At 70.9% G+C, this 57,671-nt stretch carries 49 protein-coding genes (2 of these 49 only partly in view); 18 read left to right on the top strand and 31 right to left on the bottom strand.

Annotated elements, in window-relative coordinates; all coding sequences use genetic code 11:
• The 7 genes from AB0J33_RS08460 to AB0J33_RS08430 all read right to left on the bottom strand — a co-directional run.
• On the bottom strand, positions 1-689 hold the 5' portion of the coding sequence (locus tag AB0J33_RS08460; RefSeq protein ID WP_363611315.1) for a sugar ABC transporter substrate-binding protein. 604 nt of this gene lie to the left of the window's left edge; the window shows 689 of its 1,293 coding nt (coding positions 1-689); it begins with the start codon at positions 687-689; the stop codon falls past the left edge of the window.
• A gap of 39 nt (positions 690-728) precedes the next feature.
• Entirely contained in the window at positions 729-1,568 is an 840-nt protein-coding gene (locus AB0J33_RS08455; protein WP_363611313.1) for a carbohydrate ABC transporter permease, read from the bottom strand.
• 1 nt (position 1,569) lies between these two features.
• Complete coding sequence (locus AB0J33_RS08450) at positions 1,570-2,505, bottom strand: sugar ABC transporter permease (protein WP_363611311.1); 936 nt, start codon at positions 2,503-2,505, stop codon at positions 1,570-1,572.
• Positions 2,502-3,605 carry a LacI family DNA-binding transcriptional regulator gene (locus AB0J33_RS08445; protein WP_363611309.1) on the bottom strand — a complete coding sequence of 368 codons (1,104 nt, stop codon included), beginning with the start codon at positions 3,603-3,605 and terminating at the stop codon, positions 2,502-2,504. The genes AB0J33_RS08450 and AB0J33_RS08445 overlap by 4 nt, the downstream gene beginning before the upstream one ends.
• Before the next feature lie 181 nt (positions 3,606-3,786).
• Entirely contained in the window at positions 3,787-5,412 is a 1,626-nt protein-coding gene (locus AB0J33_RS08440) for an ABC-F family ATP-binding cassette domain-containing protein (RefSeq protein WP_363611307.1), read from the bottom strand.
• Positions 5,413-5,626: 214 nt separating this feature from the next.
• Entirely contained in the window at positions 5,627-5,806 is a 180-nt protein-coding gene (locus tag AB0J33_RS08435) for a hypothetical protein (protein WP_363611305.1), read from the bottom strand.
• Between the two features lie 60 nt (positions 5,807-5,866).
• A complete protein-coding gene (locus tag AB0J33_RS08430) occupies positions 5,867-6,472 on the bottom strand; it encodes a TetR/AcrR family transcriptional regulator (protein ID WP_363611303.1) in 606 nt (201 codons plus the stop codon).
• A gap of 132 nt (positions 6,473-6,604) precedes the next feature.
• Here AB0J33_RS08430 and AB0J33_RS08425 point away from each other — a divergent pair, with 132 nt between their 5' ends.
• Entirely contained in the window at positions 6,605-7,708 is a 1,104-nt protein-coding gene (locus AB0J33_RS08425) for an aldo/keto reductase (RefSeq protein ID WP_363611301.1), read from the top strand.
• A 40-nt stretch (positions 7,709-7,748) separates the two neighbouring features.
• Here AB0J33_RS08425 and AB0J33_RS08420 read toward each other — a convergent pair whose 3' ends face one another.
• From AB0J33_RS08420 to AB0J33_RS08405, 4 genes are all read right to left on the bottom strand, one after another.
• Positions 7,749-8,723: an alpha/beta fold hydrolase gene (locus tag AB0J33_RS08420; RefSeq protein ID WP_363611299.1), complete on the bottom strand. Its 975-nt coding sequence runs from the start codon at positions 8,721-8,723 to the stop codon at positions 7,749-7,751.
• 76 nt (positions 8,724-8,799) lie between these two features.
• Positions 8,800-9,696, bottom strand: coding sequence for an acetyltransferase (locus AB0J33_RS08415; RefSeq protein WP_363611297.1), 897 nt, complete (start codon positions 9,694-9,696; stop codon positions 8,800-8,802).
• Between the two features lie 157 nt (positions 9,697-9,853).
• Entirely contained in the window at positions 9,854-11,053 is a 1,200-nt protein-coding gene (locus AB0J33_RS08410; RefSeq protein WP_363611295.1) for a low temperature requirement protein A, read from the bottom strand.
• A 112-nt stretch (positions 11,054-11,165) separates the two neighbouring features.
• On the bottom strand, positions 11,166-12,707 hold the full coding sequence (locus AB0J33_RS08405) for an NAD(P)/FAD-dependent oxidoreductase (RefSeq protein WP_363611292.1): 1,542 nt from the start codon (positions 12,705-12,707) through the stop codon (positions 11,166-11,168).
• Between the two features lie 212 nt (positions 12,708-12,919).
• Here AB0J33_RS08405 and AB0J33_RS08400 point away from each other — a divergent pair, with 212 nt between their 5' ends.
• The 4 genes from AB0J33_RS08400 to AB0J33_RS08385 all read left to right on the top strand — a co-directional run bounded on the left by AB0J33_RS08400 (position 12,920) and on the right by AB0J33_RS08385 (position 15,987).
• Positions 12,920-13,882: an AraC family transcriptional regulator gene (locus tag AB0J33_RS08400; protein WP_363611290.1), complete on the top strand. Its 963-nt coding sequence runs from the start codon at positions 12,920-12,922 to the stop codon at positions 13,880-13,882.
• 116 nt (positions 13,883-13,998) lie between these two features.
• A complete protein-coding gene (locus AB0J33_RS08395; RefSeq protein ID WP_363611288.1) occupies positions 13,999-14,382 on the top strand; it encodes a MerR family transcriptional regulator in 384 nt (127 codons plus the stop codon).
• Positions 14,361-14,708, top strand: a complete 348-nt coding sequence (gene trxA, locus AB0J33_RS08390) for a thioredoxin (RefSeq protein WP_363611286.1) — start codon at positions 14,361-14,363, stop codon at positions 14,706-14,708. The genes AB0J33_RS08395 and trxA overlap by 22 nt, the downstream gene beginning before the upstream one ends.
• A 274-nt stretch (positions 14,709-14,982) precedes the next feature.
• A complete protein-coding gene (locus tag AB0J33_RS08385) occupies positions 14,983-15,987 on the top strand; it encodes a glycosyl hydrolase (RefSeq protein WP_363611284.1) in 1,005 nt (334 codons plus the stop codon).
• 1 nt (position 15,988) lies between these two features.
• Here the strand turns inward: AB0J33_RS08385 and AB0J33_RS08380 are convergent, their stop codons facing one another.
• Positions 15,989-16,882, bottom strand: a complete 894-nt coding sequence (locus AB0J33_RS08380; RefSeq protein ID WP_363611282.1) for an NAD(P)-dependent oxidoreductase — start codon at positions 16,880-16,882, stop codon at positions 15,989-15,991.
• Between the two features lie 140 nt (positions 16,883-17,022).
• On the opposite strand from AB0J33_RS08380, the gene AB0J33_RS08375 reads away from it, so the two are divergent.
• Positions 17,023-17,442: a PPOX class F420-dependent oxidoreductase gene (locus AB0J33_RS08375; protein WP_196926210.1), complete on the top strand. Its 420-nt coding sequence runs from the start codon at positions 17,023-17,025 to the stop codon at positions 17,440-17,442.
• A 52-nt stretch (positions 17,443-17,494) separates the two neighbouring features.
• Here the strand turns inward: AB0J33_RS08375 and AB0J33_RS08370 are convergent, their stop codons facing one another.
• A complete protein-coding gene (locus AB0J33_RS08370) occupies positions 17,495-18,394 on the bottom strand; it encodes a bile acid:sodium symporter family protein (RefSeq protein WP_363611280.1) in 900 nt (299 codons plus the stop codon).
• A gap of 145 nt (positions 18,395-18,539) precedes the next feature.
• Between AB0J33_RS08370 and AB0J33_RS08365 the strand changes: the two genes are divergently transcribed.
• Entirely contained in the window at positions 18,540-19,868 is a 1,329-nt protein-coding gene (locus tag AB0J33_RS08365) for a glycoside hydrolase family 18 protein (RefSeq protein ID WP_363611278.1), read from the top strand.
• Positions 19,869-19,933: 65 nt separating this feature from the next.
• Here the strand turns inward: AB0J33_RS08365 and AB0J33_RS08360 are convergent, their stop codons facing one another.
• On the bottom strand, positions 19,934-20,332 hold the full coding sequence (locus AB0J33_RS08360) for a hypothetical protein (RefSeq protein ID WP_363611276.1): 399 nt from the start codon (positions 20,330-20,332) through the stop codon (positions 19,934-19,936).
• Between the two features lie 180 nt (positions 20,333-20,512).
• Here AB0J33_RS08360 and AB0J33_RS08355 point away from each other — a divergent pair, with 180 nt between their 5' ends.
• On the top strand, positions 20,513-23,314 hold the full coding sequence (locus AB0J33_RS08355) for a M14 family zinc carboxypeptidase (RefSeq protein ID WP_363611274.1): 2,802 nt from the start codon (positions 20,513-20,515) through the stop codon (positions 23,312-23,314).
• Positions 23,315-23,387: 73 nt separating this feature from the next.
• On the opposite strand, the gene AB0J33_RS08350 is transcribed toward AB0J33_RS08355, so the two are convergent.
• From AB0J33_RS08350 to AB0J33_RS08340, 3 genes are all read right to left on the bottom strand, one after another.
• Entirely contained in the window at positions 23,388-23,579 is a 192-nt protein-coding gene (locus tag AB0J33_RS08350; RefSeq protein WP_363611272.1) for a DUF397 domain-containing protein, read from the bottom strand.
• On the bottom strand, positions 23,570-24,370 hold the full coding sequence (locus AB0J33_RS08345) for a helix-turn-helix transcriptional regulator (protein WP_363611270.1): 801 nt from the start codon (positions 24,368-24,370) through the stop codon (positions 23,570-23,572). The genes AB0J33_RS08350 and AB0J33_RS08345 overlap by 10 nt, the downstream gene beginning before the upstream one ends.
• 303 nt (positions 24,371-24,673) lie before the next feature.
• On the bottom strand, positions 24,674-26,734 hold the full coding sequence (locus tag AB0J33_RS08340; RefSeq protein WP_363611268.1) for a cellulose binding domain-containing protein: 2,061 nt from the start codon (positions 26,732-26,734) through the stop codon (positions 24,674-24,676).
• Positions 26,735-27,326: 592 nt separating this feature from the next.
• On the opposite strand from AB0J33_RS08340, the gene AB0J33_RS08335 reads away from it, so the two are divergent.
• Positions 27,327-28,661, top strand: a complete 1,335-nt coding sequence (locus tag AB0J33_RS08335; protein WP_363611266.1) for a PHB depolymerase family esterase — start codon at positions 27,327-27,329, stop codon at positions 28,659-28,661.
• Between the two features lie 683 nt (positions 28,662-29,344).
• Here AB0J33_RS08335 and AB0J33_RS08330 read toward each other — a convergent pair.
• Positions 29,345-29,962: a hypothetical protein gene (locus tag AB0J33_RS08330; protein WP_363611264.1), complete on the bottom strand. Its 618-nt coding sequence runs from the start codon at positions 29,960-29,962 to the stop codon at positions 29,345-29,347.
• 698 nt (positions 29,963-30,660) lie between these two features.
• On the opposite strand from AB0J33_RS08330, the gene AB0J33_RS08325 reads away from it, so the two are divergent.
• Positions 30,661-31,368 (top strand): ElyC/SanA/YdcF family protein, encoded by a 708-nt coding sequence (locus AB0J33_RS08325; protein WP_363611262.1) that lies wholly within the window; start codon positions 30,661-30,663, stop codon positions 31,366-31,368.
• A gap of 9 nt (positions 31,369-31,377) precedes the next feature.
• Here AB0J33_RS08325 and AB0J33_RS08320 read toward each other — a convergent pair whose 3' ends face one another.
• From AB0J33_RS08320 to AB0J33_RS08305, 4 genes are read right to left on the bottom strand one after another with little or no spacing between them, the layout of a single operon-like run.
• Positions 31,378-32,424 carry a LacI family DNA-binding transcriptional regulator gene (locus AB0J33_RS08320; protein ID WP_363611260.1) on the bottom strand — a complete coding sequence of 349 codons (1,047 nt, stop codon included), beginning with the start codon at positions 32,422-32,424 and terminating at the stop codon, positions 31,378-31,380.
• Between the two features lie 52 nt (positions 32,425-32,476).
• Positions 32,477-33,313, bottom strand: coding sequence for a carbohydrate ABC transporter permease (locus AB0J33_RS08315; protein ID WP_363611258.1), 837 nt, complete (start codon positions 33,311-33,313; stop codon positions 32,477-32,479).
• Positions 33,310-34,308, bottom strand: coding sequence for a sugar ABC transporter permease (locus tag AB0J33_RS08310; RefSeq protein ID WP_363611255.1), 999 nt, complete (start codon positions 34,306-34,308; stop codon positions 33,310-33,312). Before AB0J33_RS08310 ends, AB0J33_RS08315 begins: the two co-directional genes overlap by 4 nt.
• A 52-nt stretch (positions 34,309-34,360) precedes the next feature.
• Entirely contained in the window at positions 34,361-35,656 is a 1,296-nt protein-coding gene (locus tag AB0J33_RS08305; RefSeq protein WP_363611253.1) for an extracellular solute-binding protein, read from the bottom strand.
• A gap of 251 nt (positions 35,657-35,907) precedes the next feature.
• Between AB0J33_RS08305 and AB0J33_RS08300 the strand changes: the two genes are divergently transcribed.
• The 3 genes from AB0J33_RS08300 to AB0J33_RS08290 all read left to right on the top strand — a co-directional run bounded on the left by AB0J33_RS08300 (position 35,908) and on the right by AB0J33_RS08290 (position 41,061).
• Positions 35,908-37,533 carry a glycoside hydrolase family 43 protein gene (locus tag AB0J33_RS08300; RefSeq protein ID WP_363611251.1) on the top strand — a complete coding sequence of 542 codons (1,626 nt, stop codon included), beginning with the start codon at positions 35,908-35,910 and terminating at the stop codon, positions 37,531-37,533.
• Positions 37,534-37,769: 236 nt separating this feature from the next.
• On the top strand, positions 37,770-38,981 hold the full coding sequence (locus tag AB0J33_RS08295; RefSeq protein ID WP_363611249.1) for a chitosanase: 1,212 nt from the start codon (positions 37,770-37,772) through the stop codon (positions 38,979-38,981).
• Between the two features lie 187 nt (positions 38,982-39,168).
• A complete protein-coding gene (locus tag AB0J33_RS08290; protein WP_363611247.1) occupies positions 39,169-41,061 on the top strand; it encodes an ABC transporter ATP-binding protein in 1,893 nt (630 codons plus the stop codon).
• A gap of 131 nt (positions 41,062-41,192) precedes the next feature.
• On the opposite strand, the gene AB0J33_RS08285 is transcribed toward AB0J33_RS08290, so the two are convergent.
• The 4 genes from AB0J33_RS08285 to AB0J33_RS08270 all read right to left on the bottom strand — a co-directional run bounded on the left by AB0J33_RS08285 (position 41,193) and on the right by AB0J33_RS08270 (position 44,423).
• Complete coding sequence (locus AB0J33_RS08285) at positions 41,193-41,759, bottom strand: PepSY domain-containing protein (RefSeq protein WP_363611245.1); 567 nt, start codon at positions 41,757-41,759, stop codon at positions 41,193-41,195.
• Positions 41,760-41,861: 102 nt separating this feature from the next.
• Positions 41,862-42,416, bottom strand: a complete 555-nt coding sequence (locus AB0J33_RS08280; protein WP_363611243.1) for a DUF5872 domain-containing protein — start codon at positions 42,414-42,416, stop codon at positions 41,862-41,864.
• Positions 42,417-42,444: 28 nt separating this feature from the next.
• Positions 42,445-43,731 (bottom strand): HAMP domain-containing sensor histidine kinase, encoded by a 1,287-nt coding sequence (locus tag AB0J33_RS08275; protein WP_363611241.1) that lies wholly within the window; start codon positions 43,729-43,731, stop codon positions 42,445-42,447.
• Positions 43,728-44,423, bottom strand: a complete 696-nt coding sequence (locus AB0J33_RS08270; protein WP_363611239.1) for a response regulator transcription factor — start codon at positions 44,421-44,423, stop codon at positions 43,728-43,730. The genes AB0J33_RS08275 and AB0J33_RS08270 overlap by 4 nt, the downstream gene beginning before the upstream one ends.
• Positions 44,424-44,525: 102 nt before the next feature.
• Between AB0J33_RS08270 and AB0J33_RS08265 the strand changes: the two genes are divergently transcribed.
• Complete coding sequence (locus tag AB0J33_RS08265; RefSeq protein WP_363611237.1) at positions 44,526-45,017, top strand: septum formation initiator; 492 nt, start codon at positions 44,526-44,528, stop codon at positions 45,015-45,017.
• Between the two features lie 26 nt (positions 45,018-45,043).
• Here AB0J33_RS08265 and AB0J33_RS08260 read toward each other — a convergent pair whose 3' ends face one another.
• Entirely contained in the window at positions 45,044-45,496 is a 453-nt protein-coding gene (locus AB0J33_RS08260) for a MarR family winged helix-turn-helix transcriptional regulator (protein ID WP_363611235.1), read from the bottom strand.
• Between the two features lie 118 nt (positions 45,497-45,614).
• Between AB0J33_RS08260 and AB0J33_RS08255 the strand changes: the two genes are divergently transcribed.
• Entirely contained in the window at positions 45,615-45,911 is a 297-nt protein-coding gene (locus tag AB0J33_RS08255) for a hypothetical protein (protein ID WP_363611233.1), read from the top strand.
• Positions 45,912-46,011: 100 nt separating this feature from the next.
• On the opposite strand, the gene AB0J33_RS08250 is transcribed toward AB0J33_RS08255, so the two are convergent.
• The gene (locus AB0J33_RS08250; RefSeq protein ID WP_363611231.1) at positions 46,012-49,947 is read right to left on the bottom strand and encodes a ThuA domain-containing protein; all 3,936 of its coding nucleotides are present in this window, start codon (positions 49,945-49,947) and stop codon (positions 46,012-46,014) included.
• Positions 49,948-50,302: 355 nt separating this feature from the next.
• On the opposite strand from AB0J33_RS08250, the gene AB0J33_RS08245 reads away from it, so the two are divergent.
• On the top strand, positions 50,303-50,593 hold the full coding sequence (locus AB0J33_RS08245) for a DUF1540 domain-containing protein (RefSeq protein ID WP_363611229.1): 291 nt from the start codon (positions 50,303-50,305) through the stop codon (positions 50,591-50,593).
• A gap of 46 nt (positions 50,594-50,639) precedes the next feature.
• Here AB0J33_RS08245 and AB0J33_RS08240 read toward each other — a convergent pair whose 3' ends face one another.
• The 3 genes from AB0J33_RS08240 to AB0J33_RS08230 all read right to left on the bottom strand — a co-directional run bounded on the left by AB0J33_RS08240 (position 50,640) and on the right by AB0J33_RS08230 (position 54,956).
• On the bottom strand, positions 50,640-52,100 hold the full coding sequence (locus tag AB0J33_RS08240) for a hypothetical protein (RefSeq protein ID WP_363611227.1): 1,461 nt from the start codon (positions 52,098-52,100) through the stop codon (positions 50,640-50,642).
• Positions 52,097-53,950: a dynamin family protein gene (locus tag AB0J33_RS08235; RefSeq protein WP_363611384.1), complete on the bottom strand. Its 1,854-nt coding sequence runs from the start codon at positions 53,948-53,950 to the stop codon at positions 52,097-52,099. Before AB0J33_RS08235 ends, AB0J33_RS08240 begins: the two co-directional genes overlap by 4 nt.
• 115 nt (positions 53,951-54,065) lie before the next feature.
• Complete coding sequence (locus tag AB0J33_RS08230) at positions 54,066-54,956, bottom strand: IniB N-terminal domain-containing protein (protein ID WP_363611225.1); 891 nt, start codon at positions 54,954-54,956, stop codon at positions 54,066-54,068.
• Between the two features lie 367 nt (positions 54,957-55,323).
• Here AB0J33_RS08230 and AB0J33_RS08225 point away from each other — a divergent pair, with 367 nt between their 5' ends.
• Complete coding sequence (locus tag AB0J33_RS08225; RefSeq protein WP_363611223.1) at positions 55,324-56,520, top strand: Hsp70 family protein; 1,197 nt, start codon at positions 55,324-55,326, stop codon at positions 56,518-56,520.
• 5 nt (positions 56,521-56,525) lie between these two features.
• On the top strand, positions 56,526-57,671 hold the beginning of the coding sequence (locus AB0J33_RS08220) for a LuxR C-terminal-related transcriptional regulator (protein ID WP_363611221.1). 1,419 nt of this gene lie beyond the right edge of the window; 1,146 of the gene's 2,565 nt are visible here — the first part of the coding sequence; the start codon lies at positions 56,526-56,528; its stop codon lies beyond the right edge, outside the window.

Genomic DNA, 57,671 nt, shown 5'->3' with positions numbered 1-57,671 from the left:
TTGACCTCGGTGCGCCCACCGTCGCCGTAGAAGAATTTGCCGTCGTAGTTGAGCGCCAGGTTCAGCACCCGGTTGGTCGGTGACTTCAGCGCCCAGGCCGCGCCGTACTGACCGGGCTTGGTGAGCTTCTGCGCGTTGGCCTGGAACTCGTCCCAGGTCCAGCCGCCGTCGGCCGGCGGCACCGCGACACCGGCGGCGTCGAGCAGCTTCTTGTTGGCGATGACGACCTGCGACTCCAGCAGGAACGGCACACCGGTGACCTTGCCGTCGACGGTGGCGGTGTCCCAGATGCCCTTGTCGATCTGACCCTTCAGGTCGTCGGAGAGCAGGCCGGAGAGGTCGGCCAGGTAGCCCTGCTTGCTGAACTCTCCGATCGCGGACGCCTCGTAGTGCACGATGTCCGGCGCGTCGCCGCCCTCGAACGAGGTGAGCAGCTGGTCGTGCACCGAGTTCCAGTCACCCTGCACGTACTCGACCTGGATGTCCGGGTGCTCGGCGTTCCACTTGGCTACCAGATCCTTGTTGACCTGCAACGACTCCTTCTGCCAGGCGAGGCTGAGGAAGCGCAGCTTGACCGGGCCGGAGGTGGCCTCGTCGTCGTCGCCGGCACCGCACGCGGTGAGCGCGCCGAGGCCGATGACCGCGACCGCGGCGGCCGCCGCGAGTCGCCGGAATCGGGTACGGAGCATGGGGGTTACCTCCTTGGTGGTGGTGGTTGGGGGGACGGGTCAGCCCTTGACCGCGCCCGCGAGCGACCCGGACGAGAGCCGGCGCTGCATGAACGCGAAGAAGATCAGGCTGGGCAGCGTGGCCAGCAGTGAGCCGGCGGCCAGGGGTCCCAGCCGGGCGGTGCCCTCGATGCCGACGAACCGGGCCAGCGCCACCGGCAGGGTGGCCAGCTCCGGGGTCTTGATCAGCACCAGTGCGAAGAAGAACTCGTTCCAGGCCGAGATGAAGGAGAACAGGGCGGTCGCGACCAGGCCCGGGGCGAGCAGCGGGAAGACCACCCGCCGCAGCACCTGCACCCGGGTCGCGCCGTCGACCGAGGCGGCCTCCTCCAGTTCCCTGGGAATGTTGCGGACGAAGCCCTGGAGCATCCACAGCGCGAACGGCAGCGCCCAGACGACGTAGATCAGCACCAGCCCGGCGTGCGTGTTGGCCAGGCCGACCTGCCGCAGCACCAGGAAGATCGGGATGATCAGCAGCACGAACGGGAAGAGCTGGGACAGCAGCACCCAGCCCAGCGCGGCGGTGCCGAGCTTGGAGCGGAACCGGGCCAACGCGTACGACGCCGGCATGGCGACCAGCACGGTCAGCACCGCCGAGGCGAGGGAGACCTGGAGGCTGTTGAGCGCCGCCCGACCCAACTCCTGCTCGGTGAACGCCTGGACGAAGTTCTGCAGGGTCGGGTTGTCCGGGATCAACGTCGGGTGCAGGCGTACCAGCTCGCGCGACGGTTTGAACGCCGTGGAGAGCAGCCAGACCAGCGGGAATCCGAGGAAGATCAGGTAACCGGTGAGCGCCAGGTACTGCAGCGTCCGGCTGGTGCGGCTCGGTTTTCCGAACATGTCAGTTCGCCTCCCTGAGCCGGCGACGGAGATAGACCGCGAGCAGCGCGATGATGATCACGACCATGACGTTGCCGAGCGCCGCCGCGTAGCCGTAGTTGCCGTAGCGGAACGCCTCCTCGTACGCGAAGAGCATCGGCAGCATCGTCTTGCCACCCGGTCCACCCGCGGTCAGCACGTAGACCAGGCCGAACGAGTTGAAGTTCCAGATGAAGTCCAGCGAGGTGATCGCCACGATCACCGGCGCCAGCGCGGGCAGGGTGACGTGCCGGAACCGGTGCCAGGTGCTGGCCCCGTCCACCGCCGCCGCCTCGTGCAGCTCGCGACCCACGCCCTGCAGACCGGCGAGCAGCACGACGGTGGTCTGCGGCATGCCCGCCCAGACCCCGACGATGATCACCGCGGGCAGGGCGGTGCTGAAGTCGCCGAGCCAGTTCGTCCGCAGCCCGTCCGCGCCGACGCGGTGGAAGAACTCGTTGATCAGGCCGGCGTCGGGGTGGTAGACGAGCTTCCAGAGGATGCCGACCACGACCGGCGGCATCGCCCACGGCACGACGGCGAGCACCCGCGCCACACCTCGGAACCGCAGTTGCTGGTTGAGCAGCAGCGCCAGCCCGAGGGCGAGCAGGAACTGCAGCACCGTCACCCCGACCGCCCACAGCAGGCCGATCTTGAACGAGTTCCAGAACAGCTCGTCACCGAGGAGTTCCCGGTAGTTGGCCAGGCCGGTGAAGCTGACCTCGACGTTGCGCCCGGCACGGGCGTCGGTGAAGCCGAGGTAGATGCCGCGCAGCAGCGGAAACACCGACAGCACCAGGATCGGCAGCAGCGACGGCAGCAGCAGGAGGTAGATGGTGGTGCGCTCGGAGCGGAACCGGTTCGGCCGACGGGCCGACCCGGCCCGCTCGACGTCCGGGCGCTCGGTCAGGGTGGTCATGCGGTCACCCCTTCGCTGGACGGGTGCGTGGTCGGTGGGGCGGTCGGCCCGGTGGCGGGGCGGGGACCGGGCAGCGTCGCGGCGCTGGACGCGCGGACGACGAGGCTTGGCGGCACCTGCTCGCGCCGCGGCGGCAGGGCGGCGTCGGCGATGCGTTGCAGGAGCAGCTCGGCGGCCCGGCGACCACGCTCGGCCGAGCCGAGCGAGACGCTGGAGAGCTGGGGAAACATCATTCGGGCCAGTTCGGTGTCGTCCATGCCGACCAGGGCGACGTCCTGCGGCACCCGCCGACCGGCGGCCAGCAGGGCGTGCAACGCGCCGACCGCGATGAGGTCGTTGGCGCAGACCAGGGCGTCCGGGTCGGCGCGGGCGAGGAGTCGTTCGGTGGCGGCGCGGCCGGCCGCGTACTGGAAGTCGCCCACCTCGACCAGTTCGTCGTCGAGCGGGATGCCGTGTCGGGCCAGGGCGGCTCGGAACCCGGCGTCACGGGTGGCGCCCGGGACGGTGTCGAGCGGCCCGTTCACGAAGCCGATCCGCCGTCGGCCGGTGGCGACGAGATGGTCCACGGCCAGCGCCACACCGTGCCGCGAGTCGGTGCGCACGTTGTCGATCGGGGCGTCCGCGCCGAGCTGGCCGACGACCACCACCGGCACCGGGCTGTCCACCAGCGCGGTGAGGTGGTCGTCGGTGACCCGGATCGGCGAGACGATCATCCCGTCCACGTAGCGGTGGGCCAGCCGCCGCAGCAGGGCGGTCTCGTTGTCGATCCGCCCGCCGGTGGCGTGCACCAGCAGCTGCCGCCCGGAGGACGCGACCACGGCCTCGATGGCGCGCATCATCTCTACGTAGACCGGGTTGCCGATGTCCTCCACCGCGAGCGCCACGAGACCGGTGCGCTGCGACTGCAACGACCGGGCGATCGCGTTGGGCACGTAGCCCACCTCGGCCGCCGCCTCGCGAACCTTGCGGATCGTCTCGGGGCTGCCGCCGACTCCGTTGAGCACGCGGGAGGCGGACGCGATGGAGACGCCGGCGCGGGCGGCGACGGTGTGCACCGTGGGCCGACCGTCCGCCGATTCCTGTAAACGTTTACGACCCACGTTCGGCACCTCCATCCGGTAGCTGTAAACGTTTCCGGGGAGTCTGCTCCGCAGCCACCGGAGAGGTCAACCCCCGTTACGGAAACGTTTCCAACCCCCAGACCGGCGGGCTCACCCCGTTGATTATGAAGTTATTGCCACGACACGCCGCAGCGGAGGCGACAACTTCATGATCAACGGTTCAGGTGAGGGCCAGCGGGAGGGGCAGCTTTCGGGCTGACCACCGGGAGCGGAGTCTGCGGTCGTGGCTGGCGACGACGATGGCGCCCGGGCCGGTGCCCAGCGCGTCCTCCAGCTCGTCGCAGAGCGTCGGTGCGAGGTGGTTGGTCGGCTCGTCGAGCAGGAGCAGCTCCGGCGGGTCGGCGACGAGCACCGCGAGACCGAGGCGACGACGCTGACCGACCGACAGCTCGGCCACCGGGCGATCGAGATCCGCCGGGGCGAGCAGTCCGAGGGACGACAGCGGCACCGCCTCGGCCCGTTCCGGGCCGACCGCCGCGTCGAACACGTGCCGGGCCGTCCGCCAGGCATCGGCGAAGACGCTGTCCTGGGCGAGCAGGGCCACCCGCAGGCCCGGTCGTCGCCAGAGCCCGCCGGGGCAGGTCAGCTGACCGGCGAGGACGGCGAGCAGGGTGGACTTGCCCGCACCGTTGGGGCCGGTCACCAGCAGCCGGTCCCGGGCCCGGAGCTTCAGGTGCGGCACCCGCAGCCGACCGGGGACCTCCAGCCGGTCCGCCGTGACGACGACCTCGTCGCTGTCCCCGGTGGCGAGCACGGACGGGTGGAAGCGCAACGGCCGCGGCGGAACGGGAACCGGGTCACGCTCGATTCTCTCCAGTCGACGGGTGGCGTCGCGGACGCGACGGGCGACCTGGTTCTGGACCCGGCCGGCGGTGTGCCCGTACCCCATTTTCTCGCTGTCACGCGGTGCGCGGCCGTGCGCGACCTGATGCCCGGTCACGGCGGCGGCCTCGCGCAGGTCGGCGAGGAGCGCCTGTTCGTCGTGGTAGGCCCGGCGCCACCGTTCGGCCTCGGCGCGCTTCGCCGCCAGGTACGCCGAATAGCCGCCGCCGAAGCGAACCGGCCCGTCGACGGCCGGGTCCAGGTCGATGACATCGGTGCACACCGCGTCCAGGAAGGCCCGGTCGTGACTGGCCACCACGACCACCCCGGGCATGGCCCGCAGTTCGTCCTCGCAGAACGTGGCCGCCGCGTCGTCGAGGTGGTTGGTGGGCTCGTCGAGTAACAGCGCGCCCGGCCGGCGGATCAGCATCGCCGCGAGGGCGAGCCGGCCACGTTGCCCACCGGACAGCGCACCCAGCGCCCGGTCCGGGGGTAGCCCGCCGAGGCCGAGGCCGTCGAGCACCGTCCGGGCCCGCCGGTCGGCGTCCCAGGCGTCGCGGTCCTGCGCCCGCTCCAGAACCTCGCCGTACGCGGCCAGCAGCCGGTCGTGCCGCTCGGTGCCCTGCGGCGTCACGGCGAGCGTGGCACCGACCCGGTCCAGCTCGGCGAGGTCGGCACGAGCCTCGCGCAGCGCGTCGTCGAGGACAGCGGCGATGGTCGTGGCTGGAGTGAAGGGCAGCTCCTGGTGCAGGAAACCGACGTCCGGTGGGCGCGTGACGGTGCCGGATTCGGGTTCGTCGACGCCGGCGAGGACCCGCAGCAGGGTCGTCTTGCCGGTGCCGTTCTCACCGATCAGGCCGATCCGGTGACCGGAGGCGGCGGTCAGCGAGACGCCGTCGAGCACCCGGCGGTCACCGCGGACCCGGACGAGGTCCTGGGCGATGAGAGCAGGTCGAACAGACATGGGGAACCTCGGAGAACGTCGATCCGGGGCGCGCACCGGCGGCCCCGGCGGGAGCAGGGCATGACGACGGTGGCCGCGGCGACGGTGGCGCGATCACGCGCCCGTCGGCGGCCGGTCCGGGTGCTCACCCGGAGATGTCGTCGTCACCTGCCACGTCTGCTCCGATCTCCGGCGACTCGGGCGCAAGGATAACCCGACGCCCGTCGGCCTCGGCTCAGCTCCCGCCCATGCTCGACGAGCTGTTGTCCGACGAGTTTCCCCGGCGGGAGGTGTACCGGCCTGCCAGTCGACCGGCCCGGGCGCGACGCCCCAGCCCGCCGATGATCAGCAGCAGCAGCCCGGCGAAGAGCCCGATCCCACCGCCCACCAGCGCTGCCACCGTCCCAATCGACATGATCGACCGCCCCCTCTCCGACCGTGACCGGTACGGCCGGACGAGCAGATCCTGACACGATCAGGCGCTGCGGGCACCTGCCCGCAGACGTTCGATGGTGAGGTCGAGGACGGCTTCGAGGTGATCGATCTTTCCGGTGGAGAGCAGCAGCAGCACACCGCCCTGGATGCCGGCGAGCAGCGCCGCCGAGGCGCGGTCGGCGTCGACGTCCGCGGCGATGTCCCCGGTCGACTGCATCTGCCGGATTCCCTCCGCGATCGCCTTCTGCCAGCGCCACATGAGCCCGGTCACGATCGCCTGCGCGCCGGGCGCCCGCCGGCCGGTCTGGCCGAGCAGACCGTTGAGCGGACACTTGACCCCCTGCGCGAGGTACCGCTCGATCAGTCGGTCGCGCCAGGCCAGCCAGGCCGGCCAGGACGTCAGGTTGCTGAGCATCGGCTCCTGGTCGATGAGCACCTGATCGGCCTCGTGCTCGGCCACGGCCAGTAGCAACTCGTCCTTTCCGTTTGGAAAGTAGTGGAAGAGCTGGCCCTTGCTGGTGCCGGTGTGGGCCATCACGTCCTCGAGGCGTACCTCGTCGACGCCCCGCTCGCGGATCTCGGCGGCCGCCCCGGCGACGATGCGCGCCCGGGTCGCCTCGCCCTTGCGGGTCAACGCCCGTGTCATGAGACCTCCTGGTCTGGACCTGCGGGTCCAACCCTACCCCGGTTTTTGGACTTGCGGGTCCATTTTTGCCGAGCAAAGGTCAGGGACGCGCGGTCCGCGGCGGGCCGACACCACGATCGGGAGGACACCACGATGAACCACTACTACCTGCTCGGGCGTTCCGGTCTGCGGGTGAGCCGGCTGGCGCTGGGCACGATGAACTTCGGCGTCGACGGCTTCCACGCGGCGTACGGAAAGACCGAGGCGGAATCCGAGCCGATCTTCCGCCGGTACCTGGAGGCGGGCGGGAACCTCATCGACACGGCCGACTTCTACACCGCCGGAGAGAGCGAGAAGATCCTTGGCCGACTGATCGACCGGGCCGGCGTCCGCGAACGTGTCGTGCTCACCAGCAAGGCCACCAACACCGTCGACCCGACCGACCCGAACGCCAGCGGCAACGGTCGCAAGCACGTCACGCGGGCCGTGGAAGCCTCACTGCGCCGGCTCGGCACCGACTACATCGACCTGTACCTGCTGCACACCTGGGACCGGATCACCCCGGTGGAGGAGGTCGTGCACACCCTGGACGACCTGGTGCGCTCCGGCAAGATCCGGTACGCCGGACTCTCCGACGTACCGGCCTGGTACGCGGCTCGGGCGCAGAGCTACGCCGAGGCGCACGGGCTGGCCCCGATGATCAACGTCCAGCTGCCGTACTCCCTGGCTGGCCGGGACATCGAGACGGAGTTCGTGGCGATGGCCCAAACCCTGGGCATGGGCATCACCGCGTTCAGCCCGATCGGCGGCGGCCTGCTCAGCGGCAAGTACCGACGAACCAACGAGGGCCTGAGCGGGACCGGCCGGTTGACCAACCCCGACGCGCCGGGTCGGGAGATCAGCCCCAGCGCCTGGAAGGTCATCGAGGCCCTGGAGGGCGTGGCCGCCGACCTGGGTCGCAGCATGGCCCAGGTCGCGATCAACTGGGTGGCCACCCAGCCCGCCGTCGGTTCCGTGATCATCGGGGCGAGCACCCCCGAACAGATCGCCAGCAACTTCGGCGCGCTCGACTTCGAGATCCCGGCCGACGCCCGTCGCCGACTCGACGAGGCCAGCGCGCCGAACCTCGGCCTGCCGTACGCCATGTTCACCCCGCAGTACCAGTCCTGGGTGGTGAGCCCCGGCCTCGGCATCGGCGACAAGCCCACCGGCTACGCCCCGCCGGTGTTCAACGGCGTCACCTCGCCGACAATGTGAGCACCGTCCGGCGAGGGGGTACGTCGTCCGGGCCGGGGCGCTACCGGGAGGTCGACGCGTCGGTCGCCGACGTCGTCGCACCCTCGTAGAGGGCGACGTACCGTCGGCGCCACTCGTCGCCGTCGGTGCCGAGGGAGGCGAGGTTGAGGGTGTTGTGTTCGACGCCCAGCACCTCCGGCAGCGTGCACACCTCGAGCGGGATCGCGTTCGCGTCGGCTACCCGGCGGGGCACGTCCACCGCGGCTCGGAGGTCCACCACGGCGTCGAGTGGGCTGATCGCGACCGCCGCGGTCCGCAGACCGGTCCGTCGAGGCGGTTTCGGCAGCGTACGGGCGATCGTCAGGTACTGGGTGACGGCGGCGACGGAGTAGCCGCGCGACGTGACGCGGTCCCGGAGGATCCGGCGCCCGTACAGCGTGATGAGCGGTCTGACCGCGTAGGCCGGCGCCTGCCGCGGGTTCGGGCCGAAGAACGGCGAGAGCAACAGCAGATGCCGTACGACGTTGCCGGGCACCTGGGCCAGCCAGGTGGCCAGCACCGCGCCGCCGGAGATTCCCACGACACCGACCTCGTCGCCCAGGGCCTCCGCGACGGCCCACGCCTGCGCGGCGTACGTCGTCAGCTCACCGGCCTCGACCCGGTGGTGGGCCTTTCGGTCGACGGTCCCGTGCCGCGGTGCCCGGGGCACCCAGACGTTGTACCCACGGTCGAAGAACTCCTCGGCCAGCCCCGCGTACTGCTCGGGCGCGAGGGTGTAGCCGTGCAGCAGCAGCACGGCCCGGCCGGTACGGGAGCCGTGGCTCAGCAGGCGGCTGCGCGACTCTGGCCGAACCTCGGGATCCGCCGCCTCGGCGGCCATGCTGGCCTCGGCGGCGCGGGTGGCCGTGTCGAAGTCGAGCGGTCGCGGCGGCGCGACCCGTAGCCCACGGCGGGGCACCGGCCAGAGACAGAGCCCGGCGACCACAGCGCCGACCAGCGCGAACCCGCCAACGAGAAGCGCGATGATCACCGGCACGGTCAGATGTTGGCAGGAGCGCTGCTCGGCGTTGGCCGAGGGGGTGCGCCCGGGTGACCGGGCGCACCCCCGTCAGCTACTCCGTGGCGTGCGGCGGCGCGAAGGTGACCCGGGAGCGCAGTTGCCGGAAGCCGGTCCGTTCCAACTCCGCCAGCACCGCCACCCGGTGGGAGTCCACGTCGGCGATGACCTCGCGGGCGCCGCCGACGACCAGCACCCGGACCGCCTCGGCCAGCAACTCGGGACGGGCCGCCTCGTCGAAGAGGCCGAGATAGGCGAGCAGTGGGTAGCAGGCGTCGCCGAACGTTCCCACCAACCCGACCGGCTCGTCGGCGGCCAGCGCGATGCGCCACCTCTCGGTGGCGTCGCCCAGCCAGGCCAACGGGTCGGTGGCGAGGTCGACGCCGCCGACCGCCCACGCGATCTCGACACCGGTCAGCACGTCCGGCTCGGCGATCCGGGCGACCAGGGCGTTGATCTCCGCCAGGTCGACGGGTGTCCGGAAGTCGTACCGTCCGGAGGACGCCGGCAGGGGCGTGCCGGTCCAGGAACACCGGAGCCGCTCCCCCCGCTCGACCAGCCCGACGAGCCGGGCCGCCTCCATCGGTGCCCGCACCACGGCCAGCACCTCGGGTCGACGCCGCCAGTGCGCCGGCAGAGCCGCGTGGTAGAGACCGGGACCGCCGAGCGCCTCGTGGGCGGCGTGCAGCAACTCGGCGCCCACCTCCGGCTCGGCGGCCAGATCGAACCGCTCCAGCCAGGGGGCCCCGACGGCGCCCGGCGGACGGAGCCAGGCGGCCCGACCGACCAACCGGCCGGCGCGCAGCGCGACCCAGGTGGTCTCGGGCCGGTAGCCACCGCCGGCGATCCCGTCGGCGTACGCGACCTGGCGCAGTTGGGGCAGTGGATCGGGCATGGAGTCGAACAGGTTTTCCTCGCCCGCGACGAGCGGGCGGATGACCAGATCAGTCATTGGTTGGTCCTCCGGGAAGCGCGCGCCCCGGGTCAGATCCGCGCGGACGCCGGAGCGCGGAGGGGGCGCAGAACATCGGACATTGTTCTGACCTCCTTCCCACTCGACGGCGTGCCCGACGACCATACGTGCCGCGCTCGCCGGCCCGCAACGACTGTCACAGCGTCGGGTTGGTCTCCGCCCCCCGCTTGTGGGCCTGCTGGTCGTACAGAGTGATGCCGGCCAGGATCACCGCCGCGACGGCCGCCACGGCGACCGGCGGGAGCAGCACCATCGGCGGAGCCGCCACGACCAGCGCCGCCACGCCGAGGTATAGCGCCCGACATCGCGGCGCGGACCGGTTCTCCCGCTCCAGGGTGCTGCGCCCGATCAGGAACAGCACCGGGCCGCCGAAGATGATGGCCACCAGCGCCCAGTCGATGGGCGGGTGCGGATCCTCGATGACCTGCCCGAAGCCGACGGCGGTGCAGATGATGCCTCCGACGATGAGCAGCAGGCTGTAGCTCGCCCACCGCGACAGTTGGATCCCCTCCCCGCTCGGGGTCGAGGCAGGGCCGGACCTGACGTGGTAGAAGTAGATCCGCCAGAACGAGACGACCGCCACGAACGAGGCGACGAGGGTGATGGTCCCCCCGGTCGAGAAGCCGGGGAAGCTGACGGCGGCGCCGGCTTCGAGCACCACCTCGGCCAGCGCGATCATGAAGAACTGGTTGTACCGCTCGGCGAGGTGCTCCTCCGAGACGGTGACCGCAAGGCTGTTGAGCTGTCTCCCGCCCATCCGGGGCAGGGGGTAGGTGGTGGCGGCGCCGATCATCTCGATGGCGAGCGCGAGGGTCCAGAAGACGCCCCGGCCGAGACCACCGCTGATGCCACCACCGATCCACAGCACGCCGGACGCCAGGTGCCAGGTCAGCACCCGGAGCGAGAACGTGTGCACCACGTGACCGCGCAGGGCGAACGCCAGGAAGAGCGGCCGGCCGACCTGGATGACGACGTAGGTGCAGGCGAAGACGACGCCACGCTGACCGAAGGCCTGCGGCAACGAGACCGCCAACACCAGCGTGCCGAACATCGTCACCAGCAGGACTGCCTGGAGATCGGGACGTCGGGGGTCGTAGGTGCTGGCCAGCAGAGCGTTGAGCGACCAGATCATCCACATCGCCGTGAAGAACAGGACCGTCTGGCCGGCCTCGGACAGCAGCGTGTGCCGGACGATGGTCAGGTCGTCGGCCACCCGCCCGGCGAGGCGGGCCAGCGCGAAGACGTAGACGATGTCGAAGAGCAGTTCCAGGACGGTCGCCGAGCGTGGGCTTCTGCTGTCCCCGAGCCCACGGAACAACTCGGCGCGCGTCAGCACGGACGGCGGGATAGCTCAGCCGGCCACGGCCGCCGGCACGGGCACATGACGGTGACCGTGTTCCGCTGCCATCGTCCCCGAGCCTCCTCGCCGGTCGGTCCCGCGTGGTCCCCTATCTGCGCACTTTATCCATCTTTATCGGGCCCTCGTCGCCGATGGCGGATTCCGGGTCGGCGGTACGGCGGATCATCTGTGCGGTCACCCCGCGGTACGAGCCCGGATCCACCGGGAACAGCCACTGCCGGGCCCGGGTCAGCGGGCCGACGTTGAGCCCCAACTCGTCGAGCACCTCGTCGATGTTGTGCATCGAGAACGGGATGATGTTCGTGCCGCGAGCGTGCCGTCCGTTGGTGCGCGCCGTCATCCAGGCCAGCCGGGCGCGTACCTCGTCGCGCATCCGGCCCTCGGTCGGCAGGGTGATCCCACCCCGCAGGTACGCGGCCGTCCAGACCGCCGCCATCTCCGCGCTGAGCGGGCTGAAGAACGACGAGTTGTAGCCGGCGAACGTCAACCGCGGTACGCCGATCGGCAGGATCTGGCGGTAGAGCATGAAGTTGCCGGCCTCGTCCTGGAGCCGGGCGTGCAACGCGTCGTCGAAGAACGGCACGTGCTGGCGGAAGCCGGTGCCACAGATCACCAGGTCGGCGGGGAGCACCGTGCCGTCGGCCAGTCGGGCGGCGGGCCGGCCCCGGTCGACCAGCAACTCGGTGATCACCTGATCCCGGTGCACGGCGATGCGGCCGTCGGTGACCCGCTCGAAGAAGCCCTCCGTGCCGAGGCTGACCGTGCTGCGGGCGATGTCCTCGAAGCTGCCGTGGGGCACCAGGCCCAGCTCGCGCAGGTTGAACTGCCGGGTCGCGACCGAGCCGACGCTGTCCACCATGCGTCGGCGCAGGCCGTTCCCCGGGCCGTGCAGGAACCGCTCGAACCCCTTCAGGTGCAGGTAGCGGAACAGCGCCTCGCCCATGCGGGTGAGCAGCAGGTACTTGTAGTTGAGCGCGCCGCCGAGCTTGCGGGGCATCTTCCAGAGCAGTTCGCGGGCCACCACGTGGGTCTGGGCGGCCACCTCGCTCACCGGGACCGCCACGTCGCAGGACGACTTGCCGTACCCGACGACGAGGACGTTCCTCCCTCGGGCCGCGTCGATGTCGTGGAACTCCCCCGTCGCCAGCACGCGCCCTCCGGCGGCGGCGAAGCTCGTGTGCCCCGCGAAGGACGGGACGTGCGGGTCGGAGAAGATGCCGTTGGCGACGACCAGGTGGTCGTACCGTTCCACAGTCAGCGGGTCCTGGGCGTCCGCCGGCCGCGACGAGACCAGCCAGCCGGTCTCGTCGTGCACGAGTTCGGCGGAGACGACCTCGGTGGCCAGGCGCAGCGTGCCGGCCAGCCCGAACTTCTCCACGTAGCTCTCCAGGTACCGCTGGACCTGCTCACCCGACGGCCACTGCGGGTAGTGGGCGGGCATCGGCAGGTCGGAGAGGTGGTACGTGCCCTTGTCGTTCTGGGTGTGCAGGCCGGGGTAGCGCCGGGTACGACTCCACACCCCACCGACGTCGGGCGCCCGCTCGAACACGGTGACGTCGAACCCGCTCTGCCGCAGCACCTTCGCGGCGCTCACACCGGCGAATCCGGCACCGACGACGGCAATCCTCATGGTCTCCTCCGTAGTACGCGAACCGCGCCACCGCTGACCGCCCGCGGTGCCCGCACGCTAGCGAGCAGGCCGGGAGGGTCGCTATCCGCGCGACGCGGGCGGTATCCGCAGTACGCAGCCGGACCGTTCTCCTGTCGGGTCGACGGCTTTCGGGACTGTTTCGACCCGGACAGGCCGTACGGTCAGCGCGACGGGACGCCCGGGAGGTGTCGATGGATGCGGTCACGGTCCGGACGGACGACGTCGACGAGGCTCGCGCCGAGGTGGGCCGGGTCTTCTGTCCGCACCGGCTCACCCCGCAGACGGGCGTGCGCAGCGTGCACCTGCGGATGGCAGCGCGCCGGGCCGGCGGTGTCGGCGTCGTCGACCTCGACTACGGCCAGGCGGTGCGCATCCAACCGCCCGCCCTGGAGACCTTCTACCTCGTGCAGATCCCCCTCGCCGGCAGCACGGTGGTCCGGCACGCCGGTCGGACGGTGACCTCGACACCCGACGTCGCCTCGGTCCTGTCGCCGTACGACCCGTCGGACATGCGCTGGTCCGAGGGGTCACCACACCGGATCTTCTACGCCGACCGGCAGGCCGTCGACCGGGAACTCGCCCGGCTGCTGGGCCGGCCGGTGGATGAACCGGTCCACCTCGACATCGGCATGGTCATGACCACCCCGACGGCGCAGGCGTGGGCACGCGGGGTGGCGTTCCTCGCCGACGAGTTGTCGCAGCCGGCGGACGCGTCCCTGTTCGACCACCCGCAGGTCGCAGCCCGCTTCGAACAGGGGCTCATCGGCAAACTGTTGCTGGCCCACCGGCACAGCCATTCCCACCTGCTCGCCGAGCCGGCCCACCACCCCCACCCCGGGCGTCTCGTCCGCCGGGCCTGCGCGCTGATCTCCGAACACCACGGCGAGGCACTGACCGTCGGTGACGTCGCCGAGGCGCTGCGGGTGAGCGTACGCACGCTGCAGGACTGTTTCCGCCGTGAGTTGCAGACGACCCCGACGGCGTACCTGCGGGCCTGCCGGCTCGACGCGGCGCACCGCACGCTCCGGTCGGCGGCGCCGGGGGCGTCCGTGACGACGGTCGCCCTGCAACACGGCTTCGCGCACCTCGGTCGGTTCGCGACGGAGTACCGCAGCCGCTTCGGCGAGTCGCCGTCGACGACCCTGCGCCGCTGACGACCGTCGCCTCGTTTCGGCGCCCGTACGGCCGGCCGTGCGGCGTCAGCGGCACCTTGCCTTGACGCCGACGACAAGGTCTAGCGTGGTCGCCACGGGCCGATGGAGGAGGTCGGATGCTGATCGGCGAGCTGGCTGAGCGGGCCGGGACGAGCCCTCGCACGCTGCGCTACTACGAGGCGCACGGACTGGTACGGGCGCGGCGCTCCGCCAACGGCTACCGCGTCTACGACGAGGCGGAGCTACGCGTCGTACGGGAGATCCGGGCGCTGCTCGACGTCGGCTTCGGCCTCGACGACGTCCGCCCGTTCGTCGCCTGCCTCCGGGCCGGCAACACGTCCGGCGACGTCTGCCCGGACTCGGTGCTGGTGCTGCGGCGCAAGATCGTCGAGGTCGACGCCGTCATCGACCGGCTCGGCGCGGTACGCCGGCAACTGCACACCCAACTCACCCAGGCGATCGCACACCGGGAGGAAACATGCCCCAGGAGACGGACCTAGGCTCGCTTGTCACCGTCACCGACGACACGTTCGCGGAGCTGGTTCTGGCCAGCGACCGGCCCGTGGTCGTCGACTTCTGGGCGGACTGGTGTCCGCCCTGCAAGGCCATCGAGAAGAGCCTCGCCGAGCTGGCCCAGGAGTTCGGCGACCGGATGGTCGTGGCGAAGCTCAACTCCGACGAGAACCCGAGGGCGACCCGTACCTACCGGGTGATGTCCCTGCCGACGCTGCTCGTGTTCCGTCAGGGCGAGGTCGTCGGCTCCACCGTGGGGTCCAGGCCGAAGACGTACCTGCGTCAGACCCTGACCGCACAGGCCGGGTGGTAACGCGCACGGTGTGCGTCCGCCGCGCCGTCGGACACCAGGTGGTGATCGACGGCCGGCATCGGCGGTGGAAATCGTTATCCCGGCGCGGCCGGCCAGTCTCCTGAGGGGAGGCAGATGGCGGATCTTCCGTCATCGCCCACATCAGGCAGCGGTACGACCACGTGAAGGAGTCGAGACGATGCGCGCAACCGGTCAGGGTGAAGCGGACGCCGTGAGGGGGAACCGGGGCGCTCACGCGGATCCGCGACGCGGGTTACTCGGCCTCCCGATCGGCGTGCGGCGTCTGCTGTGGCCGCTCGTCGTGGCCGCCGTGGTCGCCGTCCTGGTGACCGGTGTGATCGTCGTGGTGCAGCCGACCGGGCCGACGCCCGCCCCCGCGGCGACGCAGGCGCTCGACGTGCCGCCGGTCACCAGCCCGCAGCCCAGCGCACCGAGCGCGACCACGCCCGCCGCCACCACGAGCCCGGCGGGAACGACCCCGACCTCGACGCCGACGGCGAAGCCGACGACCGGACGGCCGGTCGCCCCGGCGGCGCCGGCGGTGACGTCGAAGCGCAAGGGCGTCGGGGTGTGGACCTTCGACGGCGTCAGCCAGGCGTTGGCCAACTCCGGGGCGAGTTGGTACTACACCTGGGACGTGGCCCACTCCGGCGTCACCAGCCCGAAGGGCGCCGAGTTCGTCCCGATGATCTGGGGGGCGAAGAGCGTCACCGCCACCAACCTGCAACGGGCCAAGAGCAACGGCCGCTACCTGCTCGGGTTCAACGAGCCGGACCTGAAGGGCCAGGCCGAGATGACCGTCGAGCAGGCGTTGGAGCTGTGGCCGCAGTTGCAGGCCACCGGCCTTCCGCTGGGCAGCCCGGCGGTGGCCTGGGGCGGCGACCGGCCCGGCGAGTGGCTCGACCGGTTCATGGCCGGGGCGAAACAGCGTGGCTACCGCGTCGACTTCATCGCCCTGCACTGGTACGGCGGCGACTTCATTACCGCCAACGCGGTCAACCAGCTGAAGTCGTACCTCCAGGCGGTGCACGACCGCTACCAGCTGCCGATCTGGCTCACCGAGTTCGCCCTGATCGACTTCTCCAACGGCGTCCGCTTCCCCACCCAGGCACAGCAGGCCGCGTTCCTCACCGCGGCGACGAAGATGTTGGGCGGCCTGGCCTGGCTACAGCGGTACGCGTGGTTCGGCCTGCCCGCCACGGACAAGGATCAGAGCGGGCTGTTCCGGACCGGCAGCACCGCCACCGCCGTGGGCCGCGCCTACCAGGCGGCGCGCTGACCTACGCCCGGTCGACATGGTTCCGCCAGGAGTGCTGCGGCTCGTACCCCAGCACCCGGCGGGCCTTGTCGATGCTGAGCAGGGTTTCGTGCTCCCCCAGCTCCTTACGGATCTCGACGCCCGGGTAGACCTCCGCCATCAGGCTGGCGCTGGACCTGGTCATGACGGTGTCGGCGTTGGCGATGATGAAGACGTCGGCACCGGGCTGGTCGTGGGCGAGCGCGCGCTCGACCGCCTGGGCCCCGTCGCGGGCGTCGATGTAGCCCCACAGGTTCCACCGGCGCAGCCGGGGGTCGGCGTCGAACGAGGGGAACGGCGCGTAGTCCTCGACGTCCATCACGTTGGAGAAGCGCAGACCCACCATGACCAGCTCCGGGTCCCACCGGCAGAAGTGCCGGGCCATCTCCTCCTCCAGGGCCTTGTTCAGCGAGTACGTCGACTCGGGTCGCGGCGCGTACTCCTCGTCGACCGGCGCGTACGGCGGCGGGGTGTCGAACGGCAACCCCAGCACGGTCTCACTCGACGCCCACACCACCCGCTTGATTCCGGCCGCCCGCGCCGCCGCGAACACGTTGTACGTCGCCGCCGAGTTGTTCGCGAAGGTGCTCGCGTTCGACATCAGCCCGGGGGCCGGGACCGCCGCCAGGTGCACGACGGCGTCGATGCCGCCCGCGTGTTCGTCGGCGCCCCCGGTGAACGCCTCCACCACCTGCCCGTAGTCGGTCAGGTCGGCCAGGAGGAACTCGCCGTGCACGTCGCGCGGGTCGCGCCCGCCGGCGCGGTCCACCGCCAGCACGTCGATGCCCACGGCGCGCAGGTGGGTGACCACGGCTCGGCCGAGCTTGCCGGTGGCACCGGTGACGACGACACGACTGGGCAGTGCGGGACTGGTCATGACCACATCTTCGCCGCAGGCGGCGTCGGCTCGGCAGTCGGGTGGGTACGGGTCGCCGCGCCACGAAGCCGATCCGAGCGCGATCGGGACCGGTGGTGCGTAACGTGCAGGGGTAAACGCTGTCGCGACGAGGAGACCTCATGTCCAAGCCACCGCTTCCCGAGGCCGCGGTCGCCATGCTCCAGAAGCCGAACCCCGCCGTCATGACCACGCTGCGCAACGGTGGTCAGCCGGTGTCCGCCGCCACCTGGTACCTGTGGGAGGACGGCCGGATCCTGGTGAACATGGACGAGAGCCGCCGCCGGCTGGAGCACGTCCGCAACGACCCCCGGGTCTCGCTCACCGTGCTGGACGAGGCCGGCTGGTACACCCACGTGAGCATCATCGGCCACGTCGCCGAGCTGCGCCCCGACGAGGGTCTCGCGGACATCGACCGGTTGTCGAAGCACTACACGGGCAACGCGTACCCACGGCGGGAACGCGCCCGGGTCAGCGCCCTGATCGAGATCGACCGCTGGCACGGCTGGGGCGCGCAGAAGGACAACAACCAGGTCGGCTGACCGCCGCCGACCACCCTGACGCCCCGACGGCCGCCGTCGGGGCGTCCGGGCGTCAGCGCAGCGGCCGGTCGGGCGTCAGGGCGTTGGCGGGCCGGGTGCCGACGCGGGTCACCAGGTAGCCGAAGGCCGCCGCGGTGAAGAACATGACGATGCCGTAGACGGCGCCCGGGATCGCCATCTGGGTGCTGTCGAGCAGCGCTGGGCTGAGCGCGATCGTGATGGCCAGGGCGCTGTTGTGGATGCCGGTCTCGAACCCGGCGGCCGTCGCGGCGCTCCGGTCGACTCCGGCGAGCCGGGGCACGCCGTACCCGATGGCGAGGCTGAGCAGGTTGAAGGCGAGTACGGCCAGGCCGACCGACACGAAGTATTCGGCGACCGTCTCGCGCTCGCCGAGGACCGTGCCGGCGATCACCGCGACGAGCACGATGACGGAGAGGATCCGGACCGGGCGGTGCAGCCGCTCGGCGACGTGCGGCACCCGCGCCCGGATCAGCATGCCGACGGCGACCGGCAGGAGCACGACGGCGAAGACCTGGAGGATCTTGTCGGTCTGTAGGCCGATGCTCCGTCCGTCGGGCAGGAAGTACGCCGCCGACAGGTTGACCAGGATCGGCAGGGTGAACACGGCGAGCACCGAGTTGATGGCGGTCAGGGTGATGTTGAGGGCCACGTGCCCGCCGAACAGGTGGCTGTAGAGGTTGGCCGTGGTGCCGCCGGGCGAGGCGGCCAGCAGCATCATGCCGACGGCCAGCTCGGGCGCCAGGTCGAACGCGAGGACGAGGCAGAAGCAGAGCGCCGGTAGCACCAGCATCTGGCACACCAGCGCGATGACGGCGGCTCGTGGGTGATGGGCCACCCGGCGGAAGTCCGCCACGGTCAGGCTGAGCCCGAGACCGAGCATGATGATGCCGAGGGCGACGGGAAGTCCGATCAGAATCACGGCGGAGTCCATGGCACAACATCGTTAACATCCGGTAACGCCGTCACAATCCCCCATGTGGACGGACGGCCCTTGACCCCGGACGGTGGCCGGCTTAACTTCATCAATCAGATAACTCTCTTTACTAATTCTGTCTGATTCTCGTGGGAGTGTGCCGATGCGACCATTCCGCCACCGCCGTCTCACCGCCGTCGTCGCCCTGGCGACCCTGCTGGTCACCGCCGCTCCGCCCACCGCCGCCAGCGCCGGTGACAACCACCAGCGCCGCACCGGTTACCACCGGGTCGGCTACTTCACCCAGTGGGGCATCTACGGCCGGGCCTTCCCGGTCAAGAAGCTCGACACCTCCGGGGCGGCGAGCCGCCTCACCCACCTCAACTACGCCTTCGGCAATGTCAGCGAGGACGGCCGCTGCTACCTGGACGGCGGGCCGGGTGAGGGCGACGCCTGGGCGGACTACCAGCGTCCGGCGCCCGCCGAGGAGAGCGTCGACGGCGTCGCGGACGCGCCGGGCCAGGCACTCAACGGCAACTTCGGCCAGCTCGCCAAGCTCAAGGCCAAGCACCCGGACCTGAAGGTGCTGATCTCGCTGGGCGGTTGGAGCTGGTCGACGTACTTCTCGAACGCGGCCCGCACCGACGCCTCCCGCAAGGCGTTCGTCACGTCCTGCATCGACCTCTACCTCAAGGGCAACCTCCCGGGCAGCACCCCGGGTGCCGGCGCCGGCGTCTTCGACGGCATCGACCTCGACTGGGAGTGGCCCGGCTCGGAGGGCGAGCCCGGCAACGTCATCCGCCCGGAGGATCGGGAGAACTTCACCAAACTGCTCGCCGAGTTCCGCCGGCAGCTCGACGCGTACGGGCGCACGACCCGGGCGCACCACCCGTTGACCGCGTTCCTGCCGGCCAGCCCGGCCACCATGGACGCCGGCTACGAGGGTCGCAAGATTTTCAGGTACCTGGACTTCGCCACCGTGCAGGGGTACGACTTCCACGGCGGCTGGGACGCGCGGGCCAACCAGCAGTCGGCGCTGCGGGTCCCGGCGGGCGCGCCGGACGATCCGGACTTCTCCGTCGAGGTGGCCATCGACGGGTGGATCACCCGTGGCGCGCCGCGGGACAAACTCGTCCTCGGCATTCCGTACTACGGTCGCGGGTGGACCGGTATCACCGGTGGCGGCAACGGCCTGTTCCAGCCGGCCACCGGGCCCGCGCCGGCCACCTTCGACGCCGGGTACGAGGACTACAAGAAGCTCAAGACGCTTGCCGGTAACGGCTACACGGTGCACCGCGACCTGCGCGCCGGGCACGCCTGGCTGTTCGACGGTACGACGTTGTGGACGTACGACGACCCGGCTGTCGTGTTGCAGAAGACGCTCTACATCCGACGGGCCGGCCTGGCCGGCGCGATGATCTGGTCGCTCGACGGTGACGACGACAACGCCACGTTGACCAAGACCATCGGCGTCGGCCTCACAACCTGGTAGCCCTACCCGATCCACGATCCACCCGGCCCGTCGCCGGTCGACTCCTCGGCCGGCGGCGGGCCCGGCTACGCCTGCTGACGGGCCACCGCGTCGATGGCGGCTCCGACGAGCGCGGTCACCTGTCCCATGTCACGAGCCCGGCGCACGTCCAACTCGGCCGACCAACCGCCCGGACCGGTGAGGGTCACCGTCAGGTCGTCGCGGCGGTGGGTCAACCAGCCCGCGATCGCCTGAACCAGCACCATCACATCGCCACCGCTGTCGACGGCCACCCGCAGCGGGTGGGTGGCCACCGTCGTCATGTCGTCGGACGACGACACCGTCGCCTCGACGGCGGGCGTTGTGCTCACCTTCTCGCGAAGCCGATCCTCCGAACGCAACCAGGACGCGAGAGAACGCCCAGCATTGGCGGACGGAAGATCCGGGTGGACCACCAGCGTGATCGTCTCCACAGACGCAGGCACTGTCTCCTCCTTCCGTTCAGCACGGCGGTGGGTTCATGCGCACGTCACCATCCTGCCAGCCGGCCCGGCTGCCGGCATCCCTCGCAGTCACCGAAGTCGATCAGACGCTTGACCGCTCCAACCGCCCGTCCATAGGCTCCGGCCACTGCGAGGCTTTTCCCGAGAAGGGAACCCGAGAACATGGCCCCATCGTCGCGTTCGTTCTGGACCGTCCCCCCGAAACGGCTGGCGGGTGTCGCCACCGTCGCACTCCTGCTCGGCCTGACACCCCTGCTCAGCGGCACGTCGGCCGCGAGCGCCGCCCCACCGACCTCCTGTAGCACGGACCCGACCGCCCGGTTGGGCACCGTGCCCAGCCCGGAGACCGTGCTCGGTTTTCCGCTCGGTGCGGGGCAGGAGCGGGTCGTCACCAACGACGAGGTCCGGACGTACCTCGGGGCCGTGGACCGCGCCTCGAACCGGGTCGTCACCGGCGTCATGACCACCAGCGTGCTCGGCCAGCCACTGCCGTACGCGGTGGTGTCCAACGAGCGGCACGTGCGGCCCGCGGCGCTGCGCGAGATCGCCGACGACGTACGGGACCTGCGTGACCCGCGCCGGACCAGCGCGCGGACGGCCGCCCGGACGGCGAAGGACAGCCCGGCCATCGTCTGGGTCACCGCGAACGTGCACGGTGGCGAGAAGAGCGGCGCCGACGCGGCGCTCAAGACGCTGTACGAGTTGGCGGCGGGCCTGTCCTGCGAGGTCGCCAAGCGCAACGACAACCTGGTCACCATCATCGTCCCCACCCAGAACCCGGACGGCCGCGACGCGACCCGCCGGCAGAACGAGTTCGGCTTCGACCTGAACCGGGACTGGTTCGCCCGCACCCAGCAGGAGACCGACGGCAAGCTCGAACTGCTGCGCCGCTACCCGCCGCAGGTCTTCATCGACGCGCACGAGATGGGCGGCCGGCAGTACTTCTTCCCGCCCAACGCCGACCCGATCCACCACGAGATCGCCGGTGAGGCGGTCGACTGGATCAACCGCATCGGCGAGGCCAACAAGGCCGGCTTCGGCTTCAACGGCGCCTGCGACGAGACCGTCACCACCGAGTGCTACTTCAACTACGACACGTACGACATGTTCTTCATGGGCTACGGCGACACGGTGCCGACCACCGGCTTCGGCGCGGCCGGCATGACGTACGAGAAGGGCAGCGCGTCGGCCGTCGCCGACCGGGTCCAGCAGCAGTTCCACACCCAGTGGTCGACGCTCGGCTGGGCCGCCGCCAACAAGCGCGAGGTGCTGGACGGCTACTTCGACATCTGGACCGACGCGCTCGCCCAGGGCAGGGCGGGCACGCTGGAGCCGAACGAGGTGGTGCAACCCAGCAACGAGGTCCAGTTCCCGGTGCCGGACATCACCATCCGCTCGTACTTCCTGCTGCCCGACCGGCAGCTCGCCGACGTCCGTCAGCTCGTGGAGCGGCTACGCCGGATGGACGTCGAGGTGTACGAGGTGCAAAAGCCCACCCGGGTGCCCACCGCGCGGGTCTTCGGGGGGCGCAGCGCCACCAACGTGACCGTGCCCAAGGGTGCGTACTGGATCCCGATGGACCAACCGCAGAAGCACTGGATCCAGGCCGTCATGGGCGAGGACCCGTACGTCCCGTTCCCGTACTTCTACGACGTGTCCTCCTGGAGCAACCCGCTGCTGATGGGCATCAACACCATCTACACCGGAGACAGCGTCCGGCCGAAGGCCGAACTGGTCCGCAAGGTGACCGGTGGTCGCACCGGCGCGGCGTGGCCCTGGGGCTCCTACACCTATCCGCTGGACTCGGCCGCCGCCGCGCAGCTCACCTTCACCCTGCTCGGCCGCGGCGTACCGGTGGTCCGCGACCTGACCACCAGCAGGGTCGCCATCCCGGCGACCACGTGGAGCCGTACGGTCGACGAGCTGGCCCGATCCCTCGGGGTCACGCTCACCCCGGGCGGACGCCCCACCGGCACCCCGCTCGCCCTGCCGGACGTGGGTTTGTTCCAGGGCACCGGCATCTCCACCACCTCCGGGTCGCACGGTGAGGCCCGCTACGTGCTGGGCAAGCGGTGGGGGCTCGACCTCAAGCCGGTCACCACGGCCGACATCAACGACAACACCGAGGCGTTCACCGGGCGTACCGTGCTGCTGGTGCCCGACGGCAGCAGCGCCACCGGCGGTCTGACCGCCGCCGGGCAGGCCAACCTGCGCGACTGGATCGGCCGGGGCCACACCTACGTCGGCCTGCGCAACGAGGGCACCCGGATGGCCCGCGCCGCCGGGCTCACCTCGACCACGGAGAAGACCAAGCCGGCGGACTACCTGGTGATCGGCTCGCACCTGCGCGTCGACGTCGACCAGGACAGCCCGGTCGCGTCGGGCCGCCCGGCGGAGGACTTCGAGTTCAACAACAGCGACCCGATCCTCAACCCGAGCACCACCGGCACGAACGTGCTCACCTACCCGACGGGCGACACGTTCTGGGCCAACGGCTACACCGTCGGCGAGGACGCGCTGAAGGGCACGGCGGCCGTCGTCGACGAGCCGACCGGCGCCGGTCGGGCGGTGCTGTTCGCGTTCAATCCGCTCTTCCGCGCGTACAACGAGAGTGGTCTGCACCTGGTCGCCAACGCGTTGCTCTACCCGGCGAGCCAGCCGGGCGCCCGACGCGCGCCGGGCACCGACGCGGCGCGCGCCAGCGCCGCCGCCGCGCCGGTGACGGCGGACCTGGGCGGCGGGTGGCGGCCGATCACCATCGAGGTGGCGGCCAGCGACCTACCCCGCACCCGGGCGATCGTCGGACGCTTCACCACCACCGCCCAGACGTCCGCGAAGAACGACTCGGCGTACGTGGTGATCCCGAACCCGCAGGGACTCCAGGTGGACGAACACCCGTTCGCGAGCGAGCTGGTCCGCGCGCTGCGCGACGCGAAGGTGCCCCTGCGGTCCGTGGTCGGCTGACCGGCCCCGCACGCGCCGAAGCGCCCGCCCCCTCGCATCGGGGGGCGGGCGCTTCGGCGCGTTGTCGAGGCGGCTATGACCGCCGGGCGACCTCGGTGACGAATGCCCGCCAGGCCACCGGCCCGAAGACCAGCGCCGGTCCTTCGGGGTCCTTGGAGTCCCGCACGCCGACGATGCCGGGCAGGTTGTCCGCGACCTCGACGCAGTCGCCGCCGCCGGAGCCGCTGCGGGTGGACTTGCGCCACGTAGCGCCGATCAGGTCCATGACGTCACCACTTCCTTCATCAGATCCAGTGACTGCCGGCGGGGCAGCGCCTCGTTACGAACGGTCTCCCACCTCGACATCAGAGTATCCAAATCATCGTCGCGGTCGATGACGACGCCGCCGAGCTGGTTCTCCATCTGCCCCACCCACTTGTGGTCGGGCAGCCGGGCCAGGCTGAATGGCCCGGTCAGGCCGACGTGCATGCTGACCTCGTCCGGCAACACGTGAACGCTGATGTTCGGCCGCTCCGCGAGGGTGGTCAACTGCTTTATCTGGCCCGCCATGATCTCGCGGAAGGCCAGCCCGGCGCGGCGCAGCACCCCCTCGGCGATGACGGCGATGAACTGCGGAGCGTTCGCCTTTGTGATCACTGCCTGCCGGTCGATCCGGTGGGCGAGCCGCTTCTCGACCTCGTCATCACTCAAGGTGTCATCGCAGCGGATGACGGCACGGCCGTAGCTCTCCGTCTGAAGCAGACCCGGCACGAGGATCGGCTGGAAGCACCTGAGCTGCGTCGCCGTGCGCTCGGCGTCCAACCAGGGCAGAAACCAGGACGGTGCGCCGAGCTTGCCCACCATGCGCTCGAACAGGCCGCCGTTCTTGAACGCCCGGTCGGCACCCTTGATGAAGTCCATCGTCAGCGCCCGCGTCTCGCTCTCCACGGCGCTGACATGGGAGGCGCTGAAGCCGGCAGCCCGGCCGAAAGACTCCTGGGTCATCCCGGAGGCCCCTCGGGCGCGACGGATCTCGGTCACGATGAACGCGGCGAGCGGGTGCGGCAGGTCGGCCATTCAGTGTTCCCCACAATTACTCAGGCCGTTATCCGGCGTGGGACGCTACGTCAGCTCGGCCCGAATCAGCGAGCCACCGCCTGAGCGTAGTGGCCTCCACAGCGGAGTGTCACCAACGGCGCAGCCGGTTAAGGGCTGATCCACCCGCCTTCCCGAAAGTCGGGGTATCCGAAGGCCAAGGACACCCCGACTTCCGGAGACCCAGTGGCGGACGAGACCGGCTCGGCCACGGTCACCGTCAGGCAGGTCGGCTGACCGGGCGCCCGGCTGCCCCGAAGGAACGGATCAGCCGGCCGCGAATTGTCAGCTGGTGGCGCAGACGATGCCGTTGAGAGTGAACGCGGTGGGCAGCACGTTGGGCCCGCTGTACGCGCCGACGAAGCCGGCGCTCACGGTGCCGCCGGCCGCGATCTGCCGGTTGTCGTTGGTGGGCGTGACCCGTACGGCGGTGCCGACCTGCTCCCAGGTGGCGTTCCAGCCGCTGCTGACCTGCTGCCAGCCGGTGGGCCAGGTCCAGGTGAGCGTCCAGCCGGAGAGCGGGCGCGTCCCGTTGTTGGTGATCTCGACACCGCCGATGTACCCGTTGCCCCAGTCGTTGTTGGCGGTGAAGCGGACGGTGCACGCGCTGGTGGCCGGGCTCCCGGTGGCGAAGGTGAGCGGCGGTGACGCCCAGGACACCCGGCCGGCGGTGTCGCGAGCCAGCACGTTGACCGTGTACCTGCTTCCGGGCATGAGATTACCGACAGTGAACGAGGTGCTCGTCGTCTCGCCGAGCTGCTCGCTGACCGCGCCGTTCTGCCGGTGCACCTCGTACTTGGCGATCGGGCTGCCGCCCGGGGTGGCCGCCGGCCAGGTGATCGTCGCCGCCCGGTCGGTCACGCCGCTGGCGGTCGGCTGGCCCGGCGCGGCCGGCTGGCCGGCGGTCGTTGCGGCCGGACGCAGCACGAGCGTGGTCAACGAGTACGGCGGCAGTGTCCGGCTGGTCGCCGAGCCGGACTGGTTGGTGGCGATGTCGGTGGCGCCGTTGGTGAGAGTGGACACCGTCGGCGCGGCGGCCGACGGGGTGAACCCGGCGTAGTCGATGGTGACCGGGTGGGCGTTGTCCGGGTCCTTGTTCAGCAGCAGCACGGCGAGGTCACCGTTGCTCCGGCGGACGGCGTGCGCGGTGACCAGGGGCTCGTCGGTGCCGGCGCGGACGAACTGGTCGCCGGTCGTCGCGAAGAGCTTCATCATGCGCAACCCGTGGTACGGCGCGAACGGCGTGTTCAGCGGTGGCTGACAGACCGAGCCGTCCTCGGTGCACGCGCCGCTGGAGAGCATGCCGAAGTCGCCGTAGTCGGTCTGGCCGGCAACCTGCGTCACGCTGCCCATGCCGTTGTGCACGTTCCACCACTGCGCGGTGAAGACGCCGTTCTCCAGCAGCCCGCTGTAGACGTCGGCCAGGAACAGCGCCGCCGGTTGGGTGTTGCGGCCGGCGTCGACGTTCAGTTCGGTGAAGCTGATGCCGATGCGGTCGGCGTTCGCGCCGGCGTACCTGCCGAGTTGCTGCCGCAGCAGGTAGGTGGCGTCGGGGAGGTGGTTGACCCGGGCCAGCGACTCGGCGGCGGTGCCCCCCGGGTACCAGTGCACGTCCACGAAGTCGATCTTTGGGCCGGCGATGGAGAGCACGGTCTGGTTCCACGGGCCCGGGTCACTGCCGGCGGTGATGCCGTCCGGCCAGTTGCCCGGCATGGTCAGCACCGCCCCGACCTTGATGCCGGGGTCGACCGCCTTCATCGCGTCGGCGTACTCGACGACCAGCCGCGCGTACTGTGTCGCGCTCTTGTCCGGGTGGTCGTCCGCCTCCCACGCGGACCCGTAGTGGCCGTTGCCGTAGTTCTCGTTGCCGACGGTCCAGTAACGCGCGCCGTAGCCCTTCGTCACGTTGGCGTACCGCACCCAGTCGGCGGCCTCGGCGGGCGTGCCGGTGCCATAGTTCGCGATGATCATCGGTTGCGCGCCGACGCGCCGGGCCGCCGCCATGAAGGTGTCGAAGTCGGTTCCGGGCGCGACGTAGCCGCCGGGCGCGGTGTGGTCCTTCCAGTGGTAGATGTCGGCGTACGAGCCGCCGGGGTACCGCATCATCTGCACCCCGGCGTCGCGGAGCAGGTCCGACGTCGCCGTGGTGCCGAGGTTCGAGTCCCAGATGGCATGGTTGACGCCGAGCGCGGTGTCCGGCACGGTCGCCAGACCCGCGCGGGCGTTGACGGTCACGGTGACCGGGTCGGCCGCCGCGCTGGCGGTCGGCGGGTTGACGACCGCGGGCGCGCTCGCGGCGAGCAGCAGGCCCGCCAGGAGTGCCGCGCGGGTCTTCGGTTTACGCATGGGCGGGGTTCCTTCGCGCAGTCGAGCCGCCCAGCCGGTCAGGGTGCGGCGCGGTGACGGGCAGACTCGGGGACGGATGACGCTCGTTGGTCCATCGCTTGTGTCACCGTCCCCGGAGATCACATCTGGATCCCCGCTGCCCAGTGGACGGACGTCAGCCCCACGCGCGGCTCTTCATCGACGTACCACAATGGCACTGTCGGTTCGGATATCTCAAGGGGCGTCCGGCGTGGAACCGCCGGCACGGCATCGACAGACGTCATACGTTACGGCTTGACGAACGGCATGTTATCGCTCACAGTCGATGCGAGGCGATCAGCGTCCGTCGGCTGCCGGGAGGCCCCTCGCTGGTCGGCCTCGGTGGTCAGGCGTCCCCAGGGCATCAGGACGTCGCATCAGGACATGTCAGCAGCTGCGGTGACGCGCGGCGGATGTCGCGTGCGTCGGGACCGCCCAGGCGCCGTCGGACCGCCTCGGCGGGACCACCGCGCTGCCGCCGCGTCCCCGACTCACGACAACGCGTCCCGACTCACGACGACGCGTCCCGACTCACGACAACGCGTCCCCGACTCACGACAAGAGGAAACCGCCGATGAGATCAAGGATCGCACTGCTGGCCGCCGCGCTGGTGACGGCCCTGGCGACGGTGACGGCCGTGGTCACCCCCGCCACCCCGGCGTCGGCCGCGACGCTCACCCAGGTGACCAACTTCGGCACCAACCCCACGAACCTCCAGATGCACCTGTACGTGCCGGACCGGGTCGCGGCCCAGCCGGCCCTGCTTCTCGCCCTGCACTACTGCGGCGGCAGCGGCCCGGCGGTGCACTCCGGTTTCGGGCTCAGCACCCTCGCCGACCGCTACGGCTTCATCGTGATCTACCCGTCGGTGACCCGCAGCAGCAAGTGCTGGGACGTCTCGTCGGCGCAGGCACTCCGGCGCGACGGCGGCAGCGACCCGATCGGCCTCAAGTCCATGGTCGACCACGTCCGGAGCCGCTACCCGGTCGATGCCACCCGGATCGGCGTGGGCGGGTTCTCCTCCGGCGCCATGATGACCAACGTCATGGTCGGTCTCTACCCCGACCTGTTCCATGCCGGGTTCAGCTCCTCCGGTGTCCCGTTCGGCTGCTTCGCCACCAGCAACGGCTCGGAGTGGAACAGCGAGTGCTCCGGCGGACGGATCGTCAAGACCCCGCAGCAGTGGGGTGATCTGGTCCGCAACGCCTACCCCGGCTACACCGGCAAGCGACCCCGGGTCCAGATCTGGCACGGCACCACGGACACCACGCTGAGCTACGTCAACTTCGGCGAGCAGATCAAGCAGTGGACCAACGTGCAGGGTGTGTCGCAGACCCCCAGCTACACCGACTCCCCGCAGACCAGCGCCACCCGCACCCGGTACGGGGGCACCGGCGGCACCGCGCCCGTCGAGGCGATCAGCTTCCAGGGGTACGGTCACTCCATCCCGTTCGACGCCGCCCAGGCCATCCGGTTCCTCGGCTTCGACACCACGAGCCCCACCACCCCGCCGCCCGGCGGCACGTCGGCTCCGCTGCGCAACACCGGCGCCAACCGGTGTCTGGACGTGCCGTCCAGGTCGCAGACCAACGGCACCCAGCTGACGTTGTGGGACTGCAACGGTGGCACCAACCAGCAGTGGACGTCGACCGCCGCGAAACAGCTCCAGGTGTACGGCACGAAATGCCTGGACGCCGAGGGCGCCGGGACCTCGCCGGGCACCCGAGTGATCATCTGGGACTGCACCGGCGGCACCAACCAGCAGTGGAACCTCAACACCGACGGCACGGTCACCGGAGTGCAGTCCGGCCTGTGCCTCTCGCCGAACGCCGCCGGAACCGCCAACAGCACACCGGTGGTCCTGGCCAGCTGCAACGGCACGAACAGCCAGAAATGGACCCGCAGCTGAGTCGGTACGCCTGCTCGGTTGCCTGGACGGCACGTGGCCCGGCTCGGAAAAGCTTCCGAGCCGGGTCACCTGTCTGATCGTGGCCACAGCCCGGCGCGGAGTGACCGTCACCCGGACCCAGCGGTGGCCGGCGGTGGTGATGATGTCAGTGCCGAAATTGACGGCTCGGGCCGGGCGGCGTCCCGCTGCTCGGGCCCGGACTCCGAACAGCGGGACGCGACGCGGCGGCCAGGCTGGGACCGCTGCCGTTCTCAGGACGACCCAGGTGCGGGCCGCTGCTAAGCGACGTGCGCTGGGCAGGTGGGCGGACCGGGCTGTCGTCGCACAACTGTCCCGGTTACTGCGGCGCCCTGGAATCCCGGTGGCCGTTCATGCCTCGGCCGCGTGGCGCGCAGGTCGCCCGGTGGTGGTCTCGGGCCGTCTCGCGCCGGCCACGTGCCACCCGCCCCACGCCACGATCGTCGCCCGTCACGCCCCGGGACAGTGGCGACAGCTCCGTCACGGCGGCCCCGAGGTCGGATGGGCATCGACGACTGTCCGTCACGTTAGCGTTAACAGCGAGCGATTGTCCATAGACAACAGTGTCGGCCGTTGCTCCGGGGGTGGATCCGTTCGGCGGCACTGCCGCGACGGAGGTTTCGGTGACGACCCGTCCGGCCACCAGCGCACCGAGAAGGCGGCTGTCAATCAAATCGGTCGGTGACGTCGATGCCGTCTGGCAGGACGTCCGTCAACCGGATCCGCACGCGGGTGCGAACGACCTCGGTGCCCCGACCAAAGCTGGTCGGCATCCGCTGGGTCCGCCACTTCCGTAGTGGCTGTCCGGCCTCCCGCTTACGGCGCTTGAGGATCGCCTCGGCGGCGATGACGTCGGCGTGGCGACCCTCGACGACCTCCAACAGTTCGGCACCCGCCCGGAGATGCTCCCGCACCCTCGACGTCCCGCCGACACCGAACTTCAGCAGCCCGCGATGTTTGACCAGGTAGAGCAGGTAGGGCGTGTCCCGCAAGGCGAGGAAGGAGCGATCTCCGGCCGCCGGCGGACAGGCGACGCAACCCTTACCTGGGCCTGTCAGCCGCTGCCAGGAGCCGCAGCGGACGTGCACGCCCCAAGTCCCGTGGGACATGGATTGCTCCCGCTGCCCGTACCAGGGAAGGCCATGGACGTCACCGACCAGATCAGTCCAGTCGTCGCCACGGCGGCGGTCGAGATCATTCCCGAGCGCTATCGCGGCGCGGAACTCGGCGGCGACGCGCGACGGAACCGCGTCATCGGTGGCCACATCGGCGAACTGGCGCACCTGGCGGGCCAGTTCCGGCTCCGCTGGCAGCCGGGCGAGCATGTCCCGACCGACGTCGAGCGCGGTTCCCGAGGAACGCGCGTCGAGGCAGATGTGGCAGCGTGTTCGCCAACCCCTCCGGCAGATCCGGTGGTTGCCGCAGGTCCGACACCGGTGGACGTCGACGCCGCTGGCGGGCGGAAGAACGCCGAGAGGCCGCATCTGGTCCGCGACCAGTGCCGCGCACGGACGGCAGTGCGCGTACCAGGCGATGTCGGGGCCGCGGTGACGTGTGTTGGCCCTGCCGTGGACGGCCTCACCACAGTTCACGCAGGCGGGCCCGGCGGGCGTGCGCAAACTCATGAGACGCGTCCCTCGGAGAGTTGGTGAATGTCCCGATCGGTCCATGGGTGCGTCCGCTGGCGCCGCCGATGCCGCCTCGCACCGCCCGACACCGCTCGCGGCGCCGTCTCGCGTGCCGCAACCATCTGCCCTCCCGTCGGTCCCGGATACGTAACCCGGATACCGAAGCAGATGTACGTCACTGAGCCGTGCGTCAGTCGGGAAGGCGACTCACTACGGCGACAGGACGCGACGGGTCGGTCGTCGGAGCAGGCCGCGCGGCGCGGTCTCGGTGGTGAACCGTTGCATCGTCTGCGGCATCAGGTCGACAGCGACGCCGACGACAGTCGTGAGCGCGGGCGGAATAGCCTTGCGGCATGCGGGGGCGATTCGGTACGGCCAGGCGTTGGTACGGGGACCATCGGCGGCTCGTCCGCCTCACGGTGCTGGCGCTCGTGGTGGGGGCGGTGGCGCTGACCGCGGGCACGGTGGCCAGCGTGAGGTGGATCCGTGACACCGCGAACGGCCACCTCTACGGCGAGGCCGAGGTGCCGGACGCGCCGGTCGCCCTGGTCCTGGGCACCAAGGTGGACGCCGACGGCACGCCCTCACCCATCCTCGCGGCCCGGCTGGAGATCGCGCGGCGCCTGTTCGTCGCCGGCAAGGTTCGCGCGATCCTCGTCTCCGGCGACAACATGAACGCCGACTACAACGAGCCCGCCGCAATGCGGAGCTGGCTGGTGGAGAGGGGTGTGCCGGCGCACAGGGTGGTGCCGGACTTCGCCGGTTTCGACACGTACGACTCGTGCGCGCGGGCGGAGCGCATCTTCGGGGTGCGGCAGGCCACGGTGGTGACCCAGTCCTTCCACCTTCCGCGCGCCGTGGCGCTGTGCCGGCGTCTCGGCATCGACGCCAACGGCGTGGGCGACGACAGCGCGAAGCGCTACGCCCAGACCTGGCGGGTCAGTTCCTCCCGGGAGAACGGCGCCTGCCTGAAGGCCGCGCTGGATCTGCTCGCCGATCGGGACCCGGCGCACCTCGGTCGCCGGGAGACGGGCGTCGACGACGCCCTGCGCGACGGCTGAACGCGATCGTCACGACCCCGGCTGCGGGGCCGGCGCCGGTCGCCGTGGTGGCGCCGCGCTGTCGCGGACGATGAGCTCGGTGGCGAGTTCGACGCGAGGGCTCTCGGTTCTCTCGCCGCTGGCGAGGCGCAGCACGGTCCGTGCGGCCAGCATGCCCATCTCGGCCAGGGGTTGACGAACGGTGGTCAGTGGCGGAGAGCACCACCGGACCTCCGGCAGATCGTCGAAGCCGACCACGCTGATGTCGTCGGGCACCCGCAGGCCCCGCTTGCGGACCGCCTCGTAGACACCAAGTGCCATCTGGTCGCTGGAGGCGAAGATGGCGGTGGGTGGATCGGGTAGGGCCAGCAGTTGGGTGCCCGCGGTGAAGCCGGCCTCGTGGTAGAAGTTGCCGGGGCGGATCAGGGCGTCGTCGATGGGGATGCCGGCCGCGCCGAGCGCGGCCCGGTAGCCGTCCATCCGGGCCCGGCTGCACATCAGGTGCGGCGGGCCGGCGATGAAGCCGATGCGACGGTGACCGAGGCTGATCAGGTACTGGTTGGCGCTCAGGCTGCCGGCCCAGTTGGTGGCGCCGATGGTGGGTGACTCCTGCGGGTCCACCCCCGCCGGGTCGATGATGACGACCGGCAGGTGGAGCCGGCGCAGCTCGGCCTGCAACGGTGGGTTCACCATCGAGGTCACGAAGATGATGCCCTCGGTGGAGCGGGTCCGCATGTTGTCGAGCCACTGCTTGGCCGAGGAGATCCGCCAGTGGATGGCCGAGACGACGGTGCCGACACCGCTGGTCTGGCCGACGTCCTCCACCCCACGGATGATCTCCACCGCCCAGGGGCTGTCCAGGTCGTTGAAGACCAGGTCGATGAGGGCCGCGTCGGTGCGCCGGGCCGGTGACCGGCGGCGGTAGCCGTGCCGGTTGAGCAGCGCCTCGACGCGTTCCCGGGTGTCGGGGGCGACGTCGGAGCGGCCGTTGATGACCCGGGAGACCGTGGGCACGGAGACACCGGCCAACCGCGCGATCATGGCGATGGTGACGTTTCGGCCGTTCTCCGCGCCCACAGTCCCCCCTTCGTCCAGCTGGAGATTCAGGTCTACTCGCGGTGGTGCGATGTCATCCCTTGACGCTGCCGGTCAGACCGCCGATGAGTTGGCGTTCGGCCACGGCGTAGAAGCCCAGGGCCGGCAGCATGGACAGCACGACGTAGGCGAGCACCCGGGCGGTGTCGTCGGCGTACTGGCCCTGGAACGCCTGGACCCCGACGGGCAGGGTCCACCAACTCTGGTCGCTGAACACGACCAGCGGCAGCATGAAGTTGTTCCAACTGGTCACGATGGCCAGCACCGACACGGTGGCCAGGGCGGGACGGGCCATCGGCAGCAGGACCCGCCAGAAGAACCCGAAGGAGCCGCAGCCGTCGAGGACCGCCGCCTCCTCGACCTCGGCCGGGATGGTGCGGAAGAACTGGCGCAGAATGATGATGGTGATCGGCAGCCCGAAGGCGGCCTGCGGCAGGATGACCCCGAGCGGATTGTCCAGCAGACCCATGCCCCGCAGCAGGACGAACAGCGGCAGGATGGCCACCGCGAACGGGAACATCAGACCGATCGCGAACAGGGTCACCAGGAACTCGCGGCCCCGGAAGGCGTACCGGGCGAAGACGAACGCCGCCATCGCCGCCGCGGCCACGACGATGAAGGTGCTGCTCACGGCAATGAGGAGACTGTTGCCGAGCTGCCGCCAGAACACCCCGTCGCTCAGGATCTCGAGGTAGTTCGGCACCCACGGGTCGGGCCAGCCCAGCGGGTTGCTGGACAGCTGGCCGTTGTCCTTGAAGCCGCCGAGCACGCCGAACCACACCGGCACCACGATGAGCGCGCCGACGACGATGCAGACGAGGTGCAGAACGACACTGCGGGTCCGCTGGGCGCGACTCGCCATGGCGGTCATCGCTGGCCTCCCTGGTTGGTGATCGCGCCTGCGGTGTCACGGCGCAGGACGATGCGCTGGTAGAAGAGGGCGAAGACGAGGCTCAGCAGGAACATGATGATGCTGATCGCGCTGGCGTAGCCGACCTCGAAACGCTTGAAGCCGAACTGGTACATGGTCACGGCCAGGGTCTCCGAGGTGTGGATCGGACCGCCACCGGTGAGCACCCAGACCATGTCGAACAGTTGGATGGTGCCGATGACCGACAGGAACACGCTGATCCGGATGGTCGGGCCGAGCAGGGGCAGGGTGACGTGCCGGAACGCCTGCCAGGCGGTGGCACCGTCAGTGACGGCAGCCTCGGACAACTCCTTCGGGATGCCCTGACGGGCGGCCAGGAAGAGCATCATGTAGAGGCCGAAGTACTTCCAGGACACCACCAGGAAGACGGCGAAGAGCACCGTGTCCGGGTCGGCGAAGACCGTGCCCGCGTCGGCGCCCAGCCACCGGGCGACCCCCTCGCCCAGCCCTCGGTTGGGTGAGAAGACCAGGGTGAACAGGACGGCCGTGGTGACCTCGGAGAGCACGTACGGCGCGAAGAAGATCAGCCGGTAGACGGCCCGGCCGCGAAGTGGCTGGTTGAGCAGCATGGCCAGGGCCAGCGCAACGGGCAGCTGCACGACCAGGGAGAGCACCACCAGCACGAGGCCGCGCCGCAGGTCGCCGCGGAAGGTCGGGTCGGCGAACGCCCGGGTGTAGTTGTCCAGCCCGATGAAGTTCTCCGGCAGCCCGAAGCCGTTCCACTTGTAGAGACTGGCGTAGCCGGCCACCACGATCGGGGCGAGCACCAGCAGCAGGAACAGCGCCAGAGCAGGCGTCAGGAAAATGGCGAGGACGCCACCCCGGCCCGGCCGGGGCTGGCGGCCGCGCCGTCGCGCGGTGCCCGGCCCCGGTGCCGGCGGATCGGTCGCCGTGTCGCCGCGCCTCGTGTCCGACACGGTCGATGGCCTGGTCATGCCTGCTCCACTCGGGTTCTACGGCCGGCTACGGATGGGTGACGGTTCACGATCAGGCGGTCTTCGCCACCTGCGTGATGTCCTTGAGGATCGCCGCCGGCTGCTTTTTGCCGGCGATGATCTCGGCGACGCTGTCGTTGATCTGCTGCCCCAGCGCGGGCGCGTACGCCTGGTCGAGGTAGAGCTGGAAGCCGGTGTTCTTGGCCAGGGTCTCCGCGACGACCTTGTTGTTGGGGTCGCTGATGGCCGAGGTGGCGTCCTTCACCGTGGGCAGCACCGCACCGGTCTGCGCGGACCGCTTCTGGTTCTCCACGCTGAGCAGGAACTTCAGGAAGTCGATGGTGGCCGCCGGCGCGTCCTTGCCGACGGCGAAGCCGTTGCCGCCACCGAAGACCTCGGTCGCGGCGCCCTTGCCACCGTCCACCGCGGGGAACGGGAAGAAGCCGAGCTTGTCGCCGATGCCCTTTTTGCTGGTGGAGCTGGACGCCTGGACCGCCGGAGCCCACTGCCCCATCAGCTCCATGCCGGCCTTGCCGTTGCCCATGGTGGCGGCCTGGCCGTCGGGCGAGCCGAACTCCGCGCCGAGGAAGCCCTTCTGGAACGGCTGCAGGTCGACGAGTTCCTTGAGCCGCTCCCCCGCGGCGGCGAGGTCGGGGGTGTCGAAGTTCTTCTCGTCGACGGCCTTCTGTAGCGCGTCCACCCCGCCGATGCGCATCGCGAGGTACGACCAGTAGAAGTGCGCCGGCCACTTGTCCTTGCCGGCCAGGGCGACCGGGGTGATGCCGGCGGTCTTGAGCTTGCGCACCGCGTCGAGCAGGGCGGCCCAGGTGGTGGGGTTCTCGGTGATGCCGGCGCGGGCGAAGAGTTCCTTGTTGTACCAGAACCCGACCATGCCGATGTCGAACGGAATGCCGTAGATCTTGCCGTCGATCGTGTAGGGCTCCATGGCGGCCGGCAGGATGCCGCTGACCAGGTCTTTCACGTCATCGGTGAGGTCCTTGACCAGGCCCGCGTCGACCTGCTGCTTGAGCACGCCGCCGCCCCAGGACTGGAACAGGTCCGGCGGGTCGCCGGCCTGGGTGGCGGTGGTGAGCTTGGCCTTGAACGCCTCGTTCTCCAGCGGCTGGATGGTGAAGGTGACGTTGCTGTGCGCGGTCTTGTACTCGTTGGCCATGGCGGCCCAGACCGGCAGCATCGGTTCGGTGTTCTGGATGTGCCACCAGTTGATGGTCTGCGGCGCGTTCGGGTCGCTGGACTCGCTGTCGCCGCTACAGGCGCTCAGCAGGTACGCGCCGGCGCCGGCACCGGCGAGGCCGAGCAGCGTTCGGCGGGAAAGGTGCGTGGTCATGATCCATCCCTTCGGGGACTCACGGGGTGCTCGGACGCCGGGCGAGCCGGCGGGTGGGACCTATGGATCTCCGGAACTTTCAATGCTTCGCCGGTATTACCGGTCGATGGCCGGCACGCTACGAGCTGTTTCCGCAACGGTCAAGACCTCTGTCCTATTGCGAAAAGACCGGCTAGCGTAGGCAAGACTTCCAGTGATCCGGGACCGCAAGTTTCCGGAAGTTCCAGACAGCCCGTCCAGAGGAGCCCCCCGTGTCGACCGACATCGCTAACGTGGCGACCGCTACCCGGTCGATCCGCAATCCCGTCCTCGCCGGGTTCCACCCGGACCCGTCGATCCTGCGCGTCGGCGATGACTACTACCTGGCCACCTCGACCTTCGAGTGGTATCCGGGCGTGCTCGTGCACCATTCGCGTGATCTCGTCAACTGGCGCAGCCTGGGCGGGATCATCACCGACCGGCGCCTGCTCGACCTGCGCGGCTGCGGCGACTCCAACGGGGTGTGGGCACCCGACCTGACATACCAGGACGGTCAGTTCCACCTCGTCTACAGCGACGTGGCCAGCTTCGCCAGCGGTTACTGGGATCCCCAGAACTTCCTGGTCACCGCCGACGACATTGCCGGCCCCTGGTCCGACCCGGTGAAGCTGCACGGGCGCGGATTCGACGCGGCGCTGTTCCACGACGACGACGGCACCAGCTGGCTGCTGAGCATGAGCGCGGACTGGCGCCCCGGCCGCGACCGCTTCGGCGGCATCGAGATCCAGCAGTACGACCGGGCCGCGCGCCGTCTGGTCGGCAGCCCCCGCATCCTGTTCACCGGCACCCCGGTCGGCGTCACCGAGGGGCCGCACCTGTACCGCCACGACGGCTGGTACTGGCTGATCACCGCCGAGGGTGGCACCAGCTGGGAGCACCAGGTCACCGTGGCGCGGTCCCGTGAGCTGTTCGGGCCGTACGAGGTGGATCCGGACGGGCCGCTGCTCACCTCGGTCGACCGGCCCGACCTGCGCTTGCAGAAGGCGGGTCACGGCAGCCTGGTCCGCACCCAGGACGACGAGTGGTACCTGGCCCACCTGGTCGGGCGCCCGTACTCGCCCCTGGGCAGTTGCGTGCTGGGCCGGGAGACCGCGATCCAGCGGGTCGAGTGGCCGTCGGGTGGTTGGCCCCGAATCGCCGGAGGGGTGCCCGCGGACGAGGTCGTCGCGCCCGACCTGCCCGCGCACCCGTGGCCGGCGGAACCGGAGACCGACCACTTCGACGCCCCCGAGCTGGGCCCGTGCTGGTCGACGCTGCGTCGGCCGGCAACCCCGGACTGGGTCGACCTGCGCACCCGCCCGTCGCACCTGCGGGTTCACGGCGGGCAGTCGCCCGTGGGTCGACAGGCCCCCAGCCTGGTCGCGCGACGGGTCGGGGCGATGCGTTGCTCCCTGGAGACGGTGGTGGAGTTCGCACCGACCGACCACCGCCAGCTCGCCGGGATCACCGCCTACTACAACACCCTGAACTGGCACCATCTCTACCTCACCCGGGCCGACGACGGGCGGACGGTGCTGGAGCTGCTTAGCTCGGACAACGGGCGGCGCACCGCGTACCCCGATTTGACCGTCGACGTCGGCGGCGTCACCCGGGTCGGCCTGCGGGCCGTGTTCGACGGTCCGGTGGTGCGCTTCGACTACGACCTCGGCGGCGGTTGGCAGGGGCTACCGGTCGAGTTGGACGCGACCATCCTGTCCGACGAACACGCCGCGTTGATCATCGACGGTGAGCCGGCGGCGTGGGGCTTCACCGGGTCGTTCCTCGGTCTGTGGGTGCAGGATCTGGGCGGCGACGGCACGTACGCCGACTTCGACCTGGCCACCTACCGGGAGCAGTGACCACGCGGACGGCACCCACCGGGTGCCGTCCGCGCCCCCCGGTTCGCCCTACTCGACCTGGGCGGCGACAGCGTGAACAGGCTCTGTCACGCCTCGCGGTCGCCGATTGACGGGCCATCGACGCACTGGTATCTGTTAATACAGTTTCCTGATGCTCGCGGTGCCCGCCGGGGCCGAACCGCCTTGCCGGGGCACCGACCGGCCGGCGGCACGCCGCCCCTTCCCCGAGGAACACCATGGTTCACCAGAGAACAGCCGCCTACGTCGTGGGCACCCTGCTGGTCGGCGTCGCCGCAGTCGGTTTCGGCCTGCCCTCGGCCAGCGCCGCGACCGCCGGCCCGATCACCGGCCTCGCCGGTAAGTGCATCGACGTCGCCGGCGCCAGCTCGGCCAACGGCACGCCCGTCCAGCTCTACGACTGCAACGGCAGCGCGGCCCAGACGTGGACCGTCGGCAACACCGACAACTCGATCCGGGCACTCGGCAAGTGTCTCGACGTCACCGCCGCGTCGACCGCCAACGGCGCCAAGGTGCAGCTGTATGACTGCAACAGCACCGGCGCGCAGAAGTGGACCGCCAGCAACGGCGCGCTCGTCAACTCCGGCTCCGGCAAGTGCCTCGACGTCACCGACCGGAGCACCGCGAACGGTGCCCGGTTGCAGATCTGGACCTGCGGCGGCACCAGCAACCAGCAGTGGACCCTGCCCGGCGGTGGCACCCCCACCACTCCCCCGCCCACCAGCCCGAGCGGCACCAACCTCGACGACCCGGCGAAGAAGGACGTCGCCATGCAGCTCGTCTCGGCGGCCGAAAACTCCTCGCTCGACTGGCGCGCGCAGTTCTCCTACATCGAGGACATCGGCGACGGGCGCGGCTACACCGCCGGCATCATCGGCTTCTGCTCCGGCACCGGCGACATGCTGGAGCTGGTCCAGGCGTACACGAACACCAAGCCCGGCAACGTGCTGGCCGGCTACCTGCCGGCGCTGCGCGCCGTCAACGGCACCGCCTCGCACGCGGGCCTCGACCCGAACTTCACCCGCGACTGGCGCACCGCGGCCAACGACTCGGTGTTCCGGGCCGCGCAGGAGGCCGAACGCGACCGGGTCTACTTCAACCCGTCGGTACGCGACGGTAAGAACGACCAGGTCCGGGCGCTCGGCCAGTTCGCCTACTACGACGCGGCGGTCATGCACGGGTACGAGGGCATGCGCCAGATCCGCAGCCGCGCCCTCGCTCGGGCCAAGCCGCCGGCCCAGGGCGGCGACGAGCGGACCTGGCTCAACGCCTTCCTCGACGAGCGGGTCATCGAGATGAAGAAGGAGGAGGCCCACTCGGACACCTCCCGCGTCGACACGGCCCAGCGGGTGTTCCTCAACAACGGCAACTTCAACCTGAACACCCCGTTGGCCTTCGCCGTCTACGGGGAGCAGTTCCGCATCGGGTAATCGGCAGGCGGCACGACGGACCAACGGAGTGGTCCACGAGCCGCACAGTTCGTCGACGGCGGGGTCGCCGGCACGGGTTCTCCGTTTGCCGCCGACCCCGCCGATTCGCGCGGAGTTGGGCCATTCGGCGCGGTGACTTGACCTCAAGCTCGGGTGAGGTCCTAACCTCCGACATCGGAGGTACGGAATGAGTATGGAAGTCACCGCGTGGATGTCTCTGCACCACGCCATGAACGCGCAGGACGAGCGGCCGCTGTCGCGCGCCACGTTGAAGCGCATCGCACGATTCGCGCGGCCACACCGTACTTTGATCATCAGGTTCCTGCTGTTGAGTGTGGTGACGGCGGTTCTCACGGTGGCCGCGCCCGTTCTCGCCGGCCGGGTGGTCGACGCGATCGTCGACGGCGCCGACGGCGACGTCGTGATCCGGTTGGCAGCGCTGATCGCCGTGATCGCCCTCGCCGAGGCCGGGCTGGGTCTGGTGACGCGTTTTCTCTCCGCGAGCATCGGTGAGGGGCTGATCGTCCAACTGCGGACGGCTGTCTTCGACCACGTTCAACGGATGCCGGTGGCGTTCTTCACCCGGACGCGCACGGGCGCGCTGGTCAGTCGACTGAACAACGACGTGATCGGCGCGCAACGAGCCTTCAGCGACACCCTGTCCAGCGTGGTCGGCAACGCCGTCACGCTGGCCCTGACGTTGGCCGTGATGCTGACCTTCTCCTGGCAGATCACGCTGCTGGCGCTCGTGCTGCTGCCCATCTTCGTTTTCCCGGCTCGCCGGATGGGCTCGCGGCTGGCCCGGTTGCAGCGTGAGGCGGCCGAGCACAACGCGGCCATGAGCACCCGGATGACAGAGCGCTTCTCCGCACCCGGCGCCACACTGGTCAAGCTGTACGGGCGGCCGGCCGAGGAGTCCGCCGAGTTCGCGGTGCGCGCCCGGCGGGTACGGGACATCGGCGTCCGCGCGGCCATGTTGCAGTGGGTCTTCATCACCGCGCTCACCCTTGTCGGCTCGCTGGCGCTGGCCCTGGTGTACGGGCTCGGCGGTCTCTACGCGTTGCGTGGCAGCCTCGACGCCGGGACGGTGGTCGCCCTCGCGTTGCTCCTGTCGCGGCTGTACGCGCCGTTGACATCGTTGGCGAGTGCCCGGGTCGAGGTGATGAGCGCGCTGGTGAGCTTCGAGCGGGTGTTCGAGGTCCTCGACCTCAAGCCGCTGATCCTGGACAGGCCCGACGCCCGGCCCCTGCCCGACGGGCCGGTCGCGGTGGAGTTCGACGATGTCCGGTTCGGCTATCCGTCGGCGGACAAGGTGTCGCTCGCGTCCCTGGAGGACGTGGCGAAGCTCGATACGCGCGGCGGCGAGGAGGTGCTGCACGGGGTGTCGTTCCGCGCCGAGGCGGGGCAGATGGTCGCCCTCGTCGGGTCCTCCGGGGCGGGCAAGTCGACGATCGCGCAGCTCGTCCCCCGCCTGTACGACGTCGAGGACGGCGCTGTGAAGCTCGGCGACGTCGATGTGCGTGACCTGTCGTCCGAGTCGATCCGGACCGCGTTGGGTGTGGTGACCCAGGACGGGCACCTCTTCCACGAGAGCATCCGCGCCAACCTGACGTTCGCCCGTCCGGACGCGACCGAGGACGAGATGTGGGAGGTGCTCCGGCGGGCCCGGCTCGACGACCTGATCCGCTCGCTGCCCGACGGGCTCGACACCGTCGTCGGCGAACGCGGCTACCGCCTGTCCGGCGGCGAACGGCAACGGCTCACCATCGCCCGGCTGTTGCTGGCCCGTCCGCGCGTGGTCATCCTCGACGAGGCCACCGCGCATCTGGACTCCACCTCGGAGGCGGCGGTCCAGGACGCCCTCGCCGAAGCCCTGACCGGCCGCACGAGCGTGGTCATCGCGCACCGGCTCTCCACCATCCGGGCGGCCGACCAGATCCTCGTCGTGGAGGACGGACGCATCGTCGAGCGCGGGCGACACGGTGAGCTTCTCGCCGCCGGCGGCCGTTATCACGAGCTGTACCGCACCCAGTTCGCCCAGGACCAGCCGACGGTCCAGGAGCAACGCGTCGCCATCTAGACCAGCGGGTGGGCGGAACCAGCACGGACCGTACCGACCGGACGGCACCAGCACCAGCACCAGGGACGGCGACCAGCCGGACGGCCGCCCGCCACGGGTCGAATCCCGCGGCGGGCGGCGGAGTCCGACGATCAGTCGTCGTCGTCCTTGTCGTCCGCGTCGTCGTTGTCGTCGGCGTCGTTGTCGTCGTTGTCGTCGTCGTCGTCGTCGGCGGCGGCGTCGTTGTCGTCGGCGTCGACCGGCTCCTGCTCGGCCTTCACCACCGAACCGTTGTCCCGGTCGACGTCCACCTCGTGCTCGGTGTCGCCCGCGACGATCTCGACGCTCCACACCGGCCGGCCGTGCTCCTGCTCGGCTTCGACCTCGACGATCTGACCCCCGCCAGCCCGGGCGAGCGCGATCTCGCCGGCGCGCTGCTCGTCGACCGCGCTGCCCGCCGGCGCGCCGCCGGTCGATGGCGTACCGGCCGACGGCGGGCCGCTCGACGGTGTACCCGACGGGGTGTTGGCTGACGGCGAACCGCTGGTCTCCGGCGTGTCCGTGGCCGTCGGCGCGGCGGTTGCCGCGGCGAGCGCCGTGCCGCCGGTCCGCGAGTCGTTCGCGGCGGCGACGCCGAGTGCGACCCCGGCCACCGCCAGCACCGCCGACCCGCCGACCGACGCCAGAAGCAGATTGGTGCGCTTCATCGTGGTGTCCACCTCTCCTCGGTTGTCGACTCCGAGGATCGGTCGGATCGGGATAGCACCGCGCTGTCGGGACGCTAAGGCCGGGTTAAGACCCGCCGGCCGGGTCGGGCCGGGTCAGCCGCGCCGGTTGAGTTCCGACTCCAGCCGCTGGACGAGCGTCTTGCGGTCCTTGCTGGCGCGCTCGTTGCGCAGTGCGGTTTTGAGCTGTCGTGTGTCGAGACCACGGACCAGCTTGGCCGCCTCGGCGACCGACATCTCCGTCATCCGGTCGGCCGTGGTGGCGTCCCGACGCGCTCGTTTCGCCGGCCCGGTGTTGGCGACGTACTGCTTGCCGGTTCGGGACGCTTCGCGCTTCTTCGTGTCGGTAGCCCGCTTCTGGTTCTCCGACATCTCCTCCCAGGCCTTCTTGGGCAGATAGCGGCTCGTCGTGCCGTCCTTGCGCGCACGCGTGTCGCCCTCCTTCGTCTGCCATTTCTCGTTGCCCCAGCGCTGGAGCGCCTTCTGTCGCTCGTCCTTTGGACCCAGGAATCCCCCACCGCGCCGCTTGTACTCCTGAGTGACCAGCTGCGACTTGCGCGCCGACCACTGCCCCGGTCGGCCGCCCTTGTCGGAGGCCTGGATCTCTTCCTTGATCTGCTCTCTGAGCTCGGGTTTCGTATACCGCGCCATGACTGGCAGCTACCCGGCACGGCAGCGGCTATGCGTCCGGCGGCGACCCCGGAGGCCCGAGCCGGAGCAGCACCTGCGCACCGGCTCCCGGGCCGGTCCGCAGCTCCAGTCGACCGCCGGCGGCCTGCGCGGCCCGCCGGGCGATGTCCAGACCGAGGCCGGTGGACCCGGCGGCGCTGGCGCCCCGCCGGATCGCCCCGGCCGGCATTCCCGGGCCCTCGTCGGCGACGGTGAGGACCACCTCGCCCGCCTCGCGGGCGAGCCGCACCGCGAACGGCGTGCCGTCGGGCGTGTGCGCGAAAACGTTGCCGAGCAGGGCGTCCACGGCCGCCGTCAGGTTGTCCGCGGCCACGCCGACCGGGAGCGGGCCGGGCACCAGGTCGAGGGTGACGGCCCGCCCGGTGTCCTCGGCCAGCACCGACCAGAAGGCGACCCGCTCGGCGACGATCGCCGCCGCGTCCGAGGCGGCCGGCTGCGCCGGGGCGTGCCGCCACCGGGCCTGCCGGATCAGCCCGGTGACCGCGCGTTCCAGCCCGTCGGCGGCGGCGGTGATCCGGGCGGCGTCGTCCGGATCACGCAACGACTCCGCCTCCAACCGCAGGGCCGTCAGCGGCGTACGCAGTTGGTGCGACAGGTCGGCGACCTGCTCGCGTTCCTGCACCAGGAGCACCTGGATCCGGGCGGCGAGGTGGTTGAGCGCGCCGGCCACCTCACGCAGCTCGGGCGGGCCGGCGGGGGTGACCCGGGCGTCCAACTCGGCGTTGGCCAGCCGGTGCGAGACCGCCGAGAGGTCGCTGATCGGCCGGACCAGGGTGCGCGCCAGCCGGTCGGCGACCAGCAGCCCGATCAGCACGAGGATCACGCCGAGCAGCGCCAGCACCAGCCAGGCCCGGGTGACCCCGGCGGTCAGCTCGTGCTGCGGCACCGCGATCCGGATCACCCCGGTGCCGTCCGCCCGGCCCTGCACGGCGATCACCACCTCCCGGCCGGCCGCCGACTCCCCGGTGAGGCTCTGGCCGCGCGCGGCGAGGGCCACCGCGGGTGTACGCGGTGTCTGGGCACCGAGCACCGTGCCGTCCGGCAGGAAGACGCTCACCGGTCGTCCGGACTCCGCGGCGAGTTGCTCGACGGTGAGCCGGATGGTCGCCGCGTCGGCGGTGCCGACCACCGGCACCAGGCTCTGCGCGTCGGCGGTGGCCCGGACGGTGGCCCGGTCCTCGGCGACGGTGCGGACCAGCAGCGCCAACGGCACCAGGAACGCGATCAGGGTGAGGACGCTGACCGCCGCGACCAGCAGCGCGAGCCGCGCCCTCACGGTTGCGCCGCCGGGGCTTCGAGACGCACCCCGACACCACGCACGGTGTGCAGGTAGCGAGGCTGCTGGGCGTTCTCCCCCAACTTGCGACGCAACCAGGACAGGTGCACGTCGACGGTCTTGTCGGCGCCGCCGTACGGGATCTGCCAGACCTGGGTGAGCAGCTCGCGTTTGGTGACCACCTGGCCGGGGCGGCCGGCGAGGTGGTGCAGCAGATCGAACTCGCGGGGCGTCAGCTCGACCGCCACGCCGTCCAGGGTGACCTGCCGGGCCCGGGGATCGACCCGGAGCCCACCGACGACGAGCGCCGGGTCCTGCCCGTCGGCGTCGGCGGGGCCCCGCCGCAGCACCGCCCGGACGCGGGCGTCGAGCTGCGCCGCGGTGAACGGCTTGACCACGTAGTCGTCGGCGCCCGCGTCGAGCACCCGGACGATCTCGGTCTCGTCGTCGCGCGCGGTGGCCACGATGACCGGCACCGAACTGACGGCGCGCAGCATCCGCAGCAACTCGCGGCCGTCCAGGTCGGGCAGGCCCAGGTCGAGCACGACGAGGTCGGGCCGATCCTCCAGGGCGTCGCGGAGCCCGGCCATCGCGGTCGAGGCCGCGGCCACCGCGTGGCCGCGTTCCCGCAGGGCCCGGATCAGCGGGGTACGGATGGTCAGGTCGTCCTCGACGAGCAGCAGGCGGGCCACAGCTGGCAGGCTAACCGCTACCGCTGGCCGCGAGGCGGACCTTAACCGTGCCTTAGCGTGCGGATGTGCCGGCGACAACGGTGGATCGGGGATAGTCAGACGATGGGCCGTCGTTCGATCCTCATCGCCACCGGGTGGGTGGCCACCGCCGCCGTCGCCACCCTGATCGGTCTGGGCGCCATCCGGCTGGTGGGCGAGAGCATCACCGGCACACCGGGCGGGGTGCGCGGCGAGGCCGAGATCGAACGGGCGCTCGCCTCCCCCGAGCCGGTGCCCACCCCCGGCGCCACGGGCAGCGCCTCGGCCGCGCCCGGGGTGACAGGCACCGCCGCAGCGGGCACGACGAGCCCGGCACCGAGCGGCAGCGCCGGGGCCCGCCGAGGGTTCGCCACCAACGGCGGCACGGCCGTCGCCGAGTGCGGCCCCGGCGGCGTACGCCTCGTCTCCTGGGCCCCCGCGCAGGGCTACCGGGTCCGGGACGTGGACCGGGGCCCGGACGACGACGTCGAGGTCACCTTCCAGGGGTCGGCCCGGGAGTACGAGTTGAAGGTGCGCTGCATCGGCTCCGAGCCGGTGGCCGTCGCCGACGACTGACGTACTCGGAGCAGGCGAGCGGCGATTCAACGGCTCCGCAGGGCGTCCACCAATCTCCGGAGCGTCGCCCGCGCATCTTCGAGATCGCTGAGGCTGAGACCTGCTCGCTCGACGGCGTCCCGGCGGTCGGCGTCCGAGCGTTTCAGGAGGCCGGTGAGCGTGGCCAGCCCTGCTGTCGTGAGTGTCACCAGTGGCGCGCGGCGGTGATCGGGGTTGTCGTGCAACTCCACCATCCCGGCACGGGCCAGGTCGTCGACCACTCGCTGCACGCTCTGTCGAGCGAGGCCGAGTCTGCGCGCTGCGCTCGCGACGGTGCGGGCGCCGTCGGAGAGCACGCTCATCACGTGCCATCGGGCGGCAGTTTGTCCAGCTTCTCGGGCCAGTTCCTCGCTCGAGCGCCGAGACTCGCCGGCCAGTTCGTACACGTCTGCCATCAGCAGCCGATACGCGTCGACCCGGTCCTGCTCTCGTTCGGTCATCGCCGGCATGCTAGCGCACATTGACAGCCCATTAACAGACTGACAGCATGCTGTCATGATTCTCCGACTGTGGAGCGGGTGGACCGAGCCCGCTCTCGCTGACGCCTACGACCGGCTGTTGACGCAGGACATCGCACCCGCGATCCTCGCCCGGGGCGTGGCCGGGCTTCGGGAACTTCGGGTTCTGCGTCGTTCTCCGCAGGAGCTGGATCCCGCCGAGGGCGGCGAATTTCTCACCGCCATGACATTCACGGACCTTGCCGCGGTGTCGGCCTTCACCGGCGGCGATCCGTCCGCCTCCGTGGTTCCGCCTGCTGCCCGTGACCTGCTCGGGCGCTTCGACCGGCAGTCCCGGCACTACGTGAGCCGAGCGGTGTTCCGCGCCGACGATGGACAGCCGCCAGGCGCCGGATGAGCGGGTTCTGGGGGGCCACCGGAGCTAATGGGCATCACATGATCGAGACGAGTCCGCCCCCACCGCCCGATCGACGGTGGGGGCGGACTCAGGTGGTGGTTCAGCTGCTGTACGCCTCCACCTCCCAGAGCGAGTGGCCGTATCCGGTGCCCCGGGCGGTGCCGTTGATCCGCAGGTAGCGGCCGTTGGCGCCGAGCCCGGTGTGTTCGTCCACACCGCCGTCCGCGCCGGTCACCGTCTTCACGGTGGTCCAGGTGGTGCCGTCGTTCGAGGTCTGGATCTGGTACGCGCTGCTGTACGCCGCCTCCCAGCTCAGCTTGACCCGACCGATGGCGGTGGCGCTGCCGAGGTCGACCCTGATCCACTGCGGGTCGGAGAACGTGCTCGACCAGCGGGTGGTGAGGCTGCCGTCGACCGCCTGGGCGCCGGTGACGTCGGCCCCCTCGTTGCTGGACGTCGTCGTCGGCTTGTTCAGCAACAGGTTGCCGCCGGTCGGGGTGCCGGTGCCGCCGTACACCTCGAACTCGAAGAGCGAGTAGCCCCAGGCGGTCCCCCGGGCGGTGCCGAGCAGCCGGACGTACCGACCGGAACCGCTGAGCCCGGTCAGGTCGTCCACGCCACCGTCGCCGCCGGTCACCGTACGGATGGTGGTGAAGTTGACCCCGTCCGCTGAACTCTGGATCTGGTAGCCGCTGCCGTACGCCGCCTCCCAGGTCAGCTTGACCCGGTTGATGGCGTACGAGGCGCCGAGGTCGACGTCGATCCACTGCGGATCGCCGAAGGCGCTGCCCCACCGGGTGCCGGCCGCGCCGTCGAACGCGTTGGCCGCGACGTACGCGCCCTCGGAACTGGACGCCCGCGCCGGCTTGCCCCGGGCCAGGTTGGTGCCCGGCTCGGGATCCGGGTCCGGATCCGGCCCGGGTCCGCCGGGGCTGGTGGAGAGGGTGAACTCGTCGATGTCGAAGTACGGCCCGGTCCCCTTGAAGACCAGGAACAGCGTCCGGGTGCCGGTCGGGGCGGTGACCCCACCGGTGACCGTGGCGAAGTTCGCGTACCCGCCGGTGGGTACCACGGTGGCCGAACCGACGAGCGGCCCGCTCGGCGAGTCGACCCGCAACTCCAAGGTGCCGCCACCGCCGGCCGGCGCGCCGACCCGTGCGCTGAACGACTGGACGCCGGTCAGGTTGTAGGGGCGGAACGAGATCCAGTCGTTGTTGTCGACGTAGCCGACCGCGGCTCCGCCGTGCCCGGCCGCCCCGGCGACGATCTGGATGCCGGACGAGTCACCGAAGTGCTCGGCCTGGCGTACCCGGGGTTGCAGGACGGCCTGGGTGTGCGTGGTCAGCGCCGGCTGGCCGCCACCGCCCAGGTCGGTGTACTCGGCGTCGATGATGCCGAAGATGTTCGCCGCCGTGTCGTGCTCGCCGTCGGCCGAGGTCTGGATGACCCCGGTGCAGCCCTGCACGCTGCCGAGCTGGTGGCCGTGCGAGTCGTGGCCGAGGACGTAGTTCACCTTGACGCGGGCGCAGTTGATCGCGCCGTCCTGGGCGTCGGTGACGGTGACGGAGAACGGCACCGCGTCGCCGAAGTTGAAGGTCTGCCCGTTCAACGGGGTGTTCACGGTGACCACCGGGGCACTGTTGCCGACGGTGACGACCACGCTCGCGGTGGCCGTCTTACCGGTGGTGTCCCGGACCGTCAGGGTGGGGCTGCGGGTCCCGTTGGTGGTGTACGTGAAGCTCGGGTTCGCCGCTGTCGAGTCGGTGGTGCCGTTGTTGTCGAAGTCCCAGGCGTAGGTGAACGGGTCGCCGTCCGGGTCGAGGGTGCCGGCCGAGGAGAAGGCCACGGTCAGCGGCGCGGTGCCGCTGGTCGGGGTGGCGGAGACCTTGGCGACGGGTGCTCTGCCCTCGCGGGCGTACTCGATGCGGTAGAGCGCGGAGTTGGCGTCGCCGTTGAACCAACCGGTGCCGTAGTCGAGCACGTAGAGCGCGCCGTCCGGGCCGAACTCCATGTCCATGACCTGGGTGCCGGTCCACGGGAACGGGTTGATCTTCAGTGGTTGGCCGGACGCGTCGAGCTTGATGTTCTTGATCCAGCGGCGACCGAACTCACCGGCGAAGTAGGTCCCGTCGTAGTACTCGGGGAACGCCACGGGTGAGGTGTTGTTCCGGTCGTACCGGTAGACCGGGCCACCCATCGGCGAGAGGCCGCCACCGGTGAACTCCGGCGGCGAGCCGGAACCGCCGTACGGCAGCCAGGCCGGGACGGCCGGCGGCAGCTGGGTGATGCCGGTGTTGTTGGGCGAGTTGTTCACCGGCCCGCCGGCGCAGTTGAACTTCGCCCCGGACGGCCCGGACGGGAAGGTGTAGTCGTTGTACGCGTCGTTGCGGGCGGTGCAGTACGGCCAGCCGTAGAAGCCGGGCCGGTCGATCCGGGCGAACTCGACGTTGCCCGCCGGACCCCGGTTCGGGTCGGCGGTGCCGGCGTCGGGGCCGTAGTCGCCGAGGTAGACGATTCCGGTGGCCTTGTCCACGCTCATCCGGAACGGGTTGCGGAAGCCCATCGCGTAGACCTCCGGGCGGGTCCGCGCGGTGCCCGGAGCGAACATGTTGCCGGCCGGGATGGTGTAGCCGCCGGCCGCGCTCGGCTTGATCCGGAGGACCTTGCCGCGCAGGTCGTTGCTGTTGGCCGAGGTGCGTTGGGCGTCGAAGGCGGGGTTACGCCCGGCCCGCTCGTCGATCGGGGTGAAGCCGGCCGAGTCGAACGGGTTGGTGTCGTCGCCGGTGGACAGGTAGAGGTTGCCGGCCGCGTCGAAGTCCATGTCACCGCCGACGTGGCAGCACATGCCCCGGCTGGTCGGCACGTTCAGGATCAGCGTCTCGCTGGCCAGGTTGATGGTGTTGTCCGCGTTCACGGTGAATCGGGCCAGCCGGTTGACGCCGTCCCAGACGGCGAAGTCGGCCGGGGTGCCGGTGGCCGGCGCACCACCGCCGGGTGTGCTGAGCGGGGGCGCGTAGTAGGCGTACACCCAGCGGTTGGTGGCGAAGTTCGGGTCGGCCTTGATGCCCTGCAGGCCCTCCTCGTCACCGGTGTAGACCGGCAGGGTGCCGGCGATCTTGGTGTTGCCGGCGGCGTCGGTGTGCCGGATCACGCCGTTGCGGGAGGTGTGCAGCACACCCCGGTCCGGTAGGACGGTGAGGCTCATCGGCTCACCGGTCTCGGCCGCGCCCTTGGCCAGTTCCACCTGCTGGAAGCTGCTGGTGACGGTGGGACCACAGTCGGCGTCGATCGCGCCGGCCGCGGTCTGGATGCCGCCGAGCAGGTGCTGACGGAAGTTCGCCTCGCTGTACGACGCGTCGGTGTGCCCCAGGCCGGTGTACCAGGCTCGGCCGCCGGAGTAGTTCTGACACCAGGAGATCGGGTGGTCGGCGCCCATGCTGCCGCCGGTGTACGTGGTCTCGTCCAGGGTGGCCAGCACGTGCGCGTTGCCCCGGGGGTTGGTGCGGTAGTTGTACAACTCGTCGAACCGGCTCCACCGCTGCGGCAGCGTCGCGGTGGACGGGTGCACCTGGTCGGCGACCTTCACGGTGACGTTCTGCTCGGCCGGGTGCGACGCGAAGTACGCCCCGACCAGCCCGCCGTACCAGGGCCAGTCGTATTCGGTGTCGGAGGCGGAGTGCACGCCCACGTACCCGCCGCCGCCGGTGATGTAGCGCTCGAACGCGGCCTGCTGTGCGGCGTTGAGAACGTCGCCGGTGGTGGACAGCCAGATCACCGCGGCGAACCGGTCCAGGTTGGCGTCGGTGAACTGGCCGGAGTCCTCGGTGGCCTCGACGGTGAAGCCGTTGGCGGCGCCGAGCTGCTGGATGGCCGCGATGCCCGGGGTGATGGATCCGTGCCGGAACCCGGCGGTCTTGCTGAAGACCAGCACGGTGAACGGTGCGGCACTGGCCGTGGGTGGCGCGGCGACGATGCCGCTCGCCACGAGGATCGCGCTCAGCGCGACGCCGAGCCACGATCTCAGGGATCTGCGCACGGTGGGTCCTTTCGCAACACGGGACGGCGTGCGCCGATCACGCCTGGTGGGGGGGGCGGGACATGTGAATGCATCGTTGCGTCCCGGTAACGGGCGCGTCAAGCGCTCTCCCACGATCCATGAGAGCGCTATCTCCGCAGGTCAGAGGCGACCGTGCCAAACAAGATCGAATAACGGTTTTCCGGCCACGAACCCGGCCGGGGACCGGTGCGCGACGGCCGCGACCGCGCGTCGGCCCACCGATTAGGCAAGGCTTCCCTATCCAAATTATCCCGAAAGGGCGGCTGATGGGGAGTTGCCCTGTCATAGCCGGGTATGAAGATGGTCGGGCACCACCGACGGAAGCGAGATCGCCATGACCGACATGTTGCAGATGCCGCGGGTGCACGAGTGCACGGTCACCGACTGCGGCTACAACCACGATGGCTGCCACGCGTTCGCCATCACCATCGGGCAGCAGAACGCCAACTGCGCCACGTTCATCGACACCTCGGCGAAGGGCGGGCTGGACCGGGTCATCGCCCAGGTCGGGGCCTGCAAGCGCGCCGACTGCCAGCACAACGCCGAGCTGGAGTGCCACGCACCGTCGATCCGGGTGGGCCCGGGTCAGGACATCGCCGACTGTCAGACGTACCAGCCGCGCTGAACCCGGCGCCGGCACGGATGGGGGCGGCCGTCACGGCCGTCCCCGTTCAGCGACCGCCCGCGACCAGCTCGGCGATCATCCCCTCGCAACTGCGGACCACGACCTGCGCACCGCGCCGCTGCGCCAGCGGGAGCAACGGATCCTCCGCGCGGTCCCGCCACCGCCACTGCGCGTCGGCGGCGACCTCCCAGAGCCGCCGCACGTCGGCCTCGTGCTCGACACCGAGCCGGGCCGCGAGGCCCACCCCGTTGCCGCCGACCAACCGCTGCGCCTCGGCGGCCAACTCCGCGTCGAACCCCAGCCTGGTGTTGCGCAGCGCCACCAGCAGGCGCAACTCCCGGAACTCGTGCGCACCGGCGAGGATCTGCTCCACCGCGCCGACCAGCTCGGCGGACCCCCGGGTGGGCTCGGCCCGCAGCAACGCCTCGACCGCGGCCAGCGCGGACCGGGCCTTGAGCGCGTCGCGACGATCGATGAAACAGCGCGTCACCGACTCGCGCAGCTCGGTGAGACCGCTGCGCCGAATGAGCTCGGCGGAGAGCTTCACCCGACTGTCGAACCCACTGCGCACCAACGTGGCCGCCAACCGGACGCCGAAGAGCCCGAACCGATCCAACAGCGCCGCACGCACCTCGGTCTCCAGCCGTACCGGCAGCTCGCCACGGAGGAAGCGGTCGGCCGAGATGAGGTGGGCGTCCAACTCCGCCCGGGGCGCCTGGGCCAGGGTCGCGAGAGCGACGAAGTCCGACTCACCGAGCATCCGGCCCGCCAGGCCGATCATCCCGCTGCACGCCACGACGTTCACGCTGAGCGCGTTCACCCTCGGGTCGCGGTAGTGCCGTCGCGCGAGCTGGCGGGCGGTGAGCAGGCCGTCGATCCGACCTCCGCCGGTCTCGTCGGCCCGGGACAAGACCATGATCACGTTGACCGGTGCGGACTGGCCGACGGCAGTGTCCCGGCCGGACTCCAACACCCGCAGGTCGCTGTCGCGACCGTCGCGGGTCAGGTACAACACCGCGTCCGAATCCCGCAGAACCCGCTCCAACACCGGCGTCCGGCCCTGCTCGACGCTGCCGCCGACCGCCGGGGTGTCGATCAGCGTGATCTGCCGCAGCGCCCGCGTCGGCCACTGCACCACGATGTCGCGCACATCCCCCGCACCCCAGCCCAGATCCACCCGCAGCCCGGTCGCCGACTTCACCACCGTCAACTCCTGCGGAGGCTGACCGGCCGGATAGGCGGTGGCGCGGGGCGTCGCCCCGTCCTCGTACCAGGTGAAGGCCCCGTCCGCCCGCTCGACCGGCGCGACCTCCTCGCCCATCAACGCGTTGAGCATCGTCGACTTGCCCGATCGCCACGGCCCGACGATGGCGATCCGCAACGGCTGCTCCAACCGGGCCACCTGATGCCGCAACTCCGCGACGGCCCGAGGATTGTCCTGGTACAGCTCGATGGCCTGGTGCAGCAACCCCCAGGCCGCCTCGTCCAGGCGCACCCCCACCGTCATGCCTGCGGCTCCAGCAGCAGCGGGGCCGAGCGGGCGCCGGTCAACTGCTGCGCCTGCTCGTACACCGCGGCCAACCGGGTCATCTTCAGCCGGATCTCGCGCTGCCGCTGCTCGCGCAGGGAGGCATCGGTGTCCGCCTCCTGCTTCGCGCTGCGGAACGACTGCACGATGGCCTCCTGAAGCTCCTCGGTGAGCCCGGTGAAGTGGTCCCGCAGCATTCGCTGCACCTGCCGGGCGGCGTCGCGGCAGTCGCGGATGATCCGGACGAAGAAGTCGTCGACATGTCGCTGGATGGCCGTCTTGACGGTCGCCTGGCGGCGACGGAGCAACTGCTTGCTCTCGTCGCGGATGCTCTTGCCGCCGAAGAGCGCCCCGATGCCGACCGAGACCGGGTTGATCATCGGCATTCCGGCCAGGGTGGTCGCCAGACCGAACATCAGCATCCCGCCGTACGAGCCCTTCATGCCGGTGAAAAGCTTCTGGCCGGTGGTGAACCGGTCGATCGTCGGCAGTTGCAGCTCCGGCAGTCGCTCACCGATGTCGTCCGGCATCGTCATCGACCAGGGCGGCAGCACGTCGTAGCCGTACCTGTCGAAGTTCGCGGCCACCCTGCGGGCGATCCAGTCGCAGCGTTGGATCAGCCACTCGTGGTTCGCCTCCGCCGCCTCCACCAGGCTGCGCTCCAGCCAGTCCTGGAAGGTGTCCCAGGCGACCAACGGATCGGCGGTGTCGAACGCCTCGTCCACCGTGCGCAGGATCTGGCGGGTCCGGTCACGGAGGTCGTACTCGATGTCGGAGAGCAGGTCGGCGATCTCGTCGTTGAGCGTGTTCTGCCATCGGGTGGAGCACCGGCGCAACTCGTCGACCTCGCGCTGCGCCGCGTGCAGCCGGGAGATCGGCCCGGACTGCTCCTCCGCCTCCTGGGTCGCCAACTCGGCGCGCAGCGGTGCGGCCAACTGCTCGACCACCGTCCGGGCCACCGTCTGCACCGCGGCTCGGGCCAGGTGGTCCGCCTTGCCGGCCAGGTCGCGTTGCAGGCGGGCGATCAGCGCGGGGAAGCCGGACTCGGCGTTGAGGCCACGGTCGTCGCCCGCCGCGGCGCGCAGACGCAACGTCGCCGAGACCGGAATCAGCGTCGCCGGTACGCCGGCCTCGGCCAGATGTTGCCGGTTGCGCTCGGCGACCGTACGCCAGTCCGCCACCAGATCGGTCTTGCTCTGCACCACCACCACGTTCGGGTGCGAACGCATCAGGTGCAGCAGCATGTTCAGCTCGGCGACCGACAACTCCCGGGTGGAGTCGGAGACCAGCAGCACGGTGTCCGCGCGGGCGGGCGCGGCGACCGAGGTGGCGGCGCCGATACCGGCGACGTCGTCGGCGCCGGGAGTGTCCACCAGCACCAGCCCGGCGCCGAGCAGGGCGCGGGGCAGTCCGATCTCGACGTACGCCGGGCCGCCGCCGGGCCGACGGCCGACCAGTCCGGCCACGCTCGCCGCGACCTGGTTGAGCGCCACCGGGGTCCGCTCGACGGTCACCTCGGCGGCGCCGGTGGGGCGACCCGGGGGCGGTGGCGGGGCCTGAGCCACCGCCGCGGCGGGGGCCTCGGCGTGCCGCACCACGGTCGGCAGGACCGTCGTACGGCCGTCGCCGACCGGGCAGGCCGGAGCGTTGATGATCGCATTGATCAGTTGACTCTTGCCCTGGTTCGGTTCACCGATGACCAGGACACGCAGCGTCGGGTCCAGCAGTTGCGCGCGCTTCTGCCGCACCGTCTGGAGCAGGTCGCCGCGATTGTGCGTAGCGCACGTGCGGGCGATCTCGTCCAGCACGTCCAACCAGATCCCGGCCATCACCGCACCAAGTGTGCGGATTTCGGCTCAATTATCAAGAGGGACCGGATGTGGAACCGGGAAGGGCCGGATCGCCCGAGACGATCCGGCCCTCCGCTCCGACCGGAAATCCGGGTCAGAGCAGGCCGCCGGTGAGACCCAGCAGCCCGTGATCGGACGAGGCGTGCGAGTCGCCGCCGAGCACACCATCGGTGGCCCCGCCGGTCACGTCGCCGACCGTGTCGGTGACACCGGGGAGGAGGCTGTCCACCTGGTGCGTCACGCCACCCACCGTCGACGGCACGTCCAGCGGCGGGACCACGCCGCCGACGACACCGTCGCCATGCCCGAGGCCCAGCCCGCTGAGGGTGTCGTCGACACCCAGGGAGCTGACGACCCCGCCGATCTGGCCGTGGGTGCCGGAGAGGACACCGCCGGTCAGGTCGCCGCCGATCAGATTCGGGTCGGTGACGCCGCCGAGCAGACCGCCCGGGTCGCCGACGGCGCCGGTGACGTCACCGAGCACCGGGTCCGCGATCGCGTCGACCGGCTGCACGACGTCGGCGTCGAGGGTGTGCGCCACGTCGGAGACACCGGCCAGGTCGGTGTCGAGGCCGTACGGCCCGACGCCCAGACCGATGCCCGGCAGCACGGTGACGCCGGCCGCGGCGGTCGACGGGTCGACCGCGATGGCGCCCAGCACACCGGCCTTGACGTCCACGCCACTGGGCGAGCTGGTGATGCTGATCTGCTGTGCCACGCTCTGCAACTGACCCACCACGTCAGTGGTGTCGGTGAGCAGCGGGTCCAGCCCGAGCTGCTCGACCGGCGAGCCCAGCGGCGCGATGCCCGCCCCCGGCGCGTAGTCGACGACCAGCGGTACGACGTCCTGCACGTCGGCGGCGGTGATGTCGGTGAGCCCCGCGCCCCGCAGCGCGCCCTCGGGGTCGAGGTCGAAGGCCGACCGCGCGTCCGGGTTCGTCAGTAGGTCGAGCACGAAGTCGTGGAGCGTCTGGTGCGAGTCCATGTGCCGGTTCTCCTCGGATGTGGCATCTGCCGGTGTCGTACGTCGAGAGTGACGCTATTGCCGGGGGCGCGCTGCGGGCATCGGGGTTCAGCCCGCATCCGGGCCGGTTGAACTAGGGGCTCCGCCACCTCGTACGTTAGGGGGACAGGGGGAAACCGTCCCGACGAGATTAGGGTCCCGACCAGGGACTGATCTCTGGTACGAACGTAGGAGCCCGCGGGGTTGGCCGGGGGTGGGTCGTCGGGCAAGCCGACGCCATCGCCACCGATCGGCCTACTCACGGGGGGAGACAGAGACGATGCCGTACGTCCTGGGGATAGACATCGGAAGCACCAACACGGCCGCCGCCGTCGCACGACGACACGGCATGACCTGGACACGTCCCGAGGCCGTCCCGCTGAGCAGCGGCTCACCCCTCATGCCCTCGGTGCTGTGCCTGGCCGAGGACGGCTCGCTGCGCGTCGGGGAGCCGGCCACCGACGACGGCAGCCGCACCACCCGGGACTTCGTCCACCGGATCGGCGACGACGTGCCCGTGCTGCTCGGCGGCGAACCGTGCGCGCCGCAGACGCTGACCGCCGAACTGGCCGCGTGGGTGGTCGAGCGGGTGCACGCCCTGGAGGGCGAAGCGGCGCAGGCGATCGTGCTCAGCCACCCGGCGGGATGGCGCCCCTACCGGCGCGACGTGCTGCACCGGGCGTTGTCGGACCTCGGCCTGCGGCACGTGACGTTGCTGCCCCGCACGGTCACGGTGGCCGAGAGTCACGCCGCTCGCGGGTTCGCGGGCAGCACGGCCGTGGTCTACGCGCTGGGGGGCAACAGCTTCGAGGCGGCGCTGGTGCGGCGCACCCCGCGCGGCACGTACGAGACGTTCGGCACCCCGCAGGGCCTCGACTCGATCGGCGGCGCCGACTTCGACGAGGCGCTGGCCGAGCATTCTCGTACCCTGCTGGCCCGGGAGTTGGCCGCGAGCGCACGCCGCGGCACCCAGGCCGCGCTGCGCGGACTGCGCGCGGAGTGCGACCGGGTCAAGCGGGTGCTGACCGTCGACCTCACGGCCGACGTGGTGCTGCCCCTGCCGAGCGGCCCGGCCCGCATACCGGTGACCCGGGCGCAGTTCGAGGCCATGATCCGCCCGACCGTGCAGGCCACCGTCGATCTCCTGCTGCGGGCCGTACGGAGCGCCGACCTGACGCCGGCGCAGCTCGACGGCGTGCTGCTGGCCGGCGGCTCCACCCGCGTTCCGCTCGTGACCGAGCTGATCAGCGCGGCCCTCCCGGTGCCGGTCGAGGTGGAGCCGGACGCCCAGTTGACCGCCGCCACCGGGGCGGCGATGGCCGCCTGCCAGGTGGTGTCCCCACGCCCGCGCCAGCCCGCGCCGGCCCGCGTTCCGGCCCCGGTCAGCGGTGCCGGGCGGGCCACCCTGCCGGCACCGCGCCGGCCTCCGCACCACACCACCGTTCCGGGGGATCCGCCACCGCGGCCCCCGGTCCGGGTCCTCCCACTGGAACTGCCGAAACCGTCCCGTCTGGCGTTGGCGCGCAGCCGGGGACGCGAAGGATGACCCCAATGATCATGAATGACCTCGCCGCACCAGGGTTGACCCTGGACAAGGGGTTGCAGTCCCTGCTGGACACGGTCACGCAGCATCCGACCGGCCCCCTCGCCATCGGCGTCACCGGGCCGGGCGGGCACGGCAAGACCGCGCTGCTCGCGGAGCTGGAACGGGTGCACCAGCGGGCCGGAAACACGGTCCGCACGACCGCCCCGGAACCGGGCGACGCCGTCGACCCCGACACGGTGGTGCTCGTGGACGACGCGCACCTGCTCGACGACGCGCGGGTCGAGGCGCTGCTGCGCCTGGTCACCGCCCGTCGACACCGGTTGGTGGTCGCGCACCGCCCGTGGCCACGGTCGGCGGCGCTCAGCGAACTGGTCGACGCCCTGCGGCGCGACGGGCAGGCCGTGCTGCTCACGCCGTTCACCCGGGAGCAGACCGCCGCCTACCTCGCCGCCATGCCCGAGCTGGCCCGCCCCGCCGACCTGGTCGACTTCGTCCACACACAGACCGCCGGCGTCCCCCGCGACGTCGAACGGCTGGCCCGCGGCCTGGCCGGCGCGGAGACCCGCGCCGGCACGACGGTCGAACCACCCCGGTCCGTCGTCCTCGAATTCGGCCCGGACCTGGACGTGCAGCCCACCCCGGTACGACGACTGCTGCTCGCCGTCGCGGCCGGCGGGGCACTGCCGGTGAGCATGCTCGGCGCCCTGCTCGGTCGGGACCCGGCCGGGGTGGACGAGCTGATCGCCACCACCAGGGCCGCCGGGCTGCTCGGCGCCGACGGCCGGCTCGCGCCGATCGTTCGGCGGGCCGTCGCGACACTCAGCCCGACCACCGACCGGACGGCGATCTGGCGCCAGCTCACCGAGTTGCAACTGGCCCGGGGTGGCGCGGTGCTGCCGCTGGTCCGCTCCCTGCTCGCGGTCGGCGCGCTCGGGGACTGCCCGGCCTCGACCCTGGCCGCCGCCGCGAACGAGGCGCTCGCCGACGAGCCGGCGTTCGCCGCCGAGTTGTTCGCGGCGGCCACCGCGGCCGGACGGCCACCCAACGCCCAGCAGGCGCTGGCCGCCGCCCTCGCCGGTGACCTCGACGACGCCCTGCGGCTGGCGGACCGACTGCTGGCCACGGCCGCTCCCCCGGAACGCGCCGAGGCG

Origin of the sequence: Micromonospora sp. NPDC049645, from assembly GCF_040675155.1 — a bacterium.
Taxonomy (GTDB): domain Bacteria; phylum Actinomycetota; class Actinomycetes; order Mycobacteriales; family Micromonosporaceae; genus Micromonospora.
Note: the sequence above shows the minus strand (reverse complement) of the source record. Positions and strands in the feature narration are given on the sequence as shown.

Bases quoted from the DNA above. Each gene is read 5' to 3' on its own strand.
- AB0J33_RS08455 (WP_363611313.1), bottom strand. From the start codon at position 1,568: ATGTTCGGAAAACCGAGCCGCACCAGCCGGACGCTGCAGTACCTGGCG.
- AB0J33_RS08450 (WP_363611311.1), bottom strand. From the start codon at position 2,505: ATGACCACCCTGACCGAGCGCCCGGACGTCGAGCGGGCCGGGTCGGCC.
- AB0J33_RS08440 (WP_363611307.1), bottom strand. From the start codon at position 5,412: ATGTCTGTTCGACCTGCTCTCATCGCCCAGGACCTCGTCCGGGTCCGC.
- AB0J33_RS08435 (WP_363611305.1), bottom strand. From the start codon at position 5,806: ATGTCGATTGGGACGGTGGCAGCGCTGGTGGGCGGTGGGATCGGGCTC.
- AB0J33_RS08430 (WP_363611303.1), bottom strand. From the start codon at position 6,472: ATGACACGGGCGTTGACCCGCAAGGGCGAGGCGACCCGGGCGCGCATC.
- AB0J33_RS08425 (WP_363611301.1), top strand. From the start codon at position 6,605: ATGAACCACTACTACCTGCTCGGGCGTTCCGGTCTGCGGGTGAGCCGG.
- AB0J33_RS08415 (WP_363611297.1), bottom strand. From the start codon at position 9,696: ATGACTGATCTGGTCATCCGCCCGCTCGTCGCGGGCGAGGAAAACCTG.
- AB0J33_RS08405 (WP_363611292.1), bottom strand. From the start codon at position 12,707: ATGAGGATTGCCGTCGTCGGTGCCGGATTCGCCGGTGTGAGCGCCGCG.
- AB0J33_RS08400 (WP_363611290.1), top strand. From the start codon at position 12,920: ATGGATGCGGTCACGGTCCGGACGGACGACGTCGACGAGGCTCGCGCC.
- AB0J33_RS08395 (WP_363611288.1), top strand. From the start codon at position 13,999: ATGCTGATCGGCGAGCTGGCTGAGCGGGCCGGGACGAGCCCTCGCACG.
- trxA (WP_363611286.1), top strand. From the start codon at position 14,361: ATGCCCCAGGAGACGGACCTAGGCTCGCTTGTCACCGTCACCGACGAC.
- AB0J33_RS08380 (WP_363611282.1), bottom strand. From the start codon at position 16,882: ATGACCAGTCCCGCACTGCCCAGTCGTGTCGTCGTCACCGGTGCCACC.
- AB0J33_RS08375 (WP_196926210.1), top strand. From the start codon at position 17,023: ATGTCCAAGCCACCGCTTCCCGAGGCCGCGGTCGCCATGCTCCAGAAG.
- AB0J33_RS08370 (WP_363611280.1), bottom strand. From the start codon at position 18,394: ATGGACTCCGCCGTGATTCTGATCGGACTTCCCGTCGCCCTCGGCATC.
- AB0J33_RS08365 (WP_363611278.1), top strand. From the start codon at position 18,540: ATGCGACCATTCCGCCACCGCCGTCTCACCGCCGTCGTCGCCCTGGCG.
- AB0J33_RS08355 (WP_363611274.1), top strand. From the start codon at position 20,513: ATGGCCCCATCGTCGCGTTCGTTCTGGACCGTCCCCCCGAAACGGCTG.
- AB0J33_RS08350 (WP_363611272.1), bottom strand. From the start codon at position 23,579: ATGGACCTGATCGGCGCTACGTGGCGCAAGTCCACCCGCAGCGGCTCC.
- AB0J33_RS08345 (WP_363611270.1), bottom strand. From the start codon at position 24,370: ATGGCCGACCTGCCGCACCCGCTCGCCGCGTTCATCGTGACCGAGATC.
- AB0J33_RS08340 (WP_363611268.1), bottom strand. From the start codon at position 26,734: ATGCGTAAACCGAAGACCCGCGCGGCACTCCTGGCGGGCCTGCTGCTC.
- AB0J33_RS08335 (WP_363611266.1), top strand. From the start codon at position 27,327: ATGAGATCAAGGATCGCACTGCTGGCCGCCGCGCTGGTGACGGCCCTG.
- AB0J33_RS08325 (WP_363611262.1), top strand. From the start codon at position 30,661: ATGCGGGGGCGATTCGGTACGGCCAGGCGTTGGTACGGGGACCATCGG.
- AB0J33_RS08315 (WP_363611258.1), bottom strand. From the start codon at position 33,313: ATGACCGCCATGGCGAGTCGCGCCCAGCGGACCCGCAGTGTCGTTCTG.
- AB0J33_RS08310 (WP_363611255.1), bottom strand. From the start codon at position 34,308: ATGACCAGGCCATCGACCGTGTCGGACACGAGGCGCGGCGACACGGCG.
- AB0J33_RS08305 (WP_363611253.1), bottom strand. From the start codon at position 35,656: ATGACCACGCACCTTTCCCGCCGAACGCTGCTCGGCCTCGCCGGTGCC.
- AB0J33_RS08295 (WP_363611249.1), top strand. From the start codon at position 37,770: ATGGTTCACCAGAGAACAGCCGCCTACGTCGTGGGCACCCTGCTGGTC.
- AB0J33_RS08290 (WP_363611247.1), top strand. From the start codon at position 39,169: ATGAGTATGGAAGTCACCGCGTGGATGTCTCTGCACCACGCCATGAAC.
- AB0J33_RS08280 (WP_363611243.1), bottom strand. From the start codon at position 42,416: ATGGCGCGGTATACGAAACCCGAGCTCAGAGAGCAGATCAAGGAAGAG.
- AB0J33_RS08265 (WP_363611237.1), top strand. From the start codon at position 44,526: ATGGGCCGTCGTTCGATCCTCATCGCCACCGGGTGGGTGGCCACCGCC.
- AB0J33_RS08260 (WP_363611235.1), bottom strand. From the start codon at position 45,496: ATGACCGAACGAGAGCAGGACCGGGTCGACGCGTATCGGCTGCTGATG.
- AB0J33_RS08245 (WP_363611229.1), top strand. From the start codon at position 50,303: ATGACCGACATGTTGCAGATGCCGCGGGTGCACGAGTGCACGGTCACC.
- AB0J33_RS08240 (WP_363611227.1), bottom strand. From the start codon at position 52,100: ATGACGGTGGGGGTGCGCCTGGACGAGGCGGCCTGGGGGTTGCTGCAC.
- AB0J33_RS08235 (WP_363611384.1), bottom strand. From the start codon at position 53,950: ATGGCCGGGATCTGGTTGGACGTGCTGGACGAGATCGCCCGCACGTGC.
- AB0J33_RS08230 (WP_363611225.1), bottom strand. From the start codon at position 54,956: ATGGACTCGCACCAGACGCTCCACGACTTCGTGCTCGACCTACTGACG.
- AB0J33_RS08225 (WP_363611223.1), top strand. From the start codon at position 55,324: ATGACCTGGACACGTCCCGAGGCCGTCCCGCTGAGCAGCGGCTCACCC.